The organism is Streptomyces sp. NPDC085481 (assembly GCF_044541845.1).
Lineage (GTDB): Bacteria > Actinomycetota > Actinomycetes > Streptomycetales > Streptomycetaceae > Streptomyces.
In genome coordinates, this window is the sequence record NZ_JBITTJ010000011.1 from 171501 (window position 1) to 226110 (window position 54610).

Genomic DNA, 54610 nt, shown 5'->3' on the forward strand with positions numbered 1-54610 from the left:
GCATCAGGGGGTAGAGGTTGGGGCCCGCGCCGAGTTCGAGGGAGCGGGAGATGCTGCCGGGGGCGAACTGCCGGTAGAAGCCGGAGTGGTGGTGGATGACGCCGACGTCGCAGGGGTGCATGTGGCGGTAGTTCTCGGCCAGGTACTCGGCGACCGGCCAGGCGTCCCAGTCCGCGTCGCCGTTCCGGCGGAGCGCGGGCCTGGGTTCCGTGGTCATCATGACTCCGGCTGCTGTCCGGCCGGGATCGCGCCGGGGCGGACGGCTTCGTGGCGCTGGAGGGCGAAGCGCAGCGAGAGGCCGGTGAGCACGTCGTTGAGCTGCTCGATCTCCTCGTCGGTGTTGGCGGCGGTGATCTGGATTCGGAAGCCGACCCGGTTGCGGGGTACGAGCGGGTAGCTGGCGAGGGTGACGTAGATTCCCCGCTCCCACAGGAACGTGGCGACCGCCTCCAGGTCCTCGGCGTCGCCGAGCGGGATCTCGACGATCGGCAGGCCGTCCGTGTTGGGGGTGGCGATGCCCAGGCTGCGTACGTGGTCGAGGACGCGGGCGGTCTTGCGGTGCAGGTCGGCGCGGATGGCGTCGCCGCGTTCGTCGTTGACCTCGAGTCCGGCGAGCACGGTGGCGAGCGAGGCGGTCGGCGAGGGGCCCGAGTAGAGGTAGGGGGCGGCGGCCACCTTGAGGTGGTCCTTGAGGCGGCGCGGTACGGCGAGGAAGGCGAGGAGCGAGGAGTACGCCTTGGAGAAGCCGCCGACCAGGACGATACCGTCGTAGCTCTCGCCGAGGTGGCGGACGATGCTGTTGCCGCGCGAGCCGTACGGGCTGGTCTCCCCCTGGCCGCGTTCCCCGATGACGCCGAAGCCGTGGGCGTCGTCGACGTACAGCAGGGCGCCGTTGTCGCGGCAGATCCGGGCGATCCCGGGCAGGTCGGGGTAGTTGCCGGTCATGCTGTTGACGCCGTCCATGCAGACCAGCCGGGCGCCGGCGGCGGGGGCCTCGCGCAGCATCGAGTCGAGTTCCCAGGGGTGGTCGGCGCGGAAGCGGTGCACCTCGGCGCCCTGGCCGCGGGCGATGACGCAGGCGTCGTAGATGGTGCGGTGGGCCTGGGCCTCGACGAAGAGGTGGCCGCCGGCGGCGAGCAGCGGCACCACGGACTGGTGGATGAGGGTGATGGTGGGCAGGAGCAGGGTGTCGGGGGCGCCGAGCAGTGCGGTGAGCCGCTCCTCGATCAGCGGGTAGAGGCGGGGACTGCCGATGAGCCGGGACCAGCTGGGGTGGGTGCCCCAGGCGCGGACCTGGGGGTCGATGGCGGCCATGATCTCGGGGTCGAGGTCGAAGCCGAGGTAGTTGCAGGAGGCGAAGTCGACGAGCCACTGGTCGCCGACGCGCAGCCGGCGGCCGTCGACCTCGTCGATGACGGCGTCGCACATGGGGCTGGTCCGCTTGAGCCGTTCCAGGTCGTGCCAGCGGGCGTCGGGCCGGCCGGGGCCCGGGGAGGGTGCGGTGCCGGCGGGCGGGGCGGGCGGCCGGTCCGGGGTACGGGCGGGGCGCCGGGCCGGGGCGGCGGGGGCCGGGGCGGGGGCGCGGGCCCTCGTCCCCGGCCTGCGATGGAGGAAGGTCTCGGCCTGATGGGCCGTCATCGGCCGGGCGAACAGGAAGCCCTGCCCGTAGCGGCAGCCCATGTCGGCGAGGAGGGCGCGCTGGTCCTCGTTCTCGATGCCCTCGGCGACGACCTGGAGCCCGAGGACGTCGGCGATGCGGACGATGCCCTCGACGAGGGCGACCTGCTGCCGGTCGGTGGTGATGTCGTCGATGAACGACTTGTCGACCTTCAGGACGTCGATGGGGAACTCCCGCAGATAGCTGAGCGAGGAGAAGCCGGTGCCGAAGTCGTCGATGGCGATGGAGACCCCGAGGTCCTTCAGGGCCCGCATGGTGGTGCCGATCTGCTCGTCCCTGCGCATCAGCACGGTCTCGGTCAGCTCCAGGACCAGGGAGTCGGCGGCGAGCCCGGAGGTGCGCAGGGTGCGCCGTACGACGTCGAGCAGGCCGGGGTCGCGGAACTGGCGGGCGGAGACGTTGACGTTGGCGCGCAGCGGCGGCGTACGGGGGCGGGCGCGCTGCCAGCGGGAGATGTCGCGGGCCGCGTGGTCGAGGACCCAGGCGCCGAGCGGCATGATGTGCCCGCTCTCCTCGGCGAGGGTGATGAACTGGTCCGGCGGGACCATGCCTCGGCGGGCGTGCGGCCAGCGGATCAGGGCTTCGAAGCCGGCGAGGGCGCCGTCGTCGACCTGGACGATGGGCTGGTAGCGCAGGGCGAAGGCATGGTCGGCGATGGCGGTGTCCATGCCGGCCTGGAGTTCGTGGCGGGCGACGAGCCGGGAGTGCAGCTCCGGCCGGAAGCGCCGCCACCGCTTCTTGCCGGCGGCCTTGGCGGCGTACAGGGCGAGGTCGGCGTGGCCGAGGAGTTCCTCGGCGTGCGCGCTGTCGAGGACGGTGGCGACGCCGACGCTGGTCGAGACGGAGACGGCGCCGTCGGTGAGGTGGAAGGGCTGGCTGAGGGTGTGCACGATCTCGGCGGCCAGCGCCTCGGCGTCGCCGGGTTCGCGGGCCCCCTCGATGAGGACGCCGAACTCGTCGCCGCCGAGCCGGGCGGCGGTGTCGGTGAGCCGGAGCACGGAGCTGAGCCGGTGGGCGACGGCGACGAGCAGTTCGTCGCCGACGGAGTGGCCCATCGTGTCGTTGACGACCTTGAAGTCGTCGAGGTCGACGAAGAGCATGCAGGTCAGGGTGGATTCGCGGCGGCCGCGCAGCAGGGCGCGCTCGATCCGCTCCAGGAGCAGCACCCGGTTGGGCAGGCCGGTGAGCGAGTCGTGGAAGGCGCGGTGGGTGAGCTCCCGCTCCAGCTTGCGCTGCTCGGTGACGTCCCTGAGGGTCAGCACCAGGCCGTGCACGGTGGCCTCGTCGCGCAGGTTGCTGCACCGCACCTCGACCTCCAGGTCGGCGGCGCCGCCGTGCAGCAGCTTCCAGTCGTCGCGGGCGTCCACGTGTCCGTGGGAGCGGACGTCGGCGAGGATGCGCAGGGCGCTCAGCGCGTCACCGGGGGCGAGGAGTTCGGTGAGCGGGGTACCGGACAGCAGGGAGTGCCCGAACATGCTCTCCGCCGAGGGGCTCGCATACCGGACGGTGTCGTCGTCGTCGACGATGAGGATGACGTCGGAGGTGTTGTGCACCAGGGTGCGGAAGTACGCCTCGCTGGTGCGGCGGCTGACCTCCTCGCTCAGCCCGAACCGTTCCAGGGCGAGCGCGGCCTGGGAGGCGAGGGACTGGGCGGGTCCCGCGATCTCGGAGAGCTTCTTGTCCGTGCCCGCGAGCAGCAGTGCGCCGAGCAGCGGCTCGCCCGCGGCGGGGGCCTGGAGGGCGAGCGGGCAGAGCAGCACGTGGGTCGCGGGCGCGGTGGCGTTCGCGATGGCGGGGTCGAGCGTGTCGGTGGGCAGGAGCCGGCGGCCTTCGGCGAGGAGTTCGGGCCAGTGCGGGCCCTGCGGGCCGGTGACCTCGGCGACGTGCACGTTCCAGGGGTGGCGTGCGGTGGGTACGGCGCTGAGCCGGCCGCGCCGGTCCCGGGCGAGCAGCATCGTCAGGTGCGGGGTGCCGGCGCCGAAGAGGGTGCCGGCCGCGGTCTCGACGGCGGCGGCGACCTCGCGCGGGCTGAGCGCCGCCACCAGGGACGCGGCGGCGACCCGCAGGCTGCGCTCGCGGGCCTCGGCCCTGCTGTGGTCGGCCATCATGCCCCACAGCCGGACCAGGACCAGCAGGAACATGATCGCGGAGAAGATCGCGATGACGCCGATGTCCGGTTCGGGGTCCATGCGCAGGGACTGGAAGAGCAGCAGGGCGGGCGCGATGAGGGAGGCGACGGCGAGCAGGACGAGCCGCCGTTCGGTGATCCGCGGCGCCCGTTCGGGTGCGGGCGCGGTGAGGCCGGTCATCGAGGGGTGCAGGGCGGCCAGGCCCCAGGCGGTGAAGAAGACCACCCAGCCGAGGTCCCACGGGGTGCCGACCTGCCAGGTGCCGTCCAGCTGCTTCATTCCGTAGAGGACGTCGGAGAAGAGGATGCCGCAGGTGCCCAGGGTGAGCAGCTGGACGGCGCGGGAGCGCAGTCCGCCCGGCACGAGGAGGCGGGCGAGCATCGCGAGCATCAGCACGTCGCCGAGGGGGTAGGCGATCGAGATCGCGCGCTCGACCCAGGTCATGTCCGGGGATGTGGTGAGCGGGGTGATCAGGTTGACCCAGGAGAGCAGCGCGAGACCCGAGGTGAGGATGAGCGCGTCGAGCGCGACCGCGAGGTCCCGGCCCGCGGCGCGGTAGCGGATGAAGCCGTAGAGGCCGAGGGCGAAGAGCGGATAGGTGGCGAGGTAGAAGGCGTCCGCGAGGGAGGGGAAGGGCCGGTTCTGGTGAAAGAAGGCCTCCAGCGCGTTGTACGCCGTGTCGCCGGCGACGAAGGTGAAGTTGGCGGCGGCGAGCACCAGCCAGGGCCAGCGGCGGGCCGGTTTGTGCAGATGGACACCGGTGAGGATGGCGGCCACGCCACTGAGGCCGATGAGGGCCCAGAGGATGGTGTGGCGTGACGGCACTTCGAGGTAGGCGACGGTCAGACCGGCCACGAACAGCACGTACACGAGGGTCCAGCGGCGCAGTGGCCCGGACAGCTCACGCAGCGGCATCGTCGACCGCCCCCTTGGCGGGTGGCCCTGGTGGCACGGACCCGTTCACGACCAGTCTCCCGGCTGGTGCGGGGCGGTGCATCTCGCGTACCGCGGGGTGACGGGGCGGGTACCCGCCGTACCGGTCTCGTGCACGGCCGGTCCGCCCCGCCGGCCGGTCAGCGGGCGAGCTCGGCCATGGCGCCCCAGCCCTGCTGCGGCACCTCGACGTTGATGATCTCGGGGGTGGCGGCGATCGCGCCGGCCATGGTCTTTAGACCGGTCGTGAAGTGGTCGGAGGCGACGTGGGCCGCGCCGGCCTCGGCGTCGGCGAAGGCCTCCAGGAGGACGTACTGGTGCGGGTCCTCGATGCCGCGCGACCAGTCGAAGAACAGGTTCCCGGGCTCTTCGCGGGTGGCGCGGGTGAAGTCGGCGACGAGCTCGGGCCAGCTGTCGGCGTACTCGGGGCGGACGGTGAACCGTACGGCGATGAAGATCATGCCTCCAGCGTGCCCGCCGGCCGGGGCCGGGGCGAGCCGTGCGGGTCAGGATTCCGGCACGGTCGGAAACGCGGTGAAGAGCGGGACCGCGCGGGCGAGCGCCGCCCGCACGGCACCGTGCCGGCGGCGGAAGTCGGCGGTGGGGAGCGAGACGGACAGCGCGTGCACGATGCCGTCGGCGCGCCCCGGGAGCGTGGTCGCCAGGCAGGTGTACGCGGGGTCCGCCTCCCCCACGGAGACGGCGAAGCCCTGGTCGCGCACCCGGGCCAGCTCCGCCTCGAAGCGTTCGGGGCTCGTGATCGTCCGGTCGGTGAAGCGGGCCATGCCGTGGTCGGCCAGATACCGCCGGCGCAGCGTCCTGGGCAGTCCGGCGAGCAGGGCCTTGCCGTGGGCGGTGGCGTGGGCGCGGTCCTCGGGTCCGGGGGCGAAGGGGTGGGCGGTGTCGGTGACGGGTGCGGTGGTGTCGACGACGGTGATGCGGCCGTGCCGGTAGGCGGTGAAGTAGGCCTCGGCTCCGGAGGCGCGGCGCAGGTGGCCGAGGAGCTCGGCGACGCCGCCACCGAGGCCGTGGTGACGCTGGTAGGCGCGGTGGAGCGCGGGCAGTCGGGGGCCCGGGGCGTACCCGTCCGGGGTACGTACGAGGTGGCCGCGGGCGATCAGCGGGCCGGCGAGGTGGTAGACGGTCGACAGGGCGCAATCGAGCCCGCGGGCCAGTTCCTTGGCCCCGACGGGCCGGTCGGCGTCGGCGACGGCGTCGAGGATGGCGAGGGCGCGGTCGACGGACTGGGGGCCGGCGGGGCTGGTGGGGCCGGTCGGGCCCGCGGGGGACGCATGCACCGATCCACCTTAGTGAACCGGCCCACCGTTGGTGAGAGGAGTGTCACCGTCCCACAGAAAGGAGGGTTATGGCCGATTTACCCCTATTCGGCGTACGGTGTTGCGATACCCCTGACTCCTTACCGCACCGGGAGGGTGTGTGCGCCGCTCCACCACCGACCACGCCGCCGCGGCACCCTCAGGGCGCCGCGGCCACATACGCAAGGCGGCGCTCGCGACCGGTGCGGTCGCGGCCGTCGCCGGAGGGCTGTACGTGGCGGGCCTCGCCACCCAGGGCGGCGACATATCCGAGGGCACGAGGGTCGACGGTGTCGACATCGGCGGTCTCAGCCGCGCCGAGGCCGCGGCCAAGCTGACGTCGGCGGCCCCCGCGTCCTGGAAGGACCCGGTCAAGGTCCGTATCGGCGAGGACACCGCCACCGTCGACCCGGCCGCGGCGGGGCTGACGGTCGACGCGGCGGCCACGGCCGACCGCGCCGCGGACCCGGCCCGCGACCCGTTCACGGTGATCGGCCGCCTCTTCTCCCCGGGCGAGCGCGAGATCGCGCCGGTCGTCTCCTTCGACGGGACGAAGGCGCGCGCGGCCGTCGCCGCGACCGCGAAGGAGCACGACCGCGCGACCCGCGAGGGCGCCGTGGCGTTCAAGGACGGCAAGGCCGTCGCCACCCGGCCGGTCGACGGGCGGAAGCTCGACACCGCGGCGGCCGTGGACGCCCTGCGCACCGCCTACCCCGCAGCGGGCGGCTCGGCACCCGTGGTACTGCCGGTCTCGGTGACCCCGCCCAGGATCGGGGCGGCCGAGGTCGATCGCTTCATGAAGGAGTTCGCGACCCCCGCCATGTCGGGCCCGGTCACGCTCACCTCCGGGGAGAAGCGCCTGGCGATCTCGACCGCCACCCTCGGCGACCACCTGAAGGTGAGGAACGACGGCGGCCGCCTCACCTCGACGCTCGACACGGCGGCCCTGATGCGCGACCCCGACGTGGCCCGCCCGCTCGAGGGCTTCACGAACGGCGCGGTCGAGGCACGCCTCGGCGTCCAGGACGGCGACGTCGTCGTCGAACGCGGCGGCCGCCCCGGCCACGAGGTGTCCGCCGAGGCCTTCGGGCAGGCGGTGCAGCCGCTGCTCACGAAGGAGGGCGCCGCGGCACGTACCGCCGCCGTGGCCACGACGCTGACCCAGCCGAAGCTGGCCGGAGACACTCCGGCGGAGCTCGGGATCACGGAGCAGATGTCGACGTTCACGGTGAACTTCCCGAGCGCTCCGTACCGTACGACCAACATCGGACGGGCGGTCGAGCTGATCGACGGCTCGGTGGTGCGGCCGGGCGAGGTGTGGAGCTTCAACCGCACGGTCGGCGAGCGTACCAAGGCCAACGGCTTCGTCGACGGCACGATGATCATGGACGGCCAGTACCAGAAGGCGCCGGGCGGCGGAGTCTCCGCGGTCGCCACGACCGTCTACAACGCGCTGTTCTTCGCAGGCGTCAAGCCCCTGGAGCACGGCGCCCACTCCTTCTACATCGAGCGCTACCCGGCGGGCCGCGAGGCGACCGTCGCGTGGGGCACGCTCGACCTGAGGTTCCGCAACGACTCGGGCAAGCCGATCTACATCAAGGCGAGCTCGACGGACTCGTCGGTGATGGTCAGCTTCCTCGGCACGAAGAAGTACGACTCGGTCGAGGCGGTCGCCGGCGAACGCACGAACATCAAGCCGCCGGCCGAGCGCACGGGCAAGAAGGGCGAGAAGTGCGAGGTCCAGGAACCGCTGGAGGGCTTCGACATCAAGGTGGACCGGGTCTTCAGGAACGGCGGCACGGAGGTCAAGCGCGAGACCTTCAGCACGCACTACACGCCAAGGGACAAGGTCACGTGTGAGTGACCGGCCGACGGACGAAGGGCCCCTCTCCACAGAGAGGGGCCCTTCTCGCGTACGGGTGGGGGTGCGGGTGCGGGGTCAGGCGTCGGCGCGGACGGGAGTGGTGACGGGCGCGTCCTCGGCGACCTCGGCGAGGTCGCGGTGACGGGTCTCGCGGGCGCAGGCGACGGCGACGACCGTGAGGAGCGCGGCGGCGATCACGTAGAGGGCGATCGGGGTGGAGTCGTCGTAGTCGGCGAGCAGCGCGGTGGCGATCAGCGGGGCGGGCGCGCCGGCGGCGACGGAGGAGAACTGGGCGCCGATGGAGGCACCGGAGTACCGCATCCGGGTCGCGAACATCTCCGAGAAGAAGGCGGCCTGCGGGGCGTACATGGCGCCGTGCAGGACGAGGCCGACGGTCACGGCGAGCAGGAGGCTGCCGAAGGAGCCCTGGTCGATGAGGGCGAAGAAGGGGAACATCCACAGGCCGACACCGACGGCCCCGACGAGGTACACCGGCCGGCGGCCGAGCCGGTCGGAGAGCGCGCCCCAGAGCGGGATGACGGCGAAGTGGACGGCGGATCCGATGAGGACGGCGTTGAGGGCGGTCTGCTTGGAGAGCCCGACCTGGGTGGTGGCGTAGACGAGGATGAACGCGGTGATGACGTAGTAGCTGATGTTCTCGGCCATACGGGCACCCATCGCGATGAGCACATCGCGCCAGTGGTGCTTGAGCACGGCGACCAGCGGCATCTTCTCGGCCTGCTCGGCGGCGTCGGCCTTGCGCTGCTCGGCGGCGGCGAGCGCGGCCTTGAAGACGGGCGACTCGTCGACGGACAGCCGGATCCAGAGCCCGACGATCACGAGCACGCCGGAGAGCAGGAACGGAATCCGCCACCCCCAGGACTGGAACGAGGACTCGGAGAGCAGCGCGGTCAGGGCGGACAGGACGCCGGTGGCCAGCAGCTGCCCGGCCGGCGCCCCGGTCTGCGGCCACGAGGCCCAGAACCCACGCCTCTTCGCGTCCCCGTGCTCGGACACCAGCAGCACGGCCCCGCCCCACTCCCCACCGAGCGCGAACCCCTGCACCAGCCGCAACGCGGTGAGCAGCACCGGCGCCGCGGACCCCACGGTCGCGTGCGTCGGCAACAACCCGATCGCGAACGTCGCCCCACCCATCAGCAACAGGCTGAGCACCAGCAGCTTCTTCCGCCCGAGCCGGTCACCGTAGTGCCCGAACACCAGCGCACCGAGCGGCCGGGCGGCGAAGCCGACGGCATAGGTGAGGAACGACAGCAGCGTGCCGACCAGGGGGTCGGACTCCGGGAAGAACAGCTTGTTGAACACCAGCGCGGCGGCCGACCCGTAGAGGAAGAAGTCGTACCACTCGATGGTGGTCCCGATGAGACTTGCGGCGACGATGCGCTTGAGGGAGCCGGGGGGCGTGGGGGCGTGTGTTGCGGCGGCCATGTGCACCACTTCCGAGCGGGTGACGGGGACGTGTTCGTGTCGCCACACCGTAGAAACGTGCAGGTCACCCGCGTATGTGGTGGGACACCATAGTTCTGGGTGGGAGAGTGCGCGCCGTCCCCATGCCCGTCCCGCCGAGCCCCGCCAAGCGGCGCTTGACAGGGCGCATTGACGGGCGTCAGGTTCGCGCGGTGCGCCCTGTTCGGGCGACGACAGCTCCGGTCGGCCTGCCGAAGCGGCGCGAAGGGCGCGCGACGTGGCCCGGTGGCTTCGTCGCCGTCGTTGGCGATGCTGAGGGACTTCACGGCCAAGCCTCCGGAACCACAAGTCACCCGGCTGAGCGGCGGCCTTCATCGCAGAAACGATCAGCTGCCGGGACCGCCCCCGCCGCCCTGCGCCGCGGTCACACACCCCGACAGACCCCCGCAAAGCCCCACGACGGGGGCCGGGACGTGACCCACGTGACGCTGATCATGAGGATCCGGGGAATCGAGTGACCGTCGGCATGCGTCTCAGTGGTGTGGGGCGCCCAGCCCACCCGTCCGCGAACAGAAGACCCCAGGGAAGAAGTGAGGTATGCCGGTGATCTGCGTCGGAGGCATGATCGGAATCGGGAAGACGAGCGTGGCCGAGCTGCTCGCCAAGGAGCTGGGGAGCGACGTCTTCTACGAGAGTGTGGACGACAATCCGATCCTTCCGCTCTTCTACACGGCGAGCCCCGAGGAGATCCAGGCGAAGCGCTACCCCTTCCTGCTCCAGCTCTACTTCCTGCAGACCCGGTTCGCCGCGATCAAGGAGGCGTACAAGCAGGGCGACAACGTCCTCGACCGGTCCATCTACGAGGACTGGTACTTCGCCAAGGTCAATCACGACCTGGGCCGGATCAGCTCCCTCGAGATGCAGGTGTACGAGGGGCTGCTCGACGAGATGATGCGCGAGATCGACGGCCTGCCCTACCGCAAGGCACCCGATCTCATGGTCTACCTCAAGGCGGACTTCGAGACCGTGCTGCACCGTATCGGGCTGCGGGGCCGCGATTTCGAGCAGGACGAGAGCCTGGTGGAGTACTACCGGACGCTGTGGTCCGGCTACGACGACTGGGTGCACAAGCACTACTCGGCCAGCGACGTCCTCGTCGTCGACATGAACCACACGGATGTGGTGAACAACCCCGAGGACGCGGCCCGCCTGTCGCAGGAGGTCAAGGACGCCCTGGCAGCGGCCGGGCGCCGGGGCTGAGTCGGCGCCCTCCGAGGCTCAGACCAGCGGGAGGAGCATGGTCGTCGCAGCGCCGGTGGTCCTCCCGTCCGCGATGAAGGCGAAGGTCTCCTCTCGGGTGGCCGCGGGGCCTTCAGGCCAGACGCGCGTCGTCAGCATGAGCAGGATCTGCTCGCGTCCCCGGGCGCAGGCAGCCCAGGCGGCGGATGTCGGCCGGACGATGTCCCACGCGCCGGGAAAGCCGCTGACGCGGACGGTGATGTCGTCCAAGGACGCCACGACAGGGGTCCCGTCGATCTCCGGGTTCCGGACCATCGCGCCCTCGCGCATCCCCCACGCGGCCACCATCTCGCGCGTGGCCACCCTGGAGGCGGCCGGCCCGAGGGAGCCGTCCCCTGCGGAATACGCCATCAACATGGGGAAGTCTCCCCCGTCGCCCGGGTGCTTGCCGATCCACGCGGCACACAGGATCTGTCCGAACCGGGACGACGACGAAGTCGTGTTGTCACTCATGGGCTGAGCGTACGGGGCGCTCCGCCGCCGGGAGAAGATCGTCGATCCCTTCCCCCAGGACGCTCTCACGTCGTGCGACGGCGACGGCCGCGGATTGTTTCACCCCCACGACGGGGCTGCGCAACAAACGGCCGCCTGCGCAGACTCGGTACGACGGGGGCCGGCCGGCCTCCGCACCGACCGACAGGAGGACGTCATGCCGCTGGGCGACGACGAGTTGCGCGACCTGGAAGAGGCCCGCCGGCGCGCCGAGCGCGAGCACGCGGAGTTCCAGGCCAAGCAGGAGGCCGACCGGCAGGCGCGTATCGCGGAGGAGGAGGCCCGAAGGCGCGCGGAGAAGCCGCACTCCGGTCCCACCCGGTAGCTCCCCGCCCGGGCCTGTCTTCAGGCCCGGGCCCGACCACCGGGGGCGCTGCGGTCACGCGGCCGACTGCAGCCGGGCGGCGAGCAGGGCGATGTCGTCGTCGGCGGAGGCCGGGACCAGGTGGGCGAGGAGGGTGTCGCACAGCCGGTCGAGGGAGGGCCCGGGCTGTGCCAGGAGATGGGTGAGTTCGGTGAGGCGGTCGTCGATGTCGCTGCCCCGGGCCTCGACGAGGCCGTCGGTGTAGAGCACCAGGACGCTGCCGGGCCGGAGGGTGAGGTCCGTGGTGGTGAACGGGACGCCGCCGACGCCGAGCGGGAGGCCCGCGGGCAGGTCGAGGAGGCGGGCGGTGCCGTCGGGCTGCACCAGAGCGGGGGGTGGGTGACCGGCGCGGACGATCCGGCAGTGGCCGTCGGCGGGGTCGATGACGGCGTAGCAGAAGGTGGCGAGCATCGGGGTGGCCAGGTCGTCCAGCGCGGCTTCCAGCTGGCGGAGCAGGTCTTCGGGTTCGAGGTCGAGGCGGGCCAGGGCGCGAACGCTGGCGGACAGGCGTCCCATGACGGCGGCCGCGGGCGTGCCGTGGCCCATGACGTCGCCGATGGCGAGCGCGGCTCGGCCTTCGGTCAGGCTGATGACGTCGTACCAGTCGCCGCCGACCTCGTTCACGTCGATGGCGGGCAGGTAGCGGTGGGCGACTTCGATGCCGGGGGGCGGGGTGATGTGCTGGGGCAGCATGCTGCGCTGGAGGATGAGCGCCGTGTCGTGTTCGCGGTGGTAGAGGCGGGCGTTGTCGACGCAGACGGCGGCGCGTGCGGCGAGTTCGCCGGCCAGCGCCTGGTCGACCTCGGTGAAGGGGCCGACGGCGCGGTGGCGGTAGAAGGTGGCCAGGCCCAGGACGACGCCGCGGGCCAGCAGCGGCACCATCATCAGGGAGTGCACGCCCAGGCCCAGGAGTCTGGCCGGGGTGGTGGAGTGGCGTGCGGCCGGGGCGATGGCCTGCTCGTCCAGGTGGGCGACGAGGAAGGAGCGGCGCGCTGCCAGGACCTGGGTGTAGGGGGCCGAGGCGGGGAAGGTGAGGGTGCGGCCGAGGGGTGCCAGGGCGTCGGTGACCGCCGAGCCGGTCAGCGGTGCTTTGCCCAGGCGGCGCAGGGCGGTGCCGCCGACGAGTCCGGGGGCGAGGTCGCCATCGGTGGCGAGGCTGTCCAGGACGTCCACGGTGACGGCGTCGGCCAGGTCGGGGACGGCGGCGTCGGCGAGCTCCTGCGCGGTGCGCTCCAGGTCCAGGCTGGTGCCGATCTTGGAGGTGGCCTCGTTGATGAGCGCGAGGCGGCGGCGTCCGGCTTCGGCTTCGAGTTCGGCCTGCTGCTGGGTGGTGATGTCGATCAGGGTGGCGGTCAGCCCGATGGCCCGGCCATCGGGGTCTTCCAGGCGCACGTACGAGCAGGACCACACGTGGTCGCGGTCGGGGTCCGCAGGGGTGCGGCCGACACGGCGGAAGTCGAGGATCGGCTCGCCGCGCTCGAGGACCTGCCGCATCGCGGTCTCCATGTCCGCGGCGTTCACCGTGGGCAGGATCTCCCCCAGGCGGCGGCCGATGTGTGCGGCCGGTGCGAGGCCGTTCATGGCTGCAAGGGCGGGGTTGACGCGCAGGAACCGCAGCTTGGTGTCGAAGACGGCGATCCCGACCGGCGATCTGGCGAAGAGCCCGTCCCACACCGCGGAGGAGCCGCGGACCGCTCGTGCGGCGTGCGCTTCTGCGGCGAAGACCAGCACCGTGGTGCCGCCGCGGGTGCCGGCGGGGACCGGCGTCGCCCAGATCTCCAGCTCGACCGGGCGTCCGTCCCGGTGCCAGGCGGTCACCGAGCCCGTCACGCCCCGGCCGGTGATCGCCCGCTCCCACAGCGTGCGGCCCAGGCTCCGGCCCGCGGGGGAGTGCAACAGCTCGGAGATGTGCCGGCCGGCCACGTCACGGAAGGCATGGCCGAGCAGGTCCTGGGCCGTACGGTCCCAGCGGACGATCGCCCCGGACTGGTCGGTGGCCATGGCGGCGATCGGAAGCGCGCCGAGCCAGCCGCCCGCATCACGCGCGGCACCGCTGGTCACATCGGCTGCCAAAGGATCCATCGCGATGAACTCACCGCCGTCTCCTTCTCAGTATCCGCACCCCTCCACAGCCGCGCTCGCCCCGGACTGCCCCGCCGGCTCGAGCGCGGCTGTGGAAAGGCCCAGGGCCCGGGCCTTTTCCACCCGGCGCCGCGCCCTGCGGAGGGTGCGTACCCGCGTACTCTGTGTCGCCCCCTCTTCTACCTGCCGGTTCGCTCGGCAGCCTGTGGCAGCGCATCGTGCTCGTCGCCGGTGACCGTGGCCCGCCCCGCCGGGTGCGCCTTGGCAAGGCTGCACACGCCGTCCACGCACTGGCGCTCGAGACGGCCCCGGGAGACGGTCTGCGCCAGGCCGACCATCCAGCAGGTGGGGCAGCCGCGAAAGGCGATCAGGGCCAAGGGGGCCACCAGCAGGGCGGCCGGGCCGGCGACGGGCACCAGGGCGATCGAGCCGATGATCAGCCCGAAGCCGATGGCGCCGCGCGCCAGGTGGCGCGGGACGGACCGGCTGGCGAACCTCGTCCCGTGCGCCGCGGATTGCCCGGTGGCCCGGGCCTCCACGTCCCGTGCGGGCTTCAAGGTGTCCGGAGTGTTCACGGTCGTGCGGCTCCTTCGGCCGAGGGGTGGACGGTGTGAACGGACGCTCGGTCCCTCGCTGCCAGCGAGTGCCGCAGGGCCGCGCGTGCCCGGTGCAGCCGCGATTTCATGGCGGCGTCGCTGAGGCCGAGCGAACGGGCGACGGTCTTGCCGGGCAGCCCCTGTACGTCCCGCATGATCAGCACCTTCTGCTGGTCAGGGGGGAGGGCGCCGATCGCGGCCGCGATCCGCTTCACCTCCAGCCTGTGCAGCACCGCTTCCTCGGCGGACGGTTCCACGCCGGCCTCCGGATCGGCCGGCGCCTCGTCGATCCGCGAGACGAGCAGCCGTACGTGACGGAGGCATTCGTTGCGCACGATCCGGAACATCCAGGAGGCGAGCGCGCCGGTGGCCCGCAAGGTGCCGATCTTCCGGTAGAGGATGATCAGCGCCTCCTGCGCCGCGTCCTCGGCGTCCTGCGGCGAAGCGCACAGCGACATGGCGAACTTGCGCACATGAGGCTGCGATTCCAGGACGACGGTGGTGAGCGATGTGACGTCGCCGTCCTGAGCGGCCTTGATCAGCCGTTCATCCGGCCAGGAGAAGCGTGGGTTCATCGGTGACTCGTCTCCGGAAGGCGCCCCCGTGCCCGGGCGCGCATCAGCCTCGGCCCTTGGAGCGCCGCACCAGGTGCCAGCTGCACGCGCCCACGAGCAGCGCTCCGATCACTACGAGGCTCGTGATCATCATGGGTGTCCCCTCTCGCTTCCGCCGGCCCCTCGGCCGGTACACACACAAGAGGCGGGCAGGTCCGGAAAGGATTCACCTGAGGTGTCACCAGGTGCGGTCCAGCATGTGCGTGAACAGTGCGTCCAGTTCCTGTGCTGCGGAGTATGTCAGCGGTGCCTCGTGCAGGGTGCGGCGGGCGGTGTCCAGCTGTCGGAGCGCTTCCTCGCGGGTCGCGGTCCGCCCGCCGGCCTCCTCCACGAGCGCCGCGGCGTGTTCGGCGGTCTCGCCGTCGATCGTCCGGGTGGATTCGAGCAGCGCCCCGAGTTCCCGTGCTGCCCTGCCCCCGGCGGCGAGTGCGGCGAGGACCGGGTAGGTCTTCTTGCCCTGGCGCAGGTCGCTGTGGACGGGTTTGCCGGTCACCGCCGGGTCGCCCCAGACGCCGAGGATGTCGTCCACCGCCTGGAAGGCGAGGCCGAGATGGCGTCCGGCTCGTTCGAGCGCGGCGACGGTACTGTCAGGGGCGCCGCCCAGCACCGCGCCGAGCGCGATCGCGCAACCCAGCAGGGCACCTGTCTTGTGCTCGGCCATGACCCGGTACTGCTCCGGCCCGACCGCGCCGGGACCGTACCAGGGGCGGTGTTCGAAGCGCAGGTCCTGCGCCTGGCCGGACACCAGCGTGTTCAGGGTCCCGCACAGGCACCGGACCGCGGCTGCCGCGTGGGGGCCCCGGGCCTCGGCCAGGCCGCCCACGGCCTGGGCGAGGAGCGCGTCGCCTGCCAGGACGGCCGGGCCCGTCCCGTAGGTCTTCCACACCGCCGGGCGCTGCCGGCGCAGGGCATCGGCGTCCATGATGTCGTCGTGGAGCAGGGAGAAGGTGTGCACGAGTTCGACGGCCACGGCGCCCGGGACGGCGTCGGCGCTGTCGGCCCCGACGGCCTCTGCCCCGAGCACGGCGAGTGCCTGCCGCACTCCCTTGCCCTCGGATCCGCCGGAGTCCGGGTTCCCTGCCGTGTCCGCCCAGCCCAGCGCGTACGCCGCCATCTCACCGGTCCAGGGGTGCAACCGGCCCACCGCCTCCACCAGCGCGGGCCGGACCAGTTCACGGCAGCGCTCCAGGACAGCGGTCGCCGAGGCGTGGTGCCCACGGGAGGTACCCACCGCGGCCGCGGCGCCCGGCTGACCGGCGGGCGAGCACACCGGCGGGACGGACGTCGGGAGGGCGCTCACCGCAGCCCCTCCGGGTCAGCCGTGCGCAGCGCCTCCGCCCCGACTGCCGGCAGCACCGGCCCGGCTGCCCCCGGTCCGTCTCCGGTGTGATCCGGCAGCCGCCCGACCTTCAGCTCCGCCGCGGCCCTGTCCACCATGTCCCGGGCGTGTCGCAGGCCGATGCGGTCCAGGGTCGAGCGCAGCCCGGCCAGTTCCGCGGCGGTGTGCGCGATGTCGCGCCCCAGGCGGGCCTCGGCCTTGACCAGCCCCAGCCTCGACAGCGCCGTCCCGCGCGGCTCGTCCATCTCCCGGAACTCCTCCAGCGCCCGCGCGTACTGCTCGCGGGCCTGCTCGTACCGGCCCGCCCGGTACAGCACGTTGCCGCGCATCTTGTGGTTGTAGGCGAGCGCGCTGTGCAGCCGCATCTCCCGGCAGGCCTCCTCGGCCTGCGTCAGCAGCGACAGGGCGCGCTCCACGTCCCCGTCGCGTACGGACACCACGTCGGCGATGCCCCGCAGGGCCCACGCCCACCCGCGCCGGTCCTCGGCGCGCGAGGCCGTGTCGGCCGCCTCCTCGAACAGTGCCAGGGCCTCGTCGTAGCGGCCGGTGTTGCGGTGCATCTGCGCGATGCCCTCCAGCGCCCACACCGTGTGCCGGGCCTCGCCGCGACGGCGGGCCTCGGCCAGCAGCTGCTCGTGCAGCCTCCCCACGGCCTCGTAGTCGCCCTGTATGCGCCCGGTCTCGGCCAGCCCCGCCAGCGAATAGCCCCGCACGACGACGTCCCCGCCGCGCTCTCCCGCCTCGGCCGCGAGCCTCAGCAACCGGTACGCCAGCCTGAACGCGCCGCGCTGCCGGGCCAGTGTGCCGCCGCTCCACAGGGCCCACGCCATCGCCCCTTCGTCACCGGCCGAACGTGCCGCCCGATAGCTCGCCTTCCAGGCCCGGTCGGCCTCCCCGGTCCGCCCGAGCCTGCGGCAGGCCTCTGCCACGGCCAGTTCGCAGCGCGCCACCTCCCGCAGGTCCCCGGACCGCTCCGCCGCCCGGACCCCCTGCATGCCCCGGGCGAGCACCTCGGGCAGGGAGGCGTTCACGGACATCGACCCCAGAGCCCCTTGGTACTCCGGCGCGGACGCCCTCGCCGACCGCTCACTGACCTGACCTGCCATCAGAACCTCCTCATGCCGGCTCGACGATCAAGCCGACGCGAGGATCAAGACGTGGACGGCGGAGCGGGGTTCCGCTTCGGCTGCAATGTCCGTCTGTGTATGGGCACGGAGGTCATCCTCAGGTGCTACACGACCGCGGGCGGCTCCTCAGCGAGTCGTACGCCGGGCCACGGGCGCCGGAATGGTGGAGCGCACCTTGCCCGTCCGCAGCCGCGACGCCTCGTGGACTAGCCGGGACTAGCCGGGACTAGCCGCGGACGTGCAGCGCGAAACCCGTGCGGCCGGCGGGCTCCAGGCCCTCCTTCAGGTGCAGCGAGGGGATCTCGTAGTCACCGAAGTTCTGCCGCCGGAACGCGATCGGCTCGGTCGACTCCAGGGTGAGCAGGCGCTGCTCCCAGGCCTTGGCGACGTCCGGGTAGTCCTCGTCGGGCAGTCGGTCGGTGCCGTGCAGCACGAACGGGGGCAGCACCTCGATGCCCGGGTAGTAGAGGATGCCGTGGTGGAACGGGAACAGCAGGTCGTCGATCGGGCCGTTGATCCCGCGAGCGGAGTAGTGCGACTCCGGGCCTCCGACGGTCACCGACAGCAGGGCCCTGCGGCCCGCGAGGGTGCCTTCGCCGAAGCGCTCGCCGTACTTGGTGTCGCTGTGCTCGCCGACTCCGTACGCGAAGCGGTAGGTGAACACCCGGTCCACCCAGCCCTTGAGGATCGCGGGCATCGTGTACCACCACAGCGGGAACTGGAAGATGATCGTGTCGGCCCACAGCAGCTTCTCCTGCTCGGCGCGGACGTCCGGGGTGAGGGTCCCGGCCTCGAAGGCCCGGCCCGAGTCCCGGGCGACCCTCAGCGGGGTCGAGGCGTCGGGGCCGTAGTCCGTGGCGTCCACGACCGCCTTCCAGTTCATCGCGTACAGATCGCTCACCCGTACCTCGTGCCCGGCGGCCTCCAACGTGGCGACCGCGAGGTCCTTCAGCGAGCCGTTGAGCGACTTCGGCTCGGGGTGGGCGTAGACGATCAGCGTCTTCATCGGAACTCCTCCGGATCGGGTGCCGCCAACTCTGGCCGCCGCGGCGCCCGGTGTTCAGGGGCGCGCCTTCCGTCGGACGGGACTTCCTGGTATCGGCAGGGCCACCTTCGCGGGCGGCGGCGCGGCCATACTGGGGGAATGGACGATCTCGCGGGTTTTCTGCGGACCCGGCGTTCCCGGGTCGACCCGGCGGCCGTCGGCATACCCACCGACAGCCGCCGCCGGGTCGAAGGGCTGCGCCGCGAGGAGGTCGCGCACCTGTCCGGAGTCAGCGTCGACTACTACGTACGCCTGGAGCAGGGCCGCGCGACCCAGCCCTCCGAGCAGGTCCTCGACGCGCTCGCCCGCGTCCTCGGGCTCGACGAGACCGAATGCGGGCACCTCCACCGGCTCGCCCGGCAGCGCCGCCGCCGCGCGAAGGCACCGGGCGGGCGGGTCCGGCCGGAGCTGCTGCGCGTCCTCGACCTGGTCGCCGGGGCACCCGCGCTGATCATGGACCACCGCCTGGACGTGCTCGCCGGGAACCGCCTCGCCGGGCTCCTCTTCGGCCGGCCGATGCCAGGCCTGAACATCGCCCGGCACCTCTTCCTCGAGGAGGCCGAGCGCGGCCTGTACGCGGACTGGGAGAAGTGCACCCTCGACGTGGTCGGGCACCTGCGCCTGGCCGCCGGCAAGTACCCGGAGGATCCGCGCCTGGCCTCGCTCGTCGGCGAGCTGGCGATGGGCAGCGAGCGCTTCCGCCGCCTCTGGGCCCGTGCGGACGTACGCGCCCGCACCCATGGGCGCAAGGCGTACCGGCACCCGCTCGTCGGGCCGCTGGAGCTGCACCAGGAGAACTTCGCGCTGCCGGACGATTCGAGCATGGAGCTGGTGGTGCTGTCCGCGGCCCCCGGCAGCCCCGCCGAGGACGGGCTGCGCCTGCTCGCGGGCCTGGGCGCGGACAGCGGTGACGCGCGTCCCGCGGTCAGGCCGGGTGTCAGCCCACGGGAGCGAGCGTGAAGTGCCGCACCCGAAGGGGTTCGAGCAGGGCTCACTTCCAGGGATCCGAGGTCGTCCTCGTCCGGCTCCGTTGAGGTGACAGCGGATTCGCGTCGCGGGGGATGAACCGGGGCAGTCATTCCCCAACGCCTATGGTCCGAGCATGCGCACGGCGAACCCTCACGTCAGCACGCCCCCCTCCCCGTACGTCCCTGACGATCACGACACGCCTCCGCCCGCCGCCCCTTCCACTGCCCCGCCGAGCCGCTTCGCGGCCGCGGGGGCGGTCCTGGTGCCCGCCGCCGTCATGCTCGGCATCGGCATGTGGGGGATCGACCGCGGCACCATGTGGCGCGACGAGTCCGCGACGTTCCAGATCGCCCGGCGCTCCGTGCCGGAGATCTGGCGCCTCCTGGGCGAGCTCGACGCCGTCCACGGCCTGTACTACCTCCTCGTGCACGCCGCGCTCGCCGTCCGCGCCGACGAGGTGATGCTGCGGCTCCCGTCGGTGCTGGGCGCCACGTGCACCGCCGGGCTGATCGCCGCGATCGGCTGTCGGCTGGCGCGCCCCCGGGTGGGTCTGTGGGCCGGACTGCTGTACGCGGCCACGCCGTTCGCGTCCTTCTACGCGCAGGAGGGCCGCTCGTACGCCCTCGTGGCGGCCGGTGCCGCGCTCGCCACCTGGTGCCTGGTGAACGCCGTCGAGCGCGACTCGTTCCGGGGGTGGGCCGGTTACGCGGCGGCCGTCGCCGGCACCGCCCTGCTGCACGAGTTCGCCCTGCTGATGCTGGCCGCCCACGGAGCGACGGTGCTGTCGGCCCGGTCCCGTCCCGGGGCCTGGCGGCGGTGGGCGGCGGCCGCGGGCACGGCGGTGGTGCCGGTGGTGCCGCTCGCCGTGCTCTCCTCGCGCCAGGGCGACCAGATCTCGTGGATCCAGGAGCCGGGAGCGGAGGAACTCCGGCTGCTCGCCGTGCAGTTCGCCGGCCCCGACGCCCGGGTGCTCACGGCCGCGGCGGTGCTCGCCGGGCTCGCGGTGCTGTGGCCGCTGCGGCGCACCGGCACCGTCGGCCTCACCGCCGTGGCGCTCCCTCTCGTCGTCCTGCCGGTGGCGGCGCTCTTCACCCTCTCCCTCGTGAAGCCCCTGTTCGTCGACCGCTACCTGCTGTTCGCCTTCGCCGGAGTCCCGCTCCTGGTCGCCGCCGGCCTGGAACGGTCCCTCGGCGCCCTGCGCGCCGCTCCCTGGCGGCCGGTGGTGACGGCGGCCGGCGTCGCGGCGGTCGCCGCCGCGTTCTGGTGCCAGCTCCCCTTCCACCAGCAGGAACGAGGCAAGGACGGCCGCATCGACGACCTGCGGCAGGTCGCCGCGTACGTGGCCGCCAAGACCCGCCCGAACGACGCGGTGGTCTTCGTCCCCTCGTACCAGCGGCACATCTTCCTCAGCTACGACCAGGAGTTCGCCGGCCGCCGCGACATCGCCCTCAAGACGAGCGCGGCCGCCTCCGGCACGTTCTACGGCGAGGAGCTCGACGCGCCGGGCATCGGGAAGCGCATCGGCGCGGAGCGGCGGGTGTGGGTGGTCGCCTGGCCCAGCGCCTGGGGCGAGCAGTGGTTCGACCAGGACCCGAAGATCACGAATCTGCGCAAGGGGTTCTCCCTCGTCCGCAGCACGAAGCTGAAGAGCGGCCTGGTGCAGTTGTACGTACGGGAGTGAGGAGCCCGAACACCCCGCCGCTCGGTACGGTCCCGCAGTGGACCGTTTCCCGGTGGACATCATCGCCCACGCGGAGGGGACCGTGCCGCGCGGGACGGAGGCTATCCGGTACGCCAGGCCCGGGGCCGGCGGGCGGACCACGACGTGGGTGGGGCGGTGAGGGGGGTCGTCGGAGTCGGCCAGGGGGGCGTGGGCGGTGGGGGCTGGGGGGCGGGGGTGGCGGTCAGGGCCTGGAGGACCAGGAGGAGGGCGGCCAGTTCTTCCGGGGCCGGGGTGCCGCGGAGGATGCGGATGGCGGGGGTGGTCACTGGGGCTGGTTCCCGTGTTTGCGGCTGGGCAGCGGGGCGTGTTTGGCGCGGAGCATCGCGAGGGCGCCGATGAGGCGGGTGCGGGTCTCGGCAGGGTCGATCACGCTGTCGACGAGGCCGCGTTCGGCCGCGTAGTACGGGTGCATCAGCTCCGCCCGGTACTCCTTGACCAGGCGGTCGCGGGCCGCGTCCGGGTCGTCGGCGGCCGCGATCTCGCGCCGGAAGACGACGTTCGCCGCGCCCTCCGCGCCCATCACGGCGATCTCGTTGCCCGGCCAGGCCAGCGAGATGTCCGTGCCGATCGAGCGGGAGTCCATGACGATGTAGGCGCCGCCGTACGCCTTGCGCAGGATCAGCTGGACGCGCGGCACGGTGGCGTTGCAGTAGGCGTAGAGCAGCTTGGCGCCGTGCCGGATGATGCCGCCGTGCTCCTGGTCGACGCCGGGCAGGAAGCCGGGGACGTCGACGAGCGTGACGAGCGGGATGTTGAAGGAGTCGCAGGTCTGGACGAAGCGGGCGGCCTTTTCCGAGGCGTGGATGTCGAGGACCCCCGCGAACGACGCCGGCTGGTTGGCGACGACGCCCACTACCTGGCCGTCCAGGCGGGTCAGCGCGCAGACGATGTTGGTGGCCCAGTCCGCCTGGATCTCGAAGTAGTCGCCGTCGTCGACGATCTCCTCGATCACCGCCCGCATGTCGTACGCGCGGCCGGGGTCGGCCGGGACCAGGTCGAGCAGCGCCTCGGTGCGGCGGTCGGCCGGGTCGGACGCGGGCTCCGCGGGGGCCGGCTCCCGGTTGTTGGACGGCAGCAGGGACAGCAGGTGGCGTACGTCCTCCAGGCAGGACTCCTCGTCGTCGCACGCGAAGTGGGCCACGCCCGAGACCGACGAGTGGGCGTCGGCGCCGCCCAGGGCGTCGTGCGTGATGACCTCACCGGTGACCGCCTGGACCACGTCGGGACCGGTGATGAACATCTGCGCGGTGCCCCGCACCATGAAGACGAAGTCGGTCAGCGCCGGGGAGTAGGCGGCGCCGCCCGCGCACGGTCCGAGGATCACGCTGATCTGCGGGATGACACCGGAGTTGCGTACGTTACGGGTGAAGATGCCGCCGTAGCCGGCGAGCGCGGTGACGCCCTCCTGGATCCTGGCGCCCGCGCCGTCGCACAGGCCGACGATCGGGGAGCCGGCGGACGCGGCGAGGTCCATCAGCTTGTGGATCTTCTCGGCGTGCGCCTCGCCGAGCGCGCCGCCGAAGATCCGGAAGTCGTGGGCGTAGGCGAACACGGTGCGGCCGTGCACCCGGCCCCAGCCGGTGACGACGCCGTCGGTGTGCGGGCGGCGGTCCTCCAGGCCGAAGCCCGTGGCCCGGTGCCTGCGCAGCTCCTCGATCTCGGTGAACGTGCCCTCGTCGAAGAGGAGCGCGAGGCGCTCGCGAGCGGTCAGCTTTCCCTTGGCGTGCTGCGCCTCGGTCGCCCGTTCGCTGGGACCGCGTCGCACGCGCTCGCGCAGCTCGACGAGTTCCGCCGCGCGGTCGCGCAGATGTCCGTTGGCGGCGCCGGCCGCGGCGGCGCCTGTGGTGCTCGGGGCGGTCAGCGGCGTTTCCTCGACAACGCTCATGCCGTGCAGCGTGCACCCGGTCGCTCAAGGCGGGCTCGACGGCCTCTGTGACAGCCGGTGGAGGACGGCTCGATCCGTGCGGGCGAGTCTGGTGTCATGACTCTCCTTCACCGGCGCTCCGTCGTCCTGATGTTCCCGGGGACCGGAGCGCAGCACACACGGATGGCGGCCGGGCTCTACGGTCACGAGCCGGTCTTCACCGACGCTGTCGACGAGGTCCTGGCCCTCCTCGGCGCCGAGGGCGCGGCCGCCCGGTCGGACTGGCTGGCGGACGAGCCCGCCGAGCCGATGGACGCCGACACCCGGTCCGCTCCCCTGCTGTTCGCCGTGAACTACGCGATGGGGCGCCTCGTCGAGAGCTGGGGCGTGCGCCCGGCGGCGTATCTCGGCCACAGCATGGGCGAGTTCACCGCTGCCGTGCTGGCGGGGGTGTTCGGCCTCGACGACGCGGTCCGGCTGCTGTGGGAGCGCGTACGGATGCAGCGGACGACGCCGCCGGGCGGGATGATCGCGGTCGCCGCGACGCCGCGCGAGCTGTCCGGGTACCTGGGCGATGGCGTCGTGGTGGGCGCGGTGAACGCGCCCCGGCACACGGTGCTCTCCGGCCCGGAGGCCCCGCTGCGCGCGCTGGCGGCGCGGCTCACGGCGGACGGCCGGACCTTCCGGCGCCTTGCCGCCCGCAGCCCGTACCACAGCCCGGCGCTCGCACCGCTGGTCGCGCCGACCGCGTCGCTGATCGGCGGGCTGCGGCCGGCCCCGCCCCGTATCCCCCTCTACTCCGCCTACACCACGCGGCCACTCGGGCCGGACGAGGCCGTCGACCCCGGGTTCTGGGCGGCGCAGCCGACCACGCCGGTGATGTTCTGGCCGACGCTCGAGCGGCTCCTGGCGGACGGCGACCGGGTCCTGGTCGAGGCCGGCCCCGCGCAGAGTCTCGCGGTGCTCGCCCGCGGGCACGAGTCGGTGCGCTCGGGCCGCAGCGAGGTGATCGCCACGCTGCCTCCCCGGGCCCTGGGGCCCGAGGAGGACCGGCGGAGCGTACGCGTGGCGCGGGAGCGGCTCGCGGCCTACGGGGGCACGTCAGACACGCGTGCCACGGCTGCCACGACCGACGACGGCGGCGGCGCGCCCCGCGGGGAGGGCGCCGCGGGTCACTCGGGCAGATTGCCGGTCGACCTGCCCACCTGGTAGGGGCTGGTCACTCCGTCGTAGGCCAGGTGCAGCACCATGCCGTCGCGGGCGTGGTCGAGGTTGTGGCAGTGGTCCATCCACAGGCCGGGGTTGTCGGCGCGGAACGCGACCTCGTACCGCTCGCCGGGTGCGACGTTCAGGGTGTCGGTCCACCAGGCGCTGCCGGTGGCCCGCTCGCCGTTTCGGGACAGGACGAGCATCCGGTGGCCGTGCAGGTGCATGGGGTGGTCGTCGAGGCTCCGGTTGACGAAGGTGGTGCGCACCAGGTCCCCCTCCCGTACGAGCAGGGCGGGGATGTCCGGGTAGACGGCGTTGTTGACGGTCCAGGTCATCATCGGTCGACCGTCGAAGAAGCCGAGGCTGTTGCCGAGCACCAGGTGGAAGTCGCGGTCGTAGCGGGTGCCGGGGCCGAACGGGGTGCCGGCGGCGCGGGAGCCGTAGTGCAGCGGGTCGAAGACCGGGCCGGTGACGGCGGCCGGCGCGGTGGCGGTACCGGTCGGATCGAGCAGCAGGGACGCCGTCTCGGCCCGGCCCGCGCCGTAGGCGCCGTCCTCGCCGCAGCCCTCGAAGCCGTGGCTGGCGCCGGACGCGTTGGCGTCGCCCACCACGGTCAGGTGCACGGGTCCGTCCGGCTGACGAAACATCAGGTCGTAGCGCCCGCCGCCCGCGATCCGCAGCCGGCGGTCCGTCATGCCGGTGGGGCCCGTCACCTCGTTGCCGTCGATGGCGGCGACCTGGAAGGCGGTCCCGGCCAGGGAGTACGTACGGGGGCAGCTGTCGGCGTTGACCAGGCGCAGCCGGACCGGGGTGCCCGCCGGGACCTTCTCGCGCCGCATCCGGGTGTCGTCGCCCAGGGCGGTGCGCAGGAGGCCGCCGGCCCCGTTCTGTCCGCTGAGCGCACCGCCCCCGCCCCGAGGGGGGCCGCCCCGGTCGCCGTCGCCGCCCTGGCCTCCCTGGCCTTCCTGGCCTTCCTTTCCGCTGTCGACGGGCCACGCGTGCGCGACCACGGTGCGGTCCAGGCCCACCGGGTGGGCGTCCGGCTCCTCCACGATCAGCGCGCCGAACAGGCCGCGGGCCACGGCGGTGCTGGACTGCTGGTGCGAGTGGTACCAGAAGGTGCCCGCGCGGGGCGCCCGGAAGCGGTACACATGCCGCTCGCCGGGCGGCACCGCGTCCTGGGTGATGCCGGCGACGCCGTCCTCGGCGTTCGGCACGTCGACGCCGTGCCAGTGCACGGTGACGCCGTCGCCGACGTTCCGGTTGACCAGCACCACCTCGACCGACTCGCCCCGCTCGACACGGAGTTCCGGGCCGGGGAGCTGCCCGTTGAAGGCGAGGGCGGCGACCTTCTCCCCCGAGGCGAGCCGCATGGTGCGCTCGGTCGCCGTGAGCGTGAAGCGCCGGTCGGGCGTGCCGTCGCGCGGGCCGGTGAGGGTGGTGACGGCGCGGGTCGTGGCCCGGCCGGCCGCCGGGCCGCCACCCGTGTCGTACGTGTGGCGGTGGTGCTCCTCCCCCATCCGGCCGGGGAGCCGGCTCTGCTGGGCCACGAGTGTGCAGCCGCCCACGGAAAGGGCGGCGACGGTGGTCACCACGGCGGTCGAGCGCACCAGGTGGCGGGCCCGGGAGGGCGGGCGCCAGCCGGGGGCCTCCATGGCGGCCAGGCGGCGCTGCTGGAACAGCAGCAGCGCCCCGGACACGGCGACCAGTACGGCCAGTTCGAGGACGAACAGGGCGGCGTACGGCGGCGTCGGCGGGTGCAGGGTGAGCGCCGCCCCGACGACGGTCGCAGCGAAGCAGGCCCGGACGGGCACGACGAGCCGCGCTGCGGCGCCGGCCCGCCGCAGCTCGTACGGAACGGCCGGCTCGGGCGCGTCGGCCCCACCGGACGCTCCGGCCCCACTGGCCCCACCGGCCCCATGGGACGCACCAGACGCACCGGCCCCACCGGACGCACCCATGGCCGCGCCCCCGCGTGCCAAGCGCCCGTACGCCGGAACCGCGAGGGCCGCGACCGCCACCCCCGCCACCAGCAGTGGTACCGCCGCGAACAGGACGAAGTCGGTGGCGGCCGGCCAGCCCGCGGTGGCGGCGAGGGCCGCGGCGAGGGCGACGCGCACCACGAGCACCAGCAGGGAGACGGCGAGCATGACCAGGCCGAGCCGGGCCCTGCGCAGGATCGAGCGTGTCGTGTCGCGGGTCGCCAGGCGCCGGGCCCCGCGGGCCGCGAATCCCCAGAAGACCGCGGCAAGTACGGCCCACAGAAGGTTCTGTTCGAAGAGGTTCTCCACCATGCCTCGCAGCATGGCGGGGGCGCTTCGAGCCTGCCTCGAGGCCGCTGGACGATGCTCGCCGCGGGCCGCGGCAGCCGCCCCGGCCGTGGCACGTCGAAGGGGAAGATGTGATGCGGGAGAGGCGATGCGCGCTGGTGACGGGCGGCTCGCGGGGCATCGGTCGCGCGATCGCGGTCCGGCTCGCGCAGGAAGGGTACGACATCGGCTTCTGCTCCCGGTCCGCCGACGAGGCGGCCCTGGAGACGGCGCGCCTCGTCGCCGAGGCCGGGGCGGCCGTCCACCACACGGTCTGCGACGTCACCGACGCGGAGGCGGTACGCGGGTTCGTCGAGGAGGCGGAGGAGAAGCTGGGCGCGCCGCACGCGGTGGTCAACTCCGCCGGTGTGCTGCGGGACCGGCCGATGGCCCTGATGTCGGCGCAGGACTGGCACTCCGTGGTCGGCACCAGCCTGGACGGGGCCTTCCACGTCTGCCGCTCGGTCGTCCGCGGCATGCTCACCCGCCGGGCCGGCGCGCTGGTCAACGTCTCGTCGGTGATCGGGGTCTACGGCAATCCCGGCCAGACGAACTACGCCACCGCCAAGGCCGGGCTCAACGGTCTCACCCGGGCCCTGGCCAAGGAGGTCGCGCCCTACGGGGTGCGGGTCAACGCCGTGGCACCCGGGTTCATCGAGACCGACATGCTCGACGGCATGACGGCCAGGGCCCGGGAGGCCGCCCTGGGGAAGGTCGCCATGGGCCGCTTCGGCAGCGCCGAGTCGGTCGCCGCGCTCGTCGCCTTCCTGCTCTCCGACGCCGCCGACTACATCACGGGCCAAGTGGTGCAGATCGACGGCGGGATAGCGCTGTGAGGGAGCGGAGATGACCTCGCACACGACGGCCAGACCCCCCGCGCCGCGGCCGGAGGGTCAAGACCGTCCGGTGTGGGCGCTGTTCCGCGAGCGCTGGTTCAGCACGCTCTTCATGACCGACATGTGGGAGCGGTTCAGCTTCTACGGGATGCAGGCGCTGCTCTTCCTCTTCGCGACGGCGCCGGCGGCGGACGGCGGCCTCGGCCTCTCGGACGGCACCGCCGGCGCCCTGTTCGGGCTCTACATCTCCGCGTCCTTCCTGGCCGCCATGCCCGGCGGCTGGCTCGGCGACCGGGTGCTCGGCACCCACCGGGCGATGCTGACCGGGGCCCTGGTGATCGCGGCGGGGCACGCCTGCATGGCCGTACCCGCCCACACCACCTTCTACCTCGGTCTGCTGCTCGTCGCGTGCGGCACGGGACTGCTCAAGCCCAACCTGCCGGTGATGTTCGACCAGATGAACCCGGGGGCGGCAAGCTCGCAGCGCCAGGCGGCGTTCTCCCTCTTCTACATGAGCATCCAGGTCAGCGCCCTGCTCGGGCCGCTGGTCACCGGCGCTCTGGGCGAGCGCGTCCACTGGCATCTGGGCTTCGGCGCCGCCGCGGTCGGCATGCTCTTCGGCGTCCTGCAGTATCTGCACGGCGCCCCGTCGCTCCGGGGCACGCGCACCGGGCCGAGTCGCCCGCTGCCGCCCGCCGCGCTGCGCCGGCTGGTCCGCGGCGCCTGGGCGGCCCTCGGCGGGGTGGTCGTCCTCGGCGCGGCGGTCGCGGTGGCGGGCGGGCTGCCGCTGCGCCCGGTGCTCGCGGTGTGCGGCCTGGTCTCGCTGGTAGCGCCCGTCTGGTACTTCCGGCGGTTGCTGCGCGGGGCGGAGCTCGACGCAGCCGAGCGGGCGCGGATCCGCGGCTACCGGCGGATCTTCGTGCCGTCGGTGCTGTTCTGGGCGATGTACGGCCAGCTCGGCTCGGTCTTCAGCCTGTTCGCCCGCGAGCACACCGACCGCGGGATCGCGGGCTTCACGGTGCCCGCGAGCTGGTTCCAGTCCGCGCATCCGCTGTTCCTGCTGCTGCTCGCCCCGCTCTTCGCGTGGCTGTGGCTGCGGATCGGGACCCGGGCGGGGGTGGTGCGGAAGTTCTCGGCGGGGCTGCTGTGCGCGGGAGCCGGCTTCGCCGTGCTCGCCGCCGGTGCGTGGCTCGCCGGCGGCGGTGTCGGTGAGGGGGGCGGGGACGGGAGCGGTGGTTCCGCCACGGTGTCCGCCCTCTGGCTGCTCGGCGCCTTCCTCTGCATGACCTGCGGCGAGCTGGTCTTCGGTCCGGTCGGCCTGAGCACCACCGCGGAGACGGCGCCGGACGGGCACGGCAGCCGGATGATGGGGCTCTTCTATCTGGGGGCCGCGCTGGGGGCGGGCGTCGGCGGCCAGCTCTCGCACCTCGTGGGCGTGCTCCCGCTGTGGACGTACCTGGCGGGGTTCACGGTCGCCGCGGTCGTCACGGCCGTCCTGCTGTCCCGTACCGAAGCGGCCGAGGGGGCCCCGGCCGGCCCGCCCGGCGCTGCCGGTGGAACGGCTCAAATCTGACGTCGAGTTCGTCTGGACACGCTCTCAAGCCGACCCGTCCAGCATCACACCAGGCGAGCCCGACCGCTCACGGACCCGCCGAAGGCCCGGCCGCTCCGGGCGGAATCCGAAGGAGTTCCCCATGGCTCATCGCACCCTCATCGTCGCGCGGATGGACCACGACGACGCGGACAAGGTGGCCGCGCTGTTCGCCGAGTCCGACGCGACCGAACTGCCGCACATGATCGGCGTCCAGCGACGCACCCTCTTCCGTTTCCACGGCCTCTACTTCCACCTGGTGGAGGCGGAGGAGCCCATCGACGGCAGCCTCTACCAGGCTCGCAGCCACCCGCTCTACCAGGACATCAACACCCGGCTTCAGGAGTTCATGACGCCGTACGACCCCTCCTGGCGGGAGCCCAAGGACTCGATGGCCGACGCCTTCTACAGCTGGACCCCCTGACCCCGACCGCCGCACCCCGTCCCCTCTGTGGAGCACCTATGCAGACCACCGATCTCATCAAGGTCGCCATCGACGACGTGCCGCCCAACCGCAAGCGCGGCGGCGATCTGCGAGTCCTGCTCAGTCCCAAGTCCTGCGGCGCGACCTCGGGGTTCATGGGCGTCGGCACGCTGGAGCCCGGCGAGTTCGTCTCCGAGCACTACCACCCGTACTCCGAGGAGTTCTTCCACGCGATCCGTGGCCGGATCCTGCTGCGGGTCGAGGGCCAGGAGCTGGTCCTCGAACCCGGCGAGTCCTTCATGGTCCCCAAGGGCGTGCGTCACCGCATCGAGAACCCGGGTGAGGAGCAGGCGTTCGTGGCCTTCTTCCTCAGCCCGCTCGCCCCGCGTCCCGAGCTCGGTCACGTCGACTGCGAGCCGCTGCCCGGCGAGGGCACCCTCCCTGAAGTGGGGGACGTGAGATGACCGGACGCGCGGTGATCACCGGCATCGGTGTCGTCGCTCCCGGCCGGCCGGGCCGGGAGGAGTTCTGGGACATGATCGTCGAGGGCCGTACGGCCACCCGGCGGATCACCCTCTTCGACCCGACGCCGTTTCGCAGCCGGATCGGGGCGGAGTGCGACTTCGACCCCGAGCTGGCCGGTCTGTCCTACCAGGAGATCCGGCGCACCGACCGGGCCGGCCAGTTCGCGCTGGTCGCCGCCCGGGAGGCGATGGCCGACAGCGGGCTCGACCTCGACGCGGAGGACCCGCACCGGATCGGGGTGAGCGTCGGCAACGGCGTCGGCAACGCGATCTCCATGGAGCAGGAGTACCGCACGGTCAGCGACAACGGGCGGGAGTGGCTGGTCGACCAGGGCTACATGAAGCCGCACCTGTACTCGTACGTGATGTCCAGCTCGCTGGCGACCGAGGTGGCCTGGGCCGCCGGCGCGGAGGGCCCGGCGACCGTGGTGAGCTCCGGCTGCTGCGCGGGCATCGACGCGGTCGGGTACGCGGTCGACCTCATCCGTGAGGGTTCGGCCGATGTGATGGTGGCCGGGGCCACGGACGCGCCGATCTATCCGGTCACCGTGTCCTGCTTCGACACCCTGCGCGCCTCCTCCACCACCAACGACGACCCGGAGCACGCCTGCCGGCCGTTCGACCGGCGGCGCAACGGGCTCGTCCTCGGCGAGGGTTCGGCGATCTTCGTGATCGAGGAGCTGGAACACGCCCGCCGGCGCGGCGCCCGCGTCTACTGCGAGGTGGCCGGCTACTCGGCCCGCGCGAACGGCTTCCACATGACCGGGCTCCGCCCGGACGGCCGCGAGATGGGTGAGGCGATCACGGCCGCGCTCGACGAGGCCCGGATCAACCCGGACGAGATCGACTACGCCAACGCCCATGGCAGCGGCACCAAGCAGAACGACCGGCACGAGACGGCCGCGTACAAGCGCAGTCTGGGCGAGCACGCGTATCGCGTCCCGGTCAGCTCGATCAAGTCGATGGTCGGGCACTCGCTCGGATCGATCGGCTCGATCGAGATCGCGGCGAGCGCGCTCGCCATCGACCGGAGCGTGATCCCGCCGACCGCCAACTACGAGGAGCCCGACCCCGAGTGCGACCTGGACTACGTGCCGGGCAGCGCGCGCGAGGCGGAGCTCGACGTCGTCCTCAGCGTCGGGAGCGGCTTCGGCGGCTTCCAGAGCGCGGTGGTGCTCACCTCACCGAGGAGGATCGCATGAGCGCTCCCGTCATCACCGGGGTGGGTGTGGTCGCGCCCAACGGCCTGGACCGTGAGGCGTGGTGGCAGGCGACCCTGGACGGCAAGTCCGGTCTCGGCCGGATCAGCCGGTTCGACCCGTCCCGCTATCCGGTGCAGGTCGCGGGCGAGGCCACCGGCTTCGACCCGGCGGAGCACGCGCCGCAGCGGCTGGTGAGCGAGACCGACGCCATGACGCAGTACGCCTTCGCCGCGGCCAACGAGGCGCTGGCCGACGCGGCCGTGGTGCCGGAGGAGTTCGCCGACCTGGACATGGCGGTGATCACCGCCAACTCCTCCGGCGGTGTCGAGTTCGGCCAGCGCGAGCTGCAGAAGCTGTACTCCGAGGGCCCGCAGGCCGTGGGCGCGTACATGTCCATCGCGTGGTTCTACGCGGCGACCACCGGCCAGCTGTCCATCCGGCACGGCATGCGCGGTCCCTGCGGGGTGCTGTGCTCGGAGCAGGCCGGCGGACTCGACGTCCTGGCCCAGTCCCGGCGGGTGCTCGCCAAGGGCACGCGCCTGGTGGTCTCCGGCGGCACGGACGCCTCGCTGTCCCCGTACGGTCTGGTGTGCCAGCTGTCCAACGGCAGGCTCAGCGAGGACCCGCGCCCGGACCGCGCGTTCGTCCCCTTCGACCGGGACGCCGCCGGTTACGTGCCCGGCGAGGGCGGGGCGATCCTGGTCCTGGAGCACCGCGAGGACGCCCGGGACCGCGGCGTCGGGCGGCTCTACGCCGAACTCGCGGGCTACGCCGCCACGTTCGACCCACGGCCGGGCTCCGGTCGTCCGCCCGGGCTGCGGCGGGCTGCCGAACTCGCCCTGGCCGAGGCGGGCCTGGCCGCGTCGGACGTCGACGTGGTGTTCGCCGACGGCTACGGCGTGCCGGAGCTCGACCGGCAGGAGGCCGAGGCGATCACCGCGGTCTTCGGCCCGTACGCGGTCCCGGTCACGGTCCCCAAGACGATGACCGGCCGGCTCTACGCGGGTGGCGCGCCGCTGGACGTGGCCGCCGCGGTCCTCGCGCTGCGCGACCAGGTCGTGCCGCCGTCGGTCAACGTCCGCCCGGACCCGGCCCACCGGCTCGACGTGGTGGACCGGGCGCGCGAGACCAGGCTCCGCTCGGCGCTCGTCCTCAGCCGTGGCTACGGCGGGTTCAACGCTGCCGTCGTCCTGCGCTCCGTCTGACGCCCGGGCCCGGCTCCCCGGGCCTCCACCCCACCTTTCCCAGGAGGATTGAGATGAGCAGCACCACCATGACCTTCGACGACCTCAAGGCGATCATGAGCCGGTGCACCGGTGAGATCGAGGACCTCACGCAGGACCACCTCGGCACCGACTTCACCGAGATCGGCTTCGACTCGCTCGCGGTCCTGGAGATAGCCAGCCAGATCCAGCGCGAGTACGGCCTGCAGATCCCGGACGAGGCCATCGAGGACATGAAGTCCCCCCAGGACGTGATCGACTACGTCAACACCAGCCTGGCGGCGGTCTGACATGGCCCTCACCGACAACACCGTCGTCATCGACGCGCCGATGGAGCTGGTGTGGGACATGACGAACGACGTCGAGTCCTGGCCGGAGCTGTTCTCCGAGTACGCCAAGGCCGAGATCCTCGGCCGGGACGGGGCCACCGTCCGCTTCCGGCTCACCCTGCACCCGGACGAGGACGGCGCGGTCTGGAGCTGGGTCTCCGAGCGCACGCCGGATCCGGAGAGCAGGACCGTGCGGGCCCGGCGGATCGAGACCGGCCCCTTCGAGCACATGGACATCTTCTGGACGTACACCCGGACCGACGGCGGTGTGGAGATGCGCTGGCGCCAGGAGTTCACGGTGCGGTCCGGGCTGCCGTTCGGCGACAAGGAGATGACCGAGCGGCTCAACACCAACACCCGCCGGGAGATGGCCCGGATCAAGGGTCTGGTGGAGGAAGCCGCCGCGCGGCCGACCACGGTGCGGCCGTGACGGCCGCGCTGCCCGGCCTGCGCGTCCTGCTGCGGATCCTGATCACGCCGGGGCACGAGGCCGAGTTCGAGGAGCTGTGGCTCGCCCACGCCGAGACCGTCCGCCGCTTCCCCGACAACCACGGCCAGCAGCTGCTGCGGCAGACCGGGGAGACGGGCAGCTACACCGTGCTCACGGACTGGACGGACGAGCCGTCCTTCCGGGCCTTCGAGCGCAGCGACGAGCAGCAGGCGTATCTGCGGCGGCTCTGGGCGATCCGGGCGGGCGGCGAGATGCACCTGCTCGAACCGCTCCACCGGCCGGCGGCGGAGACGCAGGGAGCACGAGACTTGACGACCACGAGTTCCAGGAGGAACGGATGAGCGTGCAGCAGGAAGAGGTGATCCAGCTCGTCGAGCTGGTGGAGATCGTCCCGTCCAAGCAGCTGGAAGCCGCCGTGGCCGAGCGGGAGGGCGGCTTGGACGCGGCCCTCGCGCTGATCTTCGAGCTCCTCGTGTCGGAGTTCAACCCCGAGAAGGCGAAGGGCCAGAAGGGCGTCTTCCAGTTCGACATCGCCTCCGGCGAGGGCCGGAAGCTCCACTACGTGCACGTCGAGGCCGGCACCTGCCGCACCGACAAGGGCCTGCACGAGAGCCCCGACATCACCATCGGGATCAAGTTCCCCGACATGCTGGCCATGGGTGTCGGCAAGCTGCCCGGCGCCAAGGCCTTCCTGACCGGGAAGCTGAAGCTGCGCGGCAGCCCGCTGATGGGCACCAAGCTGGGCGAGTGGTTCGACCACCCCGAGGTGTGACGGACGCGTACCGGCGAAACCGCCGCCGTGCCCTTCCCGGGCGCGGCGGCGGTTTCGTCGTAGGGGGTGACGGTTGACGCGGTGACGGGGCTGCCGTCAGCCGACGCCGAGGACGGACATGTGCGAGATGGAAACCATGGCCTGCTCGTGGACGAGCTCCAGATACGCGTCCGGGTGCCCCGGCCGCTCGGAGCTCTCCAGGTACGGCTCGAGCCACGCCTCGGCGTCCTGGCCGAAACAGCGGTCCGTCAGGAAGCCGACGACGTCGTACGGATGCCCGTCGTACTGGACGATCCTGACCAGGGTGTCGTCGTGCAGGAACATCGCCGTGCGCACGATCGTCGGGTGGCCGTCCGACAGCGGTAACGAGGCCCTGCGGTTGGCGGTGGCGCGGGCCTGGGCGAGTTCCGCTCCCCCGCCCGCGCGCAGCGGGTAGCGCAGGGCGACGGTGCCGGCGGCCGGCCGTTCGTCGGGGCTGTGCTGCTCCAGGACGGTCATGAGGCTCCGGTGGAAGTGCTGCCGGAAGCCTTCGGGGGTTTCGGTGTCACGGGGCTCGGCGAGGAACGGCAGGATCGCCCGCTCGGCCTCGTGCACCCCCTTCTGCACCGACATGTGCCGGGCCACCCGGGCGGCGCTGACGCCGTCGTGGTGGATCACCCGGACCATGGTGTCGCCCTGGACGAACAGGCCGGTGCCGAGCAGCATCCCCACGGTGTCGCCCGCGTCGTCCTTGATGACGGGCGAGTCGACGCGGGTGAAGTTGTGGGGCGAGAAGACCTCGGTCAGCTCGTCCTCGTGGCCTGGTCGAACGCGATACGTGATGGCGTCCAGGGGCATGGCGGAACCTCCTCTTCGGACTTCGGTGATTTCAGCGAGCTCACCCGGGATCGCCGCGATCCCGGGAATCCCGGCGATCCCGGGGCTTCGGGTGTTCAGGGGGCGGCGAGCACCGCGACGGTGACGGTCGCCAGGGCGAGCGCGGCGAGCGCCGTGCGCAGCCGGTGCCAGGCGCGCCACTGGGGCCGCGGGTCCTGCCAGGGGCCGTCCGCGGCGAGCCCGCCCAGCGAGCGGTTGATCGGCACGTTGCCCAGGTGCGAGACCGCCTGCACCCCGACGAGCAGCGCGGACGCGACCGGGAACAGCACCCGGCCCGGCCCCTCGGCTGCCCAGGCCAGCACGATCCCGCTCAGGGTCACGATGTTGACCAGGATCGGCATCAGCGGGTGGTAGCCCTTGCCCAGCAGGGCGTGGGCGCGGAGGTATTCGGCGCGTCCCATGGCCGCCATGGCGGGTGCCACGCTGACCTGGACCGCCACGAAGATTCCCGTGACCGTACCCGTCCCGATCAGCACGACCCCGCTCAGCACTTCCTCAAGCATCACGACTCCGATCCATGGCAGTGGTCACCTCACGCTGCCGTCACCTGCTCGAATCGCTGTGGAGGGGCGCTCGACGGCGGTGGGTGCGGTCGCCGGGGCGGCGTGGTCGAGCCGTCTTCGAGTCCGTTTCGACCCACTGCTCCGAGAGTCGGGGGCAGTGGTTCCGCCGCACCGTGCGGCGGCCGGGCCGAGAGGGTGACTCGTGGTGGATCCGGTGCAGGTACTGATGCCCCTGGCGCTGCTCGCCGGCGGTCTCGCGGCCGGCGGCCTCGCCATCTCCGTGCTCGCGGCGCCCCTGTTCACCACGCTGCCGACCGGGATGTACGTCCCGGTGCACCAGGGGCTCGTCACCCGCTTCGACCCGTTCATGCCGATCTCGCTGCTCGTCTGTCTGGTGTGCGACCTGGCCCTTGCCGTCGTCGCCCCGCAGACCGCGGTCCGGCTGCTGGTCGCCGTCGGCGCGTTCCTGCTGGCCTCCGCGATGACGGTGTCGCTCACCAAGAACGTCCCGATCAACCGGTGGCTGTCGACGCTCGATCCGCAGCGGCTGCCCGCGGACTTCGACCGCCTGGACCCGCGCGAGCGCTGGATCCGCTGGAACCGCGTGCGCGGCGCGCTCGCCGTCGCGGCACTGCTCGCGAACGTCGGCGCCGCCGCCGCGCTCATCTGACATCCCGTCACCCACCCCCCGAGCTAGGAGAAGGTGTGGACACCATGACCGGTGTGGTCGGCCCGGCGATGACCGCCGCACTGCCGCCCCACGTACGGCTGCTGCTGCTGACCGACGGCAAACGGATATCCCGGGTGCTGCACGTGGTCGCCGAGCTCGGCGTCGCCGACGAGCTGGCCGGCGGCCCCCTCTCGGCGCGGGAGCTGGCCGAGCGGACCGGCACCCACGCCGACTCGCTCGGGCGGGTGCTGCGGGTCGCCGCCGCCTTCGGCGTGTTCGCCGAACGGCCGGACGGCCGGTACGAGCTCACCGACATGAGCGAGCCGCTGCGCTCCGACGTGCCCGGCAGCCAGCGCGACATGGTGCTCTACAACGGCAGCGAGTTGCTGTGGCGCTCCTACGGCTCGCTGATGCACACCGTGCGCACCGGGGAGCCGGCCTTCGAGGCCGCCTACGGGCACGGCTTCTTCGCGCACCTGGAGCAGGACCCGCAGGCGGGCGCGCTGTTCGACCGGGCGATGACCGGGATGAGCCGGGCCACCGCGCGGATGCTGCTCGACGGCTTCGACTTCGGCCGCTTCCCGCGCATCGCCGACATCGGCGGCGGGCACGGCTGGTTCCTCGCCGAGGTGCTCAAGCGGCACACGGAGGTACGCGGCACGCTCGTCGACCGGCCCTCGGTGGCCGGGGAAGCGGACAAGCTGTTCGAGGAGGCGGGTGTCGCCGGGCGCGTCGAGGTGGTCCCGGGCGACTTCTTCGGGGAGCTGCCGGCCGGCCGGGACGCGTACGTCCTCAAGGCCGTGCTGCACGACTGGGACGACGAGCGAGCCGCCGCGATCCTGCGCCGGATCCGCGAGGCCCTCGCGGGCTCCACCGACGGACGGCTGCTGATCTGCGAGTTCCTGGTGGGCCCCGCCAACGAGTGGGACCGCGGCAAGTTGCTCGACCTCGACATGCTCGTCCGTTTCGGCGGGCGGGAGCGCAGCGAGGAGCAGTGGCGGGCGTTGCTCGCGACCACGGGCTTCGAGCTGGTGAACGAGCCGGTCGCCGGGCGCTGGGCGGTCCTGGAGTGCCGCCCGGTCCCCGACGCCCGGTGATCCGACCCTTTTCCACGTCCGTTACGGAGGATGGCATGGAACTTCGACTGGTGGGCAAGAACGCGCTGGTCACCGGCGGCAGCCGAGGCATCGGGCGGGCCATCGTAATGGCCCTGGCCAAGGCCGGCGCCACGGTGGTGACCTGCTACCGGCAGGAGGGCGAGGCGGTCGAGAGCCTGGCCCGCGAGCTGAAGGAGATCGGCGGCGACCACGCCCTCGTGCGCGCCGACGTGGGGACGGCCGAGGGCGTGGAGCTGCTGCTCGCGGAGTGCCGCAGCCGCTTCGAGTCGCTGGACGTGCTGGTCAACAACGCGGGGGTGATCAGCCAGATCCCGTTCGCCCAGCTGCCGTTCGAGGAGTGGGAGCGGGTGGTCACCACCAACCTCACCGGCCCCTTCATGGTGATCAGCAAGGCACTGCCGCTGCTGCGCGAGGGCTCCTCGGTCATCAGCATCGGCTCCCGCGGGGCGATGGCCGGCATCCCGCTGCGCGGCCACTACACCGCCTCCAAGGCGGGCCTGGTCGGGCTCACCCGCTCGCTGTGCAAGGAGCTCGGCGGCAAGGGCATCCGCTTCAACGTGGTCGCCCCCGGTGTCATCGACACCTCCGCGCCCGACGAGCTGACCGAGGAGCAGCGCGCCGCCTACGACGAGCGCTACCTGCGCATGATGGCGCTCGGCCGGTTCGGGCGCCCGGAAGAGATCGCGGGTGCGGTGCTGTTCCTGGCGAGCGAGCTGTCCACGTACGTCAACGGCGAGACCCTGCACGTCGACGGGGGTGTCTGAGATGGCGGACACGACCGGCGCCTTCCGGGTGCTGCTCACCGTGCAGATCAAGCCGGGCCTCGAGCCGGAGTTCGAGAAGGTCTGGGCCGAGGGCAGCAAGGAGGTCACGGCCCAGGCCGCGAACCTCGGCCACTCGCTGGCGCGCGGCACGAAGGCGGGCGAGGAGTCCACGTACTACGTGGTGAGCGACTGGACCGATCTGGAGTCGTTCCTCGCCTTCGAGAGCAGCGCCGAGCATGTGGCGCACCGCGAGAAGCTGCACCCGTACCGGACGGGCGGGTCGCTGGCGATGATGCGGCTCGTCGAGGCCGCCGGATGAGCGGGGCGCCCGGCCGGATCCGGGTCATGCTGTACCTGCGGGCCGCCGAGGGGGACGCGGGCGCGGTGACCGAGGGCTACCACCGCGTCAGCAGGGACCTGGCGGGCACGCCGGGGCTGCTGGGCAACGAGCTGCTTCGCGAGGCGACCGACCCGGGGGCGTACGCGGTGCTCAGCGAGTGGGAGAGCATGGCCGCCTTCCGTGACTGGGAGGCGGGCTCGGCGCACCGGGGGGCGACCTCTCCGCTGCGCCCGTTCCAGGACACCGAACGCCGCAGCCCCTTCGCCCTGTTCGAGGTGGACGCGGCCTACTGACGCCCACCGGACGCGTGCGCGACAGTGCCGTGGAGAGCACCCGCTCTCCACGGCACTGTCGTCTGCGCGGTGTCGGGGGGAAGCGGCGGGCCCCCGGGCCGTTGCGGCTCCGGGGGCCCGCCGCGCCGCGACGAGGGCGGGTCAGGGCAGGCGGACCACCTGGCCCGCGTAGACCAGGCCGGCGCCGAAGCCGACCAGGAGGGCGAGGCCGCCGCTGGGGGCCTTGCCGCTCGCGAGGAGCTCCTCCATGGCGAGCGGGATCGAGGCCGCCGAGCTGTTGCCGCTGGTGACGATGTCCCGGGCGACCGCGGTCCGTTCGGACAGACCCAGCTGGTCGACGACGAAGTCGGTGATGAGCATGTTGGCCTGGTGCGGGACGAACGCGTCGAGCTGGTCCACGGTGACGCCGGCCAGCTCCAGCATCCGCCGGGTGGCGGGTACGAGCTCGCCCGTCGCCCAGCGGTAGACCTTCCAGCCCGACATGGTGATGGCGGGCTTGTCGTCGGGGCGCTCGCCCGTGCCGTCGTGCCAGGGCGAGGTCATCTTCAGGGCCGCGTTGCGCGAGCCGTCGGCGCGCCACACCACCGGGCCGATGCCCGGCTCGTCGGAGGGGCCGACGACCACGGCGCCGGCGCCGTCGGCGAACAGGAAGGCGGTGTCGCGGTCGGAGTGGTCGAGGATGTCCGTCATCCGCTCGGCACCGATCACCAGGACGTGGTCGGCGCGGCCCATCCGGACGAGGTCGCTCGCCAGGGCGAGCCCGTGGCAGAAGCCCGCGCAGGCCGCTGAGATGTCGAAGGCGGCGGCCTGCCGCGCGCCGAGGCGGTGTGCGACCTCGACGGCGACGGCGGGCATCTGCTCCATGGAGGTGATGGTGGCGAGGATGACCGCGCCGACCTGGTCGGCGCCGATGCCGGCGGCCGCGAGGGCCTTCTCGGCGGCGGCGGTCGCCATCGTCGGCAGGGTCTCGTCGTCGGAGGCGTAACGGCGGGCCCGGATGCCCGAACGGCTCTCGATCCAGGCCGGGTCGAGGCCCGTGCGCTCGGCGATCTCGGTGTTGGGCACGGACCGCTCGGGCCGGTACACGCCGACGCCCAGGAGGCGGCTGTGCCGCAGGACCTGGGTGTCCTGGATGGTGGTCGTGCTGGAGGTGGTGGTCGAGGTCATGGTCGTCGGTCGTCCTTTCGGGACACGGGTCAGCGGACCGCGGCCTTGGTGGCGGAGTGACGGCGGCCGCGGCGGGTGAGCCCCCAGGGCTTGTAGGTGGACACGGCCGTCATGAAGACGAGGGAGAGCAGGGCGAGGGCGGCGGTGCCGGCCATGGACCAGCCGACGGCGTCGAGTTCGCCGCCGCGCACCACGGCGCCCTCGTCGACCAGTTCGTTCGCGCGCAGGATCAGCTGGTGGATGGCGCCGAAGCCGAGCATCATGACGCCCATCGTCAGGAAGAACTTCACGGCGACCCATCTGCGCTGGAGCAGGCCCCACTTGGTGCCGGCGCCGACGACGATCCCGGTGATGAGGGCGAACATGCTGGTCATGCCGAGGAAGATCTCGTCGAGCATCGACATGGTGCGGTACATCGCGGCCTGCTGCTCGGCGTCGTGCGTGGTGGCGCCGGCCACCGACATGGCGAACATCCCGGTCACCAGGCCGAGCCAGCCGACCGAGATGGCCACGTGGGCGGTGAGGACCGCCTTGCGCAGCCGCTGCGAGATGGTCCGGTTGCGCTGCCGTACGTCCGCCATCCACCGGTTGACGGAGGGGGCGAAGAGCAGCACGAGCCCGATGACGGAGGGCACCAGGCTGGTCACGGCGAGGCTCGCCTGCAGCGGGCCCACCAGCGGCCGTCCGCCGAGCCCCGCGAGGCCGAGCCCCGTGAAGAGCAGGCCCAGTGCGGTGAAGACGGTGAGGAGCACGCGGCCCCACTGGCGGCCGGCCCGGAGCATCTCGGCGAAGAAGCCGAACAGCGCGCAGAAGGCGATGGTCAGCACCAGGTCACCGGTGGTCGCGGCGCCCGCGACGCCGGTCTCGACCTGGTGCGCGATCTCGAAGACATTGCTCGCGATGGCGGCGAGCGTCGCCACGATCACCATGACGTAGGCCCAGGCCACGGCGGCCGGTGGCCGGGCGGTCGCCGTCTCGGGGGCCGGCGGGGCCGGTCGGCCCGCCTCCGCGGGCAGGCGGCGGCCGTCGGCCGCTCGCGCGACCCGCCGCTGGTCTGTCCGGTCTGTCGTACTCACCGTCGCGCCTCCTTCAGGACAGGCGCGTACGCCCCGCAGCAGCGGGCTCCGATGCGCCGTCATAGCGGGGTTGTGGGCGCGATCAGCGTTGCCGGGCGGGCTCGAAGGTGACTCGAAGGCCGGTGGACGGGCGGGGCAGCGGGGCGGCGCGCGCCGGCAGCCGCCGGGGCGGCGGCTGCCGGCGCGGGCGGTCAGCCGCGGCTGGCGTCGTCGAGGCTGTGGACGAACTTGGTGAGCAGGCGGGCGAACTCGCGCTGTTCGTCGGTGTCCCAGTCCTCGAGGACGGCGGAGTAGAAGGTCTGCCGGGTGCGGTGGGCGGCGGCCACGGCGTCGCGACCCGTGGGGGTGAGCTCCAGGCAGCTGCGCCGGCCGTCCTCCTGCGAGGCGACCCGGCGGACGAACCCGGACTTGACGGCGTCGGCGACGATCCGGCTGGCCCGCGAGGGGTCTATGGCGAGACGGTCGGCGACGAACCCCACGGTGACGTCGCGCCCGTCCTCGCCCGCACCCTCGTCGACCGCGTCGATGACGGCGAGCGTGTTGAGGTCCACCGGCTCCGCCATGCCCTTGACGACGGGCCTGGCCAGGCTGCGCCGGGACTGCCTCCGCCGGATGCGGATCATCGCCAGCTCCACCGCGTTGAGCACGGCGGCGTCCGGGCTCTTCCTGTGGATCGTGTCTGAATGGCTCACACGTCCAGGTTACCCGCATGTGGCTGGACCGAGCATTCCTGGGTGTGAGACCATTACATGCGAAGGTCATGTATATGCAGATGACATTGGTAAACACACTGGTGTCGACGATCCCGCAAGGAGGCCCGAGATGTCCGCCAACCCTCCCGTCGCAGCCACCGGAAGCCCGGTGCGCACGCGTGCCCTCGCCGTCGTGGCCGCCGTCGTGGCCGACGCGCTGATCTGGCTGATCGCCCGCTCCGCCCTCGACCTCGACCTGCGGATCCCGGACGGCCCGGGCTCCACCACCACCAGCGAGCTCGCCCTGCCGGCCGTGCTCATCGGCGTGGCGGTCGTCTCGCTCCTCGGCTGGGGCCTGCTCGCCCTCCTGGAGCGGCTGGCCGGCGGCCGCGCCCGGAGCGTGTGGACCGGCATCGCGGTGGCGGTGGTCGTGCTCTCGCTGTTCGCCCCGGTGTTCGGCGCGGGCCTGACCGCCGGCAACAAGATCACCCTGGTCCTGCTGCACGTCACGGTCGGCGCGGTCCTCATCCCGGCCTTCCGCCGCGACTCCGCGCGCGCCTAGGCCGGGCCGATCCGGAAGACACGGCCTGGCAAGGCCGGCCGCCCCGCCCTCCGCCGGGGCCGACGTACGGCCGGGCGGGGCGGTCCAGCGCCCCTCCAAGGGACTTCGAGCGCCCACGGAGATCTTTGCCGCCCAGGGCATCGAAAGGGCACGGAAGGAGATCCCATATGTGCGGCATCGCTGGCTGGATCGGCCGCGAGGGCGGTCCGGTCCGGGAGGACCCGGAACTCGCCGGGGGCTTGGCGCGGACGATGGCCTGCCGGGGCCCGGACGGCCAGGGCGTCTGGGCGGACGGACACGCCACGCTCATCCACACCCGGCTCGCGGTCATCGACGTGGCCGGCGGCCTGCAGCCCATGGCCGCCGCGCCGGACGGGGAGCGGGCGGACGAGGAACCGCTCGCGGTCCTCTCGTACAACGGCGAGATCTACAACTTCCAGGAGCTGCGCACCGAACTGGCCGGCCTGGGGCACCGGTTCCGCACCCGCAGCGACACCGAGGTGGTGCTCCACGCCTACCTGGAGTGGGGCGAGCGGTGCGTGGAACGCCTGGAGGGCATGTTCGCCTTCGCCGTCTGGGACACCCGCCGGCGCACCCTGTTCCTGGCCCGCGACCGCTTCGGCATCAAGCCGCTGTACTACGCGCGCACCGCCGGCGGCCTGGTCTTCGGCTCCGAGCCGAAGACCCTGCTCGCCCACCCCGCCGTGCGCCCCACCGTCGACCTCGACGGACTGCGGGTGCTGTTCTCGATGGCCCGCGCCCCCGGCGAGAGCGTCTACCGCGACATCCGCGACCTGCCGCCCGCCCACACCCTCAGCTACCGCCCCGACGGTACGGCGACGCTGCGGCGTTACTGGCAGCTGGAGGCCCGCCCGCACGAGGACGGCCTCGAAACCACCGTCTCGACCGTGCGCGAGCTCCTGGAGAGCAGCGTCGCCCGCGAGCTGGTCTCCGACGTGCCGCTGAGCGTGCTGCTCTCCGGCGGGCTCGACTCCAGCACCGTCGCCGCGCTCGCCGCCCGCGCCCTCGCCCGCCGGGGCGGCGACCCGGTCCGGACCACGACCGTCACGTACAGCGGCTACAGCGACAACTTCCAGCCCGACCTGGTGCGCAGCGCCCCCGACGCCCCGTACGCGCGGGCCGTCGCCGACCACATCGGCGCCCACCACCTGGAGATCGAGCTCACGACGGCCGACCTGATCGACCCGGCCGCCCGCCGCGCGGTCCTGCGCGCCCAGGACGTCCCGGCTCCGTTCGGGGACATGGACACCTCCACGTACCAGGCGTTCGCCGGCGTCAGCCGCCACTCCAAGGTGGCGCTGACGGGCGAGAGCGCCGACGAGATCTTCGGCGGCTACAGCTGGGTGCACATCCCCGACCTGGCGTACGAGGAGCAGTTCCCCTGGGTCGCCTTCGAGCAGTGGCACCCGGGCACCCGCGAGGGCCTGGGGCAGGGGCTGCTGTCCCCGGCCTTCGCGGCCCGGCTCGACATGGCCTCGTACTACGCGGACCGCTACGCCCAGGCGATGGCCCAGATCCCCCGGCTGGCCGGCGAGGACCCCGAGCAGCGCCGTGCCCGGGAGATCTGCCACCTCCATCTGACCCACTGGCTGCCGCGCCTGCTGGAGCGCAACGACCGGCTCAGCATGATCTCCGGCCTCGAGGTGCGGGTGCCGTTCTGCGACCACCGGCTGGTGCAGTACGCCTACGACATCCCGTGGGAGATGAAGACCTTCGACGGCAGGGAGAAGAGCCTGCTGCGGGCCGCTGCGGCCGACCTGCTGCCCGAGCAGGTCCTGGAACGGCCCAAGGCGCCCTTCCCGGTGAGCCAGGACGCGACCTACACCAAGGCCCTGCACCAGGAGTTCGCCGAGGTCCTCGCCGACCCGGCCTCGCCGGTGCTCGCGCTGCTCGACCGGGACAGGGCGCGGCGGGTCATCGGTCCGGAGGGGGAGGCGGCCGCGCAGGACTGGCTGCACCGGATGAACGTCGAGATGGCCCTCCAGGTCAACACCTGGCTGCTCGAGCACGGGGACTGCCTGGAACTGTAGGCGCCCCGGCACGCCTTCAGGGGGCGCCGTGTGCGGGCGCCCCCTGAAAGCCTGTGCGGGTGGGGAGGTGGGGCTCGGTGCGCGGCGGACGCGGGGACGGTCTGCGGCGGGTTTCGTCAGATCGGTCGGGCCTCGTGGGTGGTCGGGACCGCGGCGGTGCAGGGGACTGAAGTGCGGCGGTTCCGGGGACACGTGCGCGCGGCGGGTGCGGGGATCGGTCTGCCACGGGTTCGGGGATCAGCCCGGGGTCGGTACGGGGATCAGTCCGCGGTCGCCACCGGGACGGGTCCGCTGCCGACGGGCGTGCCGCGGGCTCTCACACCAGCGCCCGTACGGGGGTGACGCGCAGCGCCATGCGCAGCAGGGGCGGCAGCCGGTACTGGAAGAAACGCTCGGAGGACCGGTCGCGGACGAGATCCACTTCGAGGAGCAGGAACTCGACCAGCTCCTCGAGGAGTTCCTCGGATTCGTCCAGGTCCCATTCCAGGACGCCGGCCGCGTGCTCCACCGTGAGCACCCCGTCGGCGTCCCACGCCAGCTTCACCAGCGCGTCGCGCCGCCGCGGGTCGAGGCCTCCGTAGCGCCGGAGCACGTGATGGAACGGATGCGGGCGCTGGTGGTTGACGACGGTCGGCCGGTCGCGCCGCATCCAGTCGATGAGCTGCCGCACCGACCAGTGCGGGCGCAGCGCGAGCAGCCCCGCGGCCTCGGCCAACGGACCCGGCAGGCCTCCGCACAGCTCCAGCATCGTGCGCAGCCAGGCGGTGTCGCCCAGCGACCGGTCGCTGCCGAGCGCGCCCAGGAACAGTTCGAGCGACTGGTCCGGACCGAGCGGCGGAAGGTCCACCGGCGCCCCGAACCGGCCGCCGTACAGCCGCCGGTACCCGGCCACCAGGACGGCGGATCCGGCGCCGGCCACGATCAGGTCCGAGACCTGGTGCGCCGCCGCCACGTCGTCCACGACCAGCAGCACCCGGCGGCCCGCGGTCCACGACTGGAACATCCGGGCCCGCTCGGCGCGTCCCGGCGGCAGGCCGTCGCGCCGGTGTCCGACCGCTTCGAGCAGCTCCCCGAGCACTTCCTCGACGCTGCGCGGTCCGGCCGGGTCACCGAACGACACGTACATCCGCCCGTCGGGGAAGGCGTCGGTCAGCCGGTGGGCGACGGCCACGGTGAAGGCCGTGGTGCCCGCGCCGGGCGCGCCGGCGACGGAGACGCAGCGCGGCCGGTCCTGACCGGCGGGCTCCGTCAACATCCTCTCGACATGGGCGAGTTCACCGTCCCGGCCGATCAGCGGGACATCGGCCGGCAGGGTCACCGGCGGCGGCGCGGAGGGCGGCGCGCCGGTTACGGCCACCGGCCCGGCGGGCAGGTCGAGTCCGGGGTCGCCGGCCAGCACCTGCTGGTGCAGTCGCTGGAGCTCCGAGCAGGGTTCGAGGCCGAGTTCGCGGGTGAGCACCTGGCGCATGCGCTGGAAGACCTCCAGCGCGTCCGGCCGCCGGCCCGCTCGGTACAGGGACAGCATCAGCTTGGCGTGCAGCCCCTCCCGGGTCGGGTTGTCGGCGGCGAGCGCGGTGAGTTCGCTGATCAGCCGGTGGTGCCGGCCGAGCAGCAGGTCCACGTCGATGCGCTCCTCCAGGACCTCGTACCGCTGCTCCTCCAGGCGGAGGGCGTCGATGCCCACGATCGGGCCGGGGGCCAGATCACTGAGAGCGGGCCCCCGCCACACGGCGAGGGCCCGGTGAAGGAGATCGGCGGCGTCGGCGACCGCCCCCTGCTCCATCGCCAGTCTGCCGCGCGCGGCGAGATCCGTGAACTGCCGTGCGTCCAGGCATCCTTGAGGCACCGAGAGCCGATAGCCACCGGGGGTGGTCAACAGGGCCGGGGCACTCGCGCAGGCGTCGGTGTGCGAGGGCTCGCTGAGTCCCGGCAGTTTGCGCAGCTGGTAGATGTACGTCTGAAGCGTGGTGGCCGCGCTGGACGGCGGGTGCTCCTCCCAGAGTTCCTCCACGAGCTGGTGGAGCGGAACCGTGGTGTTGGCCCGGAGTGCCAGCAAGGCCAGGACCTGCCGGACCTTCGGGGCGGATGGCGTGACGTGTGTGCCTTCGTGCACGACTTGCAGCGTTCCAAGTAACCCGATCTGCAGCACTGGCCCTCCCGTGATTCACATCTGACACGGCCTGATGCACTCCGTGAGCGTGAGGTCGATCACTTGACTCTTGCTTGAGCGGGACTCGACAGGAGACGTCGAACAGGCGTCGGTCTCGAAACCGCCTCGATGACGTCCGCTTTCGGCCGTCACCCTACAAGACATTCATATGCTGAACGCATACAATTGAGAAAGAACTCTATATGCACCTGACGAGGAGACCAGATGTCCACACCCGCACCGGACGGCCGGCCCTCCGGGCCCGCCGCCGCCCCCGCCACCCCACCGCCACAGCCGCTGCCGCCGCGCTTCCCCCTCCTGCTCGCGTCCCTGCTGCTGACCAGCGCGATGTCGATGCTCGACCAGTCGATCGTCGCCACCGCGGGGCCCAGCCTCACCTCCGACCTGGGCGCGCTCGACCTGTACAGCTGGACCTTCACCGCGTACATGCTCACCTTCAGCGTGGCCATGCCGGTCTACGGCAAGCTGGGTGACCTTTTCGGCCGCCGGACGGTCTATCTGTCCGCCGTCGTGATCTTCCTGATCGGCTCGGTCGCCTGTGGCGCGGCCGATTCGATGGGCCAGCTCGTCGTGTTCCGCGCGCTGCAGGGACTCGGCGGGGGCGGGCTCCAGGTGAGCGCCTTCGCCGTGCTCGGCGACCTGATGCCACCGCGTCAACGCGCAAAGTACCAGGGCTGGTTCGCGGGTGTGATGGTCATCGCCAACCTGGCGGGCCCGCTCGTCGGAGGCGTCCTGACCGACCAGCTCGACTGGCGCTGGATCTTCTACGTCAACATCCCGCTGGGGATCCTCGCCTTCGCCGGCATCCGCCTGTTGCTCCCCGGCTCCCCCGCCCGCGACACCGTGCGGCCGCGCGTCGACTACCTCGGGACGGCGCTGCTCACCGGCCTCATCGCGTGCCTGGTCCTCGCGACCGACCTGGCCGGCCGCGAGGGATGGGGCCGGCCGTCGGTCATCGGGCTCGGGATCGCGGCCGTGGTGCTGGCCGCCGTCTGGCTGCGCCACGAAAGGTCGGCCGCCGAACCGGTCGTCCCGCTCGGCCTGTTCGCCGACCGGACGTTCACGATCTGCGTGGTGGTGGCCTTCGCGGTCAGCTTCGCGTTCTTCGGCTGCGTCAATTTCGTACCGCTGTACTTCCAGACGGTGACCGGCGTGAGCGCCACGCGGACCGGTCTGCTCTTCCTGCCCGCGATGATCGGCCTGGCCCTGGCCACGGTGGTGGCCGGCCAGATCATCGCCAAGACCGGTCGGTACAAGTGGTTCCCGGTGGCCAGCACCGCGCTCGCCGCGCTGGCCGCCCTGCTCATGTCGCTGACCGCGGCGGACACCGGGGCCGTGGGCACCGCCCTGCTCCTCGCCGTCATGGGCATCGGCGTGGGCCTGTCCTCGCAGGTGACCACGCTCGTGGCCCAGAGCACCGCGCCGCGGCAGCACATCGGGGTCAGCACCTCCACCGTGGGCCTCGCCCGGAACCTCGGTACGGCCTTCGGCGCGACGGTCTTCGGCTCGATCCTCAACGCCCGCCTGGCCTCCGAGGCCACCCGGCTGCTCCCCTCGGACACGGCGCACGGCATCGTGAACGGCACGTGGGACCCGACCGCCGCGTCCACCCTCGACCCGGCCACCGCCGGTGCGGTGGCCGAGACCTACGGCAACGCCCTGTCGACGGTGTTCCTGTCGGCGGTGCCCGTGCTGGTGGCGGGGTTGGTGCTGGCCTTGATGCTGAAGGACGTGCGCCTGGAGGCGCGGGGCCCGGGTGGGCCCGGTGGACCAGGGGGGCCCGGGGGGCCGGGGCGGCCGGGGCGTCTGGATGCTCCCGGCGGTCCGGGGGATCCGGCGGCCGCGGCCGGTGCGGCGGATGCGGGCGGTCCTGGCGGACGGGTGGGCGCGGCGGAAGCCGGAGGACCCGGTGGCGCGGCCGGCGCGGCGGATGCGGGCGGTCCGGGAGGCCCGGGCGGCGCGAAGCCTCCCGCCGGCGACTGAGCCGGGGGCGCGCAGGGCCGTGGCCTGCCGCTCGGGACCGCCTCAAGCGGACGTCGAGCCGGTGCTGCCAGCCTCCCCGCCATGCGAAGCGTACGGAGCGTACGAGGCGGCGGCACCGCGCCGGGTACCCGACCGGGCACCCCGGTCGGCCTGGTCGGCCTGCTAGCCGGAATCGGCCCCTGGCTGGGCCGGCTCCGGCCGCGCCCGGCGCGCGCCGCGGCGGGCACGGGCGGCGGGGGCTCGGGCGCAAGAACGCCGCCCGCCCGGCTCGCGCACTCCGGCAACGCGGGCGCCGACGCCACCGGCACCCGGACGGCGGACGCGGGCGTCACGGTGGCAGGGGTCACCGGGCCCGGGACCACCGGCGAAGGCGACCCGGACTCCGCCGTCAACGGCCCCCGGAGCGCGGGGGCCGGCAACACCGGGCCCGGGGTTCTCGGGGTCGGGATCGACGTGGCGGCGATCGGGCGGTTCGGGCGGGCGCTCGAGCGCAGCCCCGGGCTCGCCGAGCGGCTCTTCACCCCGGCCGAGCTGGCGCTGCCGTCAGGCGCCCGACGCGGCACGGCCTCCTTGGCGGCGCGGTTCGCCGCAAAGGAGGCCGTGGCCAAGGTGCTGGGTGCGCCGGGCGGGCTCCGCTGGCACGACACCGAGATCCGTACGGGCCCGAGGAGCCGCCCCACCCTGCACGTCCGCGGAACCGTCGCCGCCGCCGCTGCCCGGCAGGGCATCACGTCATGGCATCTGTCGCTCACTCATGACGCGGGCCTGGCCTCCGCGGTCGTGATCGCCTCGTCCTGACCTCGGCATCGACGCCCTCCCACACGCCCGCAAGCTGCCCCCACACCGCCTGCTCGCGCGCGGACAGCGCGGAGAGCGGGACGGCGACCAGCCGCTCGGGATGCCCCGGCCCGGGCAAGGGCGGGGGCGGGGGCGGGGGCGGCGGGAAGGCACGGCCGTCGACCGCCGCCGTCGGCGCCGCGGGCAGGAGCCCGTAGCACTCGGGGGGCGTGAAGGCTCCGAAACTCTGGCCGACGGCGGCGAGTCCCGCCACCGAGTCCTGCCACAGCTTCCGCAGCCACTCCCTGGAACGCCGCACGATGGCCTCCCTTCACCTGCTCGGACTCCCCGACGCTAGAGAACCCGGCTCGAATCAGCCTGGAGCAGCCCTCCACCCCCCGACGAGCGCCCGCCCGGCCACGGCCCAGCGCCCCTCGAGTCCCGCCGGAAACACTGTTCCCGACGGGCGGAGTGTGACGCCTTCCCCCCGTGTCCGCGCTCCGCCCCCGGCAGGTCCGTGACGGTCATGGTGCCAACAGGCTCCCGAGCCCAGGAGTTACGGTGGGGGCCAAAGCCCCGGACTAAGGAGCAGCGCGGCCATGGGTGACCTCCTCCTGATCCGCCACGGAGAGACGGAGTGGAGCGCCACGGGCCGGCACACCGGCCGCACCGATCTGCCGCTCACGCCGGCGGGAGAGGCGGAGGCGCGCACGCTCGCCCCGTACTTCGCGGACCACTCCTTCTCGTTCGTCCTGACGAGCCCCCTGCGCAGGGCCCGGCACACGGCCGAACTGGCCGGGCTGCACGGTGCGGTGAGCGACGACGACCTCTGCGAGTGGGACTACGGCGGCTACGAGGGCCTGACCACGGCGCACGTCCAGGAGACCCGGCCGGACTGGTCGCTGTGGCGCGACGGCGTGCCGCCGCACCCCGACGGCCGTCCGGGGGAATCCGCCGAGGACGTGGGGCGCCGCGCCGACCGGGTCCTGGCGCGGATCACGCCGCTCCTCGCGGCCGGCGAGCCGGACGGGGTGGTGGTGGCGCACGCCCATCTGCTGCGCGTGCTCACCGCCCGCTATCTGGGCCTTCCGCCGGCCGATGGACGACTGTTCCGGCTGACGACGGGGACCGTCGGGCGCCTGTCGACGGAGCACGGCCTCCCGGTGATCGCGGGCTGGAACCAGCGTCCGCTCCCCCGTACCTGACCAGCCGGTCATCCGTCCCGGGCCGCCGTGACCAGGTAGTAGTCGAGGACCCGCTGCTCGTAGGCGCGCAGGAAGTTCCGCGGCCAGGTGCCGTCGGCCCACAGCCGGCTCAGCCACCGGTCCCAGCCGGGCCAGACGTGGGGCCCGATGGACTGGGCGCGTGCGCCCCTGAGCCCCGACGCCGTGAACGCTTCCGTGAGGGCGGTGACCGGGCGGGCGATGTCCAGACCGGTGGCGAAGGTGTCGAGCAGCGCCGCGAGTTCGCCGGACCGGCCCGGTACGTCGTCGACGGTGAAGAAGCTCGCCACCGCTACCCGGCCGCCCGGGCGGAGCACCCGCGCCGTCTCGGCCGCGAAGGCGGCGAGGTCCGGGAAGTGCTGGGCGGCCTCCACGCTGACGACGGCGTCGAACGAGCCGTCCGCGAAGGGCATCGCCTCGGCGCCGCCCCGGGCGAAGCGCAGCCGCTCGGGCTCCCGGCGCAGCACGTCCTCGTGGGCGGCGCGGGCCCGCCGCAGCTGGTCCGGGTGGATGTCCATGCCGACGACCGCGGCGGGGCCGTACTCCCGGAGGGTCAGCGCGCAGCCCCTGCCGAGCCCGCACCCCACTTCCAGGGTGCTGAGCCCCTCCAGCGGGCCGACGGAGTCGAGGACGTGCCGGTAGAGGTCCTGCTGGCTGCGGACGCGTTCCGCCGCGCCGAGCGGTCCGCGCAGATCGATGCCGCGCCAGTAGCCGAAGTTGATGAACCCGCCGCCGAAGACGGGGTTCGCGCTCAGATCGTCGGCGCCGTACGTCTCCCGCACGGCGTCCCTCATCTCGGGCGGCATCCGCCCGGCCCCGTCCACCACCGCTTCGCTCCTCCTCGGCTCCGCCACGCCCGGCGCCACTCATCCTTCCCCCCGGGAAGCACGACGACGCGTACGGAACCGGCCGCTGCGCCGGACGAGTGACCCGGACCCCGCACGCGGACCGGAGGTCAGCGCACCAGCTCCACCGCCAGCAGGTCCATCAGCAGGCCGTCGTGCCAGGTGCCGTCCGCGCCCCGCTCGTACTGGCGCATCACGCCGACCGTCCGGAATCCGGCCTTCTCGTAGCAGCGGATCGCCGCCGCGTTGTCGGCGGCCGGATCGATGACGAGCCGGTGGTAGCCGTGATCGTCGACGAGATGCAGGGCCAGGGTGCGTACGGAGTCCGTGCCCAGGCCGGTGCCGTGCGCCGAAGGGTCGAGGAAGAGGTCGATCCCGGCGTGCCGGTAGTCAGGGTCCTCCTCGGAATACCACTGGATCATGCCGACGACCCGGTCCTGATGACGGATCGTCAGGCAGTGGGTGTCGGGGTCCTCCAGATCCGAGGCGACCTCCGTCTCCATGTCGTCCGGACCCCGCCATCGCGCCCGTACCTCGGGAGTGGCCCGGATGGCCGCCAGAGCGGGGACGTCCTCGGCGACGGCGGTACGGAGGACGACGGCAGCGCCGTACAGCTCGGTCATGACGCGGAGTCTACGCATGCCGTCCGCGGGTGTTGAGGCGGGCGGCCTGGCGGGTCAGGTAGTCGCGTTCGGCGAGGTTGGGGGCCTTGCGGGCTGCCTCGGCGTACAGGCGGGCCGCCGTCGGCAGGTCGTCTGCGCGCTCGTGGAGGTAGGCCGCCACCGCGGTGTGGCGGGGCAGCGTGTCGTCCAGCGCCGCGAGCGCCGCGAGGCCGGCGCGCGGTCCGTCGGCCTCGCCGACGGCCACTGCGCGGTTGAGGCGGACGACGGGGCTGTCGGTCAGGCGTACGAGTTCGTCGTACCACTCGACGATCTGCACCCAGTCGGTCTCCTCGGCGGTGGGCGCGTCGGCGTGGAGGGCCGCGATGGCCGCCTGGGCCTGGTACTCGCCGAGCCGGTCGCGGGCGAGGGCGGTCTGGAGTACGCCGACGCCCTCGGCGATCGACGCGGTGTCCCACCGGGCTCGGTCCTGCTCGGCGAGCGGCACCAGGGTGCCGTCGGGTGCGGTCCGGGTGGCGCGTCGGGCGTGGTGGAGCAGCATGAGGGCGAGCAGCCCGGCCACTTCGGGGTGGTCGAATGCGGCCGCGAGCTGCCGGGTGAGCCGGATGGCCTCGGCGGCGAGGTCGACGTCGCCGGAGTAGCCCTCGTTGAAGACCAGGTAGAGGACGCGCAGCACGGTGGCGACGTCGCCCGGCCGGTCGAACCGCACCCCGGAGACGGTGCGCTTGGCCCGGCTGATGCGCTGCGCCATCGTCGCCTCCGGCACCAGGTAGGCCTCGGCGATCTGGCGGGTCGTCAGACCGCCCACGGCCCGCAGGGTGAGCGCGACCGCGGACGACGGCGTCAGCGACGGGTGGGCGCAGAGGAAGTAGAGCCGGAGGGTGTCGTCCGTGCCGGGTACCGGCCCGGGGGCCGGCTCCTCGTCCACCAGGTCCTCGCGCCGGCGGCGGGCCGTGTCCGCGCGGGTCGCGTCCAGGAACTTGCGCCAGGCCACGGTGACCAGCCAGCCCTTCGGGTCCCGCGGGGGGTCGGCCGGCCAGACGCGGACCGCCTCGACCAACGCCTCCTGGACCGCGTCCTCGGCCGCCGCGAAGTCGGCTCCGCGGCGGACGAGGATCCCGAGCACGCTCGGCGTGAGGCTCCGGAGCAGGGCCTCGTCCATGGGCGAGGTCACTCCGTGATGGTGGGGGGCGCGGTCAGGAACGGGCGCAGCTCCAGCCACTCGTGGATCGGCTTCCCGCCCGCCCCGGGGGCGGCCGACAGCTCCCCGGCCAGCTCGACGGCGCGCTCGTAGCTGTCTACGTCGATCACCATCCAGCCGGCGATGAGGTCCTTGGTCTCGGCGAACGGGCCGTCGGTGACCGGCGGGCGCCCCTCACCGTCGTACCGGACGAACGTCCCCTCGGGGGCGAGTGCCTGACCGTCGACGAACTCGCCGGTTCCTTCGAGCCGTGCCGCGAAGTCGTTCATGTACTGCACGTGCGCCGAGATCTCCTCGGGCGTCCACTGGGCCATGGGCACGTCGTTGACCGCGGCGGGAGCGCCCCGGTAGTGCTTGAGCAGCAGGTACTTGGCCATGATGTCTCTCCTCTGCACTGATGCGGCCTATTCTGGCCGCGTTCATCCCGGGGACGGAGCCGGGCGCGCGTTCTCGACATCGGCCTCCGGATCTTCTTCGTTCTTTTTCGGTGGAAGCGAGTCGACGTGCAGAAATCCTTCCCCCCACCCGTCCGGGCCGGACGACCCCGGCTGATCGGCGCGCTGGCGGTCGCCGCCCTGGTCTCGGCCGCGTCACTGTTCACGCCCACCGCCGCGGCCGGCAGCGCCCCGCACGCCTTCCGGTGCGCCGACGGAACCACGGTCACCCGCCCGCCCACCGGCGCGTGCTCCGGCGGCGGGGTACCGGGCACCCCGACCACCCTGTCCGGCGGCTGGACCGTTCCGTGGGGCGTCCACTGGATGCCGGACGGCAGGTCCGCGCTGGTGACGGAGCGCGACAGCTTCACGGTCTTCAAGCTGACCCCGACGGGGACGAAGACCCGGGTGGGCAGCGTCCCCAACGCGGTGACCACCGACGGCGAGGGCGGCCTGCTCGGCGTGGCCGTCGACCCCGACTGGTCCGGCAACCACTCCGTCTACTTCATGCACACCGCGTCCGAGGGCAACCGGATCGTCCGCATGACGTACGACGGCAGCTCCCTCAGCGGCTACACCGTGCTGCTCCAGGGCATCAAGAAGAACCGCTTCCACAACGGCGGCCGGCTGGCCTTCGGCCCGGACGGCTACCTGTACGCCTCCACCGGCGACGGCCAGACGCCCGCGCTGGCCCAGGACAGGAACTCGCTCAACGGCAAGATCCTGCGGCTGACGACGGCTGGCAGGCCCGCCCCGGGCAACCCGTTCGGCAACCACGTGTACAGCCTGGGCCACCGCAACCCCCAAGGAATCGCCTTCGACCGCAACGGGCGCCTGTGGGAGGCGGAGTTCGGCGACTCCACGCGGGACGAGCTCAACCTCATCGAGCCGGGCGCCAACTACGGCTGGCCGGCCTGCGAGGGCGACTGCGGGACGGCGGGCATGACCGACCCCAAGGCGAGCTGGCCGGTCGCGCAGGCGTCGCCGAGCGGCATCGCCATCGTGCGCAACGTCGTCTACATGGCGAGCCTGCGCGGTGAGCGCATGTGGCGGATCCCGATCAACGGCGACACCGAGACGGTCGGCACGCCCACGTCGTACTACGTCGGCACGTACGGACGCCTCCGCACGGTCACCAAGATCCCCGGCGCCGACGGGCTCTGGCTGACCACGACCAACGCCGACGACAACGGAGGCGACCCGGACGGCTCCGACCGGATCCTCCGCATCGACATCTGCTGACGGGCGCCCGGAACCATCGAGGAGTACGCCCGCCACTGCGGCCACGCCGACCTGCTGCGCGAGCGCGTCGACGGACGGGTCGGCCAGTGACGGGGGCCGGGGCCTCTGCCGAGGCCCCGCGGGCGCAGGTCCACACGCCGGCGTTCAGGACGACGGCCCGTCGTCCTGTCCCACGAGGGCGAGGAAGCGGCGGGTCAGGTCGTGCAGCCAGGTGGCGCGTTCCGCGGCGATCTCGCGGAGGCGGGTGTCGTCGCTGCGAGCGACGAGGTGGCCC

At 72.9% G+C, this 54610-nt stretch carries 54 protein-coding genes and 1 pseudogene (2 of these 55 only partly in view); 28 read left to right on the forward strand and 27 right to left on the reverse strand.

Translation table 11 applies throughout. The features are described from left to right. The 4 genes from ACIGEZ_RS23230 to ACIGEZ_RS23245 form a co-directional block, all read right to left on the reverse strand. Positions 1 to 217 carry the 5' portion of a class I SAM-dependent methyltransferase gene (locus ACIGEZ_RS23230; RefSeq protein WP_399834025.1) on the reverse strand. It extends 533 nt beyond the left edge of the window, so only the first 217 of its 750 coding nucleotides appear in the window; it begins with the start codon at positions 215 to 217; its stop codon lies beyond the left edge, outside the window. After that, on the reverse strand, positions 217 to 4722 hold the full coding sequence (locus tag ACIGEZ_RS23235; protein WP_399834027.1) for an aminotransferase class I/II-fold pyridoxal phosphate-dependent enzyme: 4506 nt from the start codon (positions 4720 to 4722) through the stop codon (positions 217 to 219). Before ACIGEZ_RS23235 ends, ACIGEZ_RS23230 begins: the two co-directional genes overlap by 1 nt. 158 nt (positions 4723 to 4880) lie before the next feature. Next, complete coding sequence (locus ACIGEZ_RS23240; protein ID WP_399834029.1) at positions 4881 to 5201, reverse strand: putative quinol monooxygenase; 321 nt, start codon at positions 5199 to 5201, stop codon at positions 4881 to 4883. A 45-nt stretch (positions 5202 to 5246) separates the two neighbouring features. Further along, entirely contained in the window at positions 5247 to 6038 is a 792-nt protein-coding gene (locus tag ACIGEZ_RS23245) for an IclR family transcriptional regulator (RefSeq protein WP_399834031.1), read from the reverse strand. A 139-nt stretch (positions 6039 to 6177) separates the two neighbouring features. Here ACIGEZ_RS23245 and ACIGEZ_RS23250 point away from each other — a divergent pair, with 139 nt between their 5' ends. Continuing rightward, positions 6178 to 7920, forward strand: coding sequence for a VanW family protein (locus ACIGEZ_RS23250; RefSeq protein WP_399834033.1), 1743 nt, complete (start codon positions 6178 to 6180; stop codon positions 7918 to 7920). 75 nt (positions 7921 to 7995) lie between these two features. Here the strand turns inward: ACIGEZ_RS23250 and ACIGEZ_RS23255 are convergent, their stop codons facing one another. After that, a complete protein-coding gene (locus tag ACIGEZ_RS23255) occupies positions 7996 to 9366 on the reverse strand; it encodes an MFS transporter (RefSeq protein WP_399834035.1) in 1371 nt (456 codons plus the stop codon). Between the two features lie 576 nt (positions 9367 to 9942). On the opposite strand from ACIGEZ_RS23255, the gene ACIGEZ_RS23260 reads away from it, so the two are divergent. Beyond that, a complete protein-coding gene (locus ACIGEZ_RS23260; RefSeq protein ID WP_399834037.1) occupies positions 9943 to 10605 on the forward strand; it encodes a deoxynucleoside kinase in 663 nt (220 codons plus the stop codon). An 18-nt stretch (positions 10606 to 10623) separates the two neighbouring features. Here the strand turns inward: ACIGEZ_RS23260 and ACIGEZ_RS23265 are convergent, their stop codons facing one another. Then, complete coding sequence (locus ACIGEZ_RS23265; protein ID WP_399834039.1) at positions 10624 to 11097, reverse strand: DUF5949 family protein; 474 nt, start codon at positions 11095 to 11097, stop codon at positions 10624 to 10626. 196 nt (positions 11098 to 11293) lie between these two features. Between ACIGEZ_RS23265 and ACIGEZ_RS23270 the strand changes: the two genes are divergently transcribed. Then, complete coding sequence (locus ACIGEZ_RS23270; protein WP_399834041.1) at positions 11294 to 11461, forward strand: hypothetical protein; 168 nt, start codon at positions 11294 to 11296, stop codon at positions 11459 to 11461. Between the two features lie 54 nt (positions 11462 to 11515). Here the strand turns inward: ACIGEZ_RS23270 and ACIGEZ_RS23275 are convergent, their stop codons facing one another. The 6 genes from ACIGEZ_RS23275 to ACIGEZ_RS23300 form a co-directional block, all read right to left on the reverse strand. Continuing rightward, positions 11516 to 13582 (reverse strand): SpoIIE family protein phosphatase, encoded by a 2067-nt coding sequence (locus ACIGEZ_RS23275; protein WP_399834043.1) that lies wholly within the window; start codon positions 13580 to 13582, stop codon positions 11516 to 11518. Between the two features lie 179 nt (positions 13583 to 13761). Continuing rightward, positions 13762 to 14121, reverse strand: a complete 360-nt coding sequence (locus ACIGEZ_RS23280) for a hypothetical protein (RefSeq protein WP_399834223.1) — start codon at positions 14119 to 14121, stop codon at positions 13762 to 13764. Between the two features lie 32 nt (positions 14122 to 14153). Further along, positions 14154 to 14753 carry an RNA polymerase sigma factor gene (locus ACIGEZ_RS23285; protein ID WP_399834045.1) on the reverse strand — a complete coding sequence of 200 codons (600 nt, stop codon included), beginning with the start codon at positions 14751 to 14753 and terminating at the stop codon, positions 14154 to 14156. A gap of 217 nt (positions 14754 to 14970) precedes the next feature. After that, complete coding sequence (locus ACIGEZ_RS23290; protein WP_399834225.1) at positions 14971 to 16023, reverse strand: polyprenyl synthetase family protein; 1053 nt, start codon at positions 16021 to 16023, stop codon at positions 14971 to 14973. A 65-nt stretch (positions 16024 to 16088) separates the two neighbouring features. Beyond that, the gene (locus ACIGEZ_RS23295) at positions 16089 to 17237 is read right to left on the reverse strand and encodes a tetratricopeptide repeat protein (protein ID WP_399834047.1); all 1149 of its coding nucleotides are present in this window, start codon (positions 17235 to 17237) and stop codon (positions 16089 to 16091) included. 247 nt (positions 17238 to 17484) lie between these two features. Further along, positions 17485 to 18264: an NAD(P)H-dependent oxidoreductase gene (locus tag ACIGEZ_RS23300; protein WP_399834049.1), complete on the reverse strand. Its 780-nt coding sequence runs from the start codon at positions 18262 to 18264 to the stop codon at positions 17485 to 17487. A 138-nt stretch (positions 18265 to 18402) separates the two neighbouring features. On the opposite strand from ACIGEZ_RS23300, the gene ACIGEZ_RS23305 reads away from it, so the two are divergent. After that, positions 18403 to 19263 carry a helix-turn-helix transcriptional regulator gene (locus ACIGEZ_RS23305; protein ID WP_399834051.1) on the forward strand — a complete coding sequence of 287 codons (861 nt, stop codon included), beginning with the start codon at positions 18403 to 18405 and terminating at the stop codon, positions 19261 to 19263. Between the two features lie 142 nt (positions 19264 to 19405). Then, positions 19406 to 20953 (forward strand): glycosyltransferase family 39 protein, encoded by a 1548-nt coding sequence (locus tag ACIGEZ_RS23310; RefSeq protein WP_399834053.1) that lies wholly within the window; start codon positions 19406 to 19408, stop codon positions 20951 to 20953. A 101-nt stretch (positions 20954 to 21054) separates the two neighbouring features. On the opposite strand, the gene ACIGEZ_RS23315 is transcribed toward ACIGEZ_RS23310, so the two are convergent. Both ACIGEZ_RS23315 and ACIGEZ_RS23320 read right to left on the reverse strand, forming a co-directional pair. Beyond that, a complete protein-coding gene (locus tag ACIGEZ_RS23315; RefSeq protein ID WP_399834055.1) occupies positions 21055 to 21261 on the reverse strand; it encodes an acyl-CoA carboxylase epsilon subunit in 207 nt (68 codons plus the stop codon). Then, positions 21258 to 22880 carry an acyl-CoA carboxylase subunit beta gene (locus ACIGEZ_RS23320; protein WP_399834057.1) on the reverse strand — a complete coding sequence of 541 codons (1623 nt, stop codon included), beginning with the start codon at positions 22878 to 22880 and terminating at the stop codon, positions 21258 to 21260. Before ACIGEZ_RS23320 ends, ACIGEZ_RS23315 begins: the two co-directional genes overlap by 4 nt. Before the next feature lie 96 nt (positions 22881 to 22976). Between ACIGEZ_RS23320 and ACIGEZ_RS23325 the strand changes: the two genes are divergently transcribed. Further along, positions 22977 to 24071 carry an acyltransferase domain-containing protein gene (locus ACIGEZ_RS23325; protein ID WP_399834059.1) on the forward strand — a complete coding sequence of 365 codons (1095 nt, stop codon included), beginning with the start codon at positions 22977 to 22979 and terminating at the stop codon, positions 24069 to 24071. On the opposite strand, the gene ACIGEZ_RS23330 is transcribed toward ACIGEZ_RS23325, so the two are convergent. Next, positions 24032 to 26362, reverse strand: a complete 2331-nt coding sequence (locus ACIGEZ_RS23330) for a multicopper oxidase family protein (RefSeq protein WP_399834061.1) — start codon at positions 26360 to 26362, stop codon at positions 24032 to 24034. The two genes, ACIGEZ_RS23325 and ACIGEZ_RS23330, sit on opposite strands and share 40 nt — an antisense overlap. Positions 26363 to 26472: 110 nt before the next feature. Here ACIGEZ_RS23330 and fabG point away from each other — a divergent pair, with 110 nt between their 5' ends. The 10 genes from fabG (at position 26473) to ACIGEZ_RS23380 (ending at position 33729) form a co-directional block, all read left to right on the forward strand. Continuing rightward, positions 26473 to 27213 (forward strand): 3-oxoacyl-ACP reductase FabG, encoded by a 741-nt coding sequence (gene fabG, locus ACIGEZ_RS23335; protein ID WP_399834063.1) that lies wholly within the window; start codon positions 26473 to 26475, stop codon positions 27211 to 27213. Positions 27214 to 27223: 10 nt separating this feature from the next. After that, entirely contained in the window at positions 27224 to 28786 is a 1563-nt protein-coding gene (locus ACIGEZ_RS23340) for a peptide MFS transporter (protein WP_399834065.1), read from the forward strand. Between the two features lie 121 nt (positions 28787 to 28907). Continuing rightward, entirely contained in the window at positions 28908 to 29228 is a 321-nt protein-coding gene (locus ACIGEZ_RS23345; protein ID WP_399834067.1) for a TcmI family type II polyketide cyclase, read from the forward strand. Positions 29229 to 29266: 38 nt separating this feature from the next. Further along, entirely contained in the window at positions 29267 to 29692 is a 426-nt protein-coding gene (locus ACIGEZ_RS23350) for a cupin domain-containing protein (RefSeq protein ID WP_399834069.1), read from the forward strand. Continuing rightward, the gene (locus tag ACIGEZ_RS23355) at positions 29689 to 30954 is read left to right on the forward strand and encodes a beta-ketoacyl-[acyl-carrier-protein] synthase family protein (protein WP_399834071.1); all 1266 of its coding nucleotides are present in this window, start codon (positions 29689 to 29691) and stop codon (positions 30952 to 30954) included. Before ACIGEZ_RS23350 ends, ACIGEZ_RS23355 begins: the two co-directional genes overlap by 4 nt. Next, positions 30951 to 32159 (forward strand): ketosynthase chain-length factor, encoded by a 1209-nt coding sequence (locus tag ACIGEZ_RS23360; RefSeq protein WP_399834073.1) that lies wholly within the window; start codon positions 30951 to 30953, stop codon positions 32157 to 32159. Before ACIGEZ_RS23355 ends, ACIGEZ_RS23360 begins: the two co-directional genes overlap by 4 nt. A 53-nt stretch (positions 32160 to 32212) precedes the next feature. Further along, positions 32213 to 32467, forward strand: coding sequence for an acyl carrier protein (locus ACIGEZ_RS23365; protein WP_399834075.1), 255 nt, complete (start codon positions 32213 to 32215; stop codon positions 32465 to 32467). Between the two features lies 1 nt (position 32468). Then, positions 32469 to 32936: an SRPBCC family protein gene (locus ACIGEZ_RS23370; protein ID WP_399834077.1), complete on the forward strand. Its 468-nt coding sequence runs from the start codon at positions 32469 to 32471 to the stop codon at positions 32934 to 32936. Then, entirely contained in the window at positions 32933 to 33298 is a 366-nt protein-coding gene (locus tag ACIGEZ_RS23375; protein WP_399834079.1) for an antibiotic biosynthesis monooxygenase family protein, read from the forward strand. Before ACIGEZ_RS23370 ends, ACIGEZ_RS23375 begins: the two co-directional genes overlap by 4 nt. After that, a complete protein-coding gene (locus tag ACIGEZ_RS23380) occupies positions 33295 to 33729 on the forward strand; it encodes an SCP2 sterol-binding domain-containing protein (RefSeq protein ID WP_399834081.1) in 435 nt (144 codons plus the stop codon). Before ACIGEZ_RS23375 ends, ACIGEZ_RS23380 begins: the two co-directional genes overlap by 4 nt. Positions 33730 to 33825: 96 nt before the next feature. Here ACIGEZ_RS23380 and ACIGEZ_RS23385 read toward each other — a convergent pair whose 3' ends face one another. Further along, positions 33826 to 34566 (reverse strand): SchA/CurD-like domain-containing protein, encoded by a 741-nt coding sequence (locus ACIGEZ_RS23385; protein WP_399834083.1) that lies wholly within the window; start codon positions 34564 to 34566, stop codon positions 33826 to 33828. Positions 34567 to 34661: 95 nt separating this feature from the next. Further along, a complete protein-coding gene (locus tag ACIGEZ_RS23390) occupies positions 34662 to 35108 on the reverse strand; it encodes an anthrone oxygenase family protein (RefSeq protein ID WP_399834227.1) in 447 nt (148 codons plus the stop codon). A 205-nt stretch (positions 35109 to 35313) separates the two neighbouring features. Here ACIGEZ_RS23390 and ACIGEZ_RS23395 point away from each other — a divergent pair, with 205 nt between their 5' ends. From ACIGEZ_RS23395 to ACIGEZ_RS23415, 5 genes are read left to right on the forward strand one after another with little or no spacing between them, the layout of a single operon-like run. After that, positions 35314 to 35778, forward strand: coding sequence for an anthrone oxygenase family protein (locus ACIGEZ_RS23395; protein WP_399834085.1), 465 nt, complete (start codon positions 35314 to 35316; stop codon positions 35776 to 35778). 44 nt (positions 35779 to 35822) lie between these two features. After that, positions 35823 to 36875, forward strand: coding sequence for a methyltransferase (locus tag ACIGEZ_RS23400; RefSeq protein WP_399834230.1), 1053 nt, complete (start codon positions 35823 to 35825; stop codon positions 36873 to 36875). A 35-nt stretch (positions 36876 to 36910) separates the two neighbouring features. Then, positions 36911 to 37660, forward strand: coding sequence for an SDR family NAD(P)-dependent oxidoreductase (locus ACIGEZ_RS23405; protein ID WP_399834087.1), 750 nt, complete (start codon positions 36911 to 36913; stop codon positions 37658 to 37660). 1 nt (position 37661) lies between these two features. Beyond that, on the forward strand, positions 37662 to 37979 hold the full coding sequence (locus ACIGEZ_RS23410; protein ID WP_399834089.1) for an antibiotic biosynthesis monooxygenase family protein: 318 nt from the start codon (positions 37662 to 37664) through the stop codon (positions 37977 to 37979). Next, entirely contained in the window at positions 37976 to 38293 is a 318-nt protein-coding gene (locus tag ACIGEZ_RS23415; protein ID WP_399834091.1) for an antibiotic biosynthesis monooxygenase family protein, read from the forward strand. Before ACIGEZ_RS23410 ends, ACIGEZ_RS23415 begins: the two co-directional genes overlap by 4 nt. A gap of 141 nt (positions 38294 to 38434) precedes the next feature. On the opposite strand, the gene ACIGEZ_RS23420 is transcribed toward ACIGEZ_RS23415, so the two are convergent. The 3 genes from ACIGEZ_RS23420 to ACIGEZ_RS23430 form a co-directional block, all read right to left on the reverse strand. After that, on the reverse strand, positions 38435 to 39460 hold the full coding sequence (locus ACIGEZ_RS23420) for a beta-ketoacyl-ACP synthase III (RefSeq protein ID WP_399834093.1): 1026 nt from the start codon (positions 39458 to 39460) through the stop codon (positions 38435 to 38437). Positions 39461 to 39489: 29 nt separating this feature from the next. Then, entirely contained in the window at positions 39490 to 40536 is a 1047-nt protein-coding gene (locus ACIGEZ_RS23425) for a hypothetical protein (protein WP_399834095.1), read from the reverse strand. 191 nt (positions 40537 to 40727) lie between these two features. Then, entirely contained in the window at positions 40728 to 41228 is a 501-nt protein-coding gene (locus ACIGEZ_RS23430; RefSeq protein WP_399834097.1) for a MarR family winged helix-turn-helix transcriptional regulator, read from the reverse strand. Positions 41229 to 41358: 130 nt separating this feature from the next. Here ACIGEZ_RS23430 and ACIGEZ_RS23435 point away from each other — a divergent pair, with 130 nt between their 5' ends. Then, positions 41359 to 41790 (forward strand): DUF6069 family protein, encoded by a 432-nt coding sequence (locus tag ACIGEZ_RS23435; protein WP_399834099.1) that lies wholly within the window; start codon positions 41359 to 41361, stop codon positions 41788 to 41790. 167 nt (positions 41791 to 41957) lie between these two features. Beyond that, on the forward strand, positions 41958 to 43841 hold the full coding sequence (asnB, locus tag ACIGEZ_RS23440; protein ID WP_399834101.1) for an asparagine synthase (glutamine-hydrolyzing): 1884 nt from the start codon (positions 41958 to 41960) through the stop codon (positions 43839 to 43841). A gap of 316 nt (positions 43842 to 44157) precedes the next feature. Here asnB and ACIGEZ_RS23445 read toward each other — a convergent pair whose 3' ends face one another. Next, complete coding sequence (locus ACIGEZ_RS23445; protein ID WP_399834103.1) at positions 44158 to 45954, reverse strand: BTAD domain-containing putative transcriptional regulator; 1797 nt, start codon at positions 45952 to 45954, stop codon at positions 44158 to 44160. A 261-nt stretch (positions 45955 to 46215) separates the two neighbouring features. On the opposite strand from ACIGEZ_RS23445, the gene ACIGEZ_RS23450 reads away from it, so the two are divergent. Both ACIGEZ_RS23450 and ACIGEZ_RS23455 read left to right on the forward strand, forming a co-directional pair. Next, the gene (locus tag ACIGEZ_RS23450; RefSeq protein ID WP_399834105.1) at positions 46216 to 47994 is read left to right on the forward strand and encodes an MDR family MFS transporter; all 1779 of its coding nucleotides are present in this window, start codon (positions 46216 to 46218) and stop codon (positions 47992 to 47994) included. 447 nt (positions 47995 to 48441) lie between these two features. Continuing rightward, on the forward strand, positions 48442 to 48792 hold the full coding sequence (locus ACIGEZ_RS23455) for a holo-ACP synthase (RefSeq protein WP_399834232.1): 351 nt from the start codon (positions 48442 to 48444) through the stop codon (positions 48790 to 48792). On the opposite strand, the gene ACIGEZ_RS23460 is transcribed toward ACIGEZ_RS23455, so the two are convergent. Next, positions 48743 to 49090, reverse strand: coding sequence for a hypothetical protein (locus ACIGEZ_RS23460; protein ID WP_399834107.1), 348 nt, complete (start codon positions 49088 to 49090; stop codon positions 48743 to 48745). The two genes, ACIGEZ_RS23455 and ACIGEZ_RS23460, sit on opposite strands and share 50 nt — an antisense overlap. 280 nt (positions 49091 to 49370) lie before the next feature. Between ACIGEZ_RS23460 and ACIGEZ_RS23465 the strand changes: the two genes are divergently transcribed. Then, positions 49371 to 49976: a histidine phosphatase family protein gene (locus ACIGEZ_RS23465; RefSeq protein WP_399834109.1), complete on the forward strand. Its 606-nt coding sequence runs from the start codon at positions 49371 to 49373 to the stop codon at positions 49974 to 49976. A gap of 8 nt (positions 49977 to 49984) precedes the next feature. Here the strand turns inward: ACIGEZ_RS23465 and ACIGEZ_RS23470 are convergent, their stop codons facing one another. The 4 genes from ACIGEZ_RS23470 to ACIGEZ_RS23485 all read right to left on the reverse strand — a co-directional run bounded on the left by ACIGEZ_RS23470 (position 49985) and on the right by ACIGEZ_RS23485 (position 53037). Continuing rightward, entirely contained in the window at positions 49985 to 50821 is an 837-nt protein-coding gene (locus ACIGEZ_RS23470; RefSeq protein WP_399834111.1) for a class I SAM-dependent methyltransferase, read from the reverse strand. A 128-nt stretch (positions 50822 to 50949) separates the two neighbouring features. Beyond that, the gene (locus ACIGEZ_RS23475; protein WP_399834113.1) at positions 50950 to 51462 is read right to left on the reverse strand and encodes a GNAT family N-acetyltransferase; all 513 of its coding nucleotides are present in this window, start codon (positions 51460 to 51462) and stop codon (positions 50950 to 50952) included. 10 nt (positions 51463 to 51472) lie between these two features. After that, a complete protein-coding gene (locus ACIGEZ_RS23480; RefSeq protein WP_399834234.1) occupies positions 51473 to 52621 on the reverse strand; it encodes an RNA polymerase sigma factor in 1149 nt (382 codons plus the stop codon). 8 nt (positions 52622 to 52629) lie between these two features. Next, positions 52630 to 53037 (reverse strand): YciI family protein, encoded by a 408-nt coding sequence (locus ACIGEZ_RS23485; RefSeq protein WP_399834115.1) that lies wholly within the window; start codon positions 53035 to 53037, stop codon positions 52630 to 52632. A gap of 126 nt (positions 53038 to 53163) precedes the next feature. On the opposite strand from ACIGEZ_RS23485, the gene ACIGEZ_RS23490 reads away from it, so the two are divergent. Together ACIGEZ_RS23490 and ACIGEZ_RS23495 are read left to right on the forward strand one after the other, a co-directional pair. After that, complete coding sequence (locus ACIGEZ_RS23490; RefSeq protein WP_399834117.1) at positions 53164 to 54336, forward strand: PQQ-dependent sugar dehydrogenase; 1173 nt, start codon at positions 53164 to 53166, stop codon at positions 54334 to 54336. Between the two features lie 15 nt (positions 54337 to 54351). After that, a pseudogene (locus ACIGEZ_RS23495) lies at positions 54352 to 54426 on the forward strand (DUF664 domain-containing protein); the annotation flags it as partial. A 54-nt stretch (positions 54427 to 54480) separates the two neighbouring features. On the opposite strand, the gene ACIGEZ_RS23500 reads toward ACIGEZ_RS23495, so the two are convergent. After that, positions 54481 to 54610: the final stretch of a transcriptional regulator gene (locus tag ACIGEZ_RS23500; protein ID WP_399834119.1), read on the reverse strand. Its footprint extends 575 nt past the window's final position; only the last 130 of its 705 coding nucleotides appear in the window; its start codon lies off the right edge, out of view; it ends in the stop codon at positions 54481 to 54483.

What these genes read in the sequence shown, in the direction of transcription:
- ACIGEZ_RS23475 (WP_399834113.1), bottom strand. Translation starts at nt 51,462, where the DNA reads ATGACCGAGCTGTACGGCGCTGCCGTCGTCCTCCGTACCGCCGTCGCC.
- ACIGEZ_RS23420 (WP_399834093.1), bottom strand. Translation starts at nt 39,460, where the DNA reads ATGACCTCGACCACCACCTCCAGCACGACCACCATCCAGGACACCCAG.
- ACIGEZ_RS23350 (WP_399834069.1), top strand. Translation starts at nt 29,267, where the DNA reads ATGCAGACCACCGATCTCATCAAGGTCGCCATCGACGACGTGCCGCCC.
- ACIGEZ_RS23415 (WP_399834091.1), top strand. Translation starts at nt 37,976, where the DNA reads ATGAGCGGGGCGCCCGGCCGGATCCGGGTCATGCTGTACCTGCGGGCC.
- ACIGEZ_RS23370 (WP_399834077.1), top strand. Translation starts at nt 32,469, where the DNA reads ATGGCCCTCACCGACAACACCGTCGTCATCGACGCGCCGATGGAGCTG.
- ACIGEZ_RS23405 (WP_399834087.1), top strand. Translation starts at nt 36,911, where the DNA reads ATGGAACTTCGACTGGTGGGCAAGAACGCGCTGGTCACCGGCGGCAGC.
- ACIGEZ_RS23410 (WP_399834089.1), top strand. Translation starts at nt 37,662, where the DNA reads ATGGCGGACACGACCGGCGCCTTCCGGGTGCTGCTCACCGTGCAGATC.
- ACIGEZ_RS23240 (WP_399834029.1), bottom strand. Translation starts at nt 5,201, where the DNA reads ATGATCTTCATCGCCGTACGGTTCACCGTCCGCCCCGAGTACGCCGAC.
- ACIGEZ_RS23270 (WP_399834041.1), top strand. Translation starts at nt 11,294, where the DNA reads ATGCCGCTGGGCGACGACGAGTTGCGCGACCTGGAAGAGGCCCGCCGG.
- ACIGEZ_RS23295 (WP_399834047.1), bottom strand. Translation starts at nt 17,237, where the DNA reads ATGGCAGGTCAGGTCAGTGAGCGGTCGGCGAGGGCGTCCGCGCCGGAG.
- ACIGEZ_RS23305 (WP_399834051.1), top strand. Translation starts at nt 18,403, where the DNA reads ATGGACGATCTCGCGGGTTTTCTGCGGACCCGGCGTTCCCGGGTCGAC.
- ACIGEZ_RS23465 (WP_399834109.1), top strand. Translation starts at nt 49,371, where the DNA reads ATGGGTGACCTCCTCCTGATCCGCCACGGAGAGACGGAGTGGAGCGCC.
- ACIGEZ_RS23260 (WP_399834037.1), top strand. Translation starts at nt 9,943, where the DNA reads ATGCCGGTGATCTGCGTCGGAGGCATGATCGGAATCGGGAAGACGAGC.
- ACIGEZ_RS23275 (WP_399834043.1), bottom strand. Translation starts at nt 13,582, where the DNA reads ATGGATCCTTTGGCAGCCGATGTGACCAGCGGTGCCGCGCGTGATGCG.
- ACIGEZ_RS23400 (WP_399834230.1), top strand. Translation starts at nt 35,823, where the DNA reads ATGACCGGTGTGGTCGGCCCGGCGATGACCGCCGCACTGCCGCCCCAC.
- ACIGEZ_RS23345 (WP_399834067.1), top strand. Translation starts at nt 28,908, where the DNA reads ATGGCTCATCGCACCCTCATCGTCGCGCGGATGGACCACGACGACGCG.
- asnB (WP_399834101.1), top strand. Translation starts at nt 41,958, where the DNA reads ATGTGCGGCATCGCTGGCTGGATCGGCCGCGAGGGCGGTCCGGTCCGG.
- ACIGEZ_RS23380 (WP_399834081.1), top strand. Translation starts at nt 33,295, where the DNA reads ATGAGCGTGCAGCAGGAAGAGGTGATCCAGCTCGTCGAGCTGGTGGAG.
- ACIGEZ_RS23310 (WP_399834053.1), top strand. Translation starts at nt 19,406, where the DNA reads ATGCGCACGGCGAACCCTCACGTCAGCACGCCCCCCTCCCCGTACGTC.
- ACIGEZ_RS23320 (WP_399834057.1), bottom strand. Translation starts at nt 22,880, where the DNA reads ATGAGCGTTGTCGAGGAAACGCCGCTGACCGCCCCGAGCACCACAGGC.
- ACIGEZ_RS23340 (WP_399834065.1), top strand. Translation starts at nt 27,224, where the DNA reads ATGACCTCGCACACGACGGCCAGACCCCCCGCGCCGCGGCCGGAGGGT.
- ACIGEZ_RS23485 (WP_399834115.1), bottom strand. Translation starts at nt 53,037, where the DNA reads ATGGCCAAGTACCTGCTGCTCAAGCACTACCGGGGCGCTCCCGCCGCG.
- ACIGEZ_RS23255 (WP_399834035.1), bottom strand. Translation starts at nt 9,366, where the DNA reads ATGGCCGCCGCAACACACGCCCCCACGCCCCCCGGCTCCCTCAAGCGC.
- ACIGEZ_RS23360 (WP_399834073.1), top strand. Translation starts at nt 30,951, where the DNA reads ATGAGCGCTCCCGTCATCACCGGGGTGGGTGTGGTCGCGCCCAACGGC.
- ACIGEZ_RS23355 (WP_399834071.1), top strand. Translation starts at nt 29,689, where the DNA reads ATGACCGGACGCGCGGTGATCACCGGCATCGGTGTCGTCGCTCCCGGC.
- ACIGEZ_RS23450 (WP_399834105.1), top strand. Translation starts at nt 46,216, where the DNA reads ATGTCCACACCCGCACCGGACGGCCGGCCCTCCGGGCCCGCCGCCGCC.
- ACIGEZ_RS23325 (WP_399834059.1), top strand. Translation starts at nt 22,977, where the DNA reads ATGACTCTCCTTCACCGGCGCTCCGTCGTCCTGATGTTCCCGGGGACC.
- ACIGEZ_RS23480 (WP_399834234.1), bottom strand. Translation starts at nt 52,621, where the DNA reads ATGGACGAGGCCCTGCTCCGGAGCCTCACGCCGAGCGTGCTCGGGATC.
- ACIGEZ_RS23235 (WP_399834027.1), bottom strand. Translation starts at nt 4,722, where the DNA reads ATGCCGCTGCGTGAGCTGTCCGGGCCACTGCGCCGCTGGACCCTCGTG.
- ACIGEZ_RS23385 (WP_399834083.1), bottom strand. Translation starts at nt 34,566, where the DNA reads ATGCCCCTGGACGCCATCACGTATCGCGTTCGACCAGGCCACGAGGAC.
- ACIGEZ_RS23265 (WP_399834039.1), bottom strand. Translation starts at nt 11,097, where the DNA reads ATGAGTGACAACACGACTTCGTCGTCGTCCCGGTTCGGACAGATCCTG.
- ACIGEZ_RS23365 (WP_399834075.1), top strand. Translation starts at nt 32,213, where the DNA reads ATGAGCAGCACCACCATGACCTTCGACGACCTCAAGGCGATCATGAGC.
- fabG (WP_399834063.1), top strand. Translation starts at nt 26,473, where the DNA reads ATGCGGGAGAGGCGATGCGCGCTGGTGACGGGCGGCTCGCGGGGCATC.
- ACIGEZ_RS23330 (WP_399834061.1), bottom strand. Translation starts at nt 26,362, where the DNA reads ATGGTGGAGAACCTCTTCGAACAGAACCTTCTGTGGGCCGTACTTGCC.
- ACIGEZ_RS23435 (WP_399834099.1), top strand. Translation starts at nt 41,359, where the DNA reads ATGTCCGCCAACCCTCCCGTCGCAGCCACCGGAAGCCCGGTGCGCACG.
- ACIGEZ_RS23300 (WP_399834049.1), bottom strand. Translation starts at nt 18,264, where the DNA reads ATGAAGACGCTGATCGTCTACGCCCACCCCGAGCCGAAGTCGCTCAAC.
- ACIGEZ_RS23390 (WP_399834227.1), bottom strand. Translation starts at nt 35,108, where the DNA reads ATGCTTGAGGAAGTGCTGAGCGGGGTCGTGCTGATCGGGACGGGTACG.
- ACIGEZ_RS23285 (WP_399834045.1), bottom strand. Translation starts at nt 14,753, where the DNA reads ATGAACCCACGCTTCTCCTGGCCGGATGAACGGCTGATCAAGGCCGCT.